Origin of the sequence: Nocardia lijiangensis NBRC 108240, from assembly GCF_001613045.1 — a bacterium.
Classification (GTDB): domain Bacteria; phylum Actinomycetota; class Actinomycetes; order Mycobacteriales; family Mycobacteriaceae; genus Nocardia; species Nocardia lijiangensis.
In genome coordinates this window covers 1-55,463 of the sequence record NZ_BDBP01000066.1, presented here as the reverse complement: position 1 = coordinate 55,463, position 55,463 = coordinate 1, and the positions used below count along the sequence as shown (strand labels likewise).

Genomic DNA, 55,463 nt, shown 5'->3' with positions numbered 1-55,463 from the left:
GCGAGCCTGCGGCCGTTGCGCTCGGCGGCGGCGACGAAGGTCTGCCTGGCGTCGTCGGTGAAGCCGGTCTTGCCGCCGAGCGCGCCGTCGTAGTTGAACAACAGCTGGTTGTCGTTGCCGACGAAGAAGCCGGGGTGGTCGGTGTCCTCCGGGATCTTCGGATTCTTGGGATAGCCGGGGAACTCGATCTGTTCGGTGTGGATGAACTCGGCGAACAGCGGGAGGGTCATCGCCTCGCGGAACAGCAGCGACAGGTCGTAGGCCGAGGTGCTCATGCCTGGCCCGTCGAGGCCGGACGGCGTTGCCGCGCGAGTGTCGAAGGCGTACAACGATTTCGCCAGCTGATTCATCCTGGCCACGGTCGCCTCGTCGCCGCCGAGCTGGGCCGCGATCGCATGCGCGGCGTCGTTGCCCGAGGCCATGATCAGCGCCTGCATGAGCTGCCGGTTGGTGTACTGCCCACCGGGGCCGATGCCGACGCGGGTGCCGTCGACGTTCGCGTCCTCCTGGGTGCCGGTGACGACCGTGTCCAGCTTCAGCGTGCGCAGCGCGACGGTGGCCAGCAGCACCTTGATGGTGCTCGCCGGGCGATAGCGCCCGTGCGGGTCCTTGGCGGCGAGCACCTCGCCGGTATCCAGATCCGACACCATCCAGGCGGTTGCGGAGATGTCCTTCGGTGCGGGCGGTGCGCCTTTCGGCAGTACCACGCCGCACTCGCCCATCCTGGTCCCGCCCACCGGAGGCACGGGGACCGGCAGCGGAGCGGGTGTCGGTTGTCCCGGCGCGGGCACCTCGGAGGAGTCGATCGGCGCGGGCGGCTTGGTCTTCTGCGGGCAGTTGTCGGTGTTCGGGGTGGAGAACGGGGTGGTCGTCGTGGTCGGGGGCGCCGCGAGAACCGGCGCCGCGACCATTCCGCCGAGCAGCAGTGTGGCGGCGGTGAGCACACCGGCGAGGCGTGCGGTGCGGTGGCGAGGATGCGGGAGCTTCATCGGGAGCGAGCGTAACCGGCGCGGTCGGTCGAGGGCCGTCAATTGCCCCGCGCACGGCCGGTGAGAGGCGCATGGCTGGAGCGATCGTGGCGGGTATTGACAGCGACCATGAAATGAGAGTTACCATCAAAAAGTAGTAACTCTCATTTTCTGGAGGGATTTATGAACACAGATTCCCGGCGGTGGTTCGCCCTCGGGGCGTTGGCGATCGCCATGCTGACCATCGGCCTCGACGTGACCGTCCTGACCGTCGCGCTGCCCACCCTCGCCGTCGACCTGAACGCGAATACCGGTGCGCTGCAATGGTTCAGCTCCGCCTACACGCTGGCGCTCGCGGCATTCATGCTGCCCGCGGGCGCGCTCGGCGACCGCTACGGCCGCAAGCGGATCCTGCTCGCCGCGCTGGTCTTGTTCGGCCTGTCCTCGCTGGCCTGCGCCTTCGCGGACACCTCGGGTCAGCTGATCGCGGCGCGGGTGGTGCTCGGCATCGCCGCCGCGGCCATGATCCCGCTGTCCCTGGCGGTGCTGCCGGTGCTGTTCCCCGAGCAGCGGGAGCGGGCCCGCGCCATGTCGATCTGGGTCACCGCGACTTCACTGGGTCTGCCGCTCGGGCCGGTGCTGGGCGGTTGGCTCGTCGACAACTTCTGGTGGGGTTCGGTCTTCCTGATCAACGTGCCGATGGTGGTGATCGGCGCGGCGGCGGTGGCCGTGCTGGTGCCGGAATCGCGCAATCCGCAACAGCTTCCGTTCGATCTGCCCGGCGTGCTGTTGTCGATGCTCGGCATGCTCGGCGTCACCTACGGTTTCATCCGCTTCGGCGAACAGGGCTGGGACGACGCGGCGGCCTGGGGGGCGCTCGCCTGCGGTGCGGCGAGCACGGGGGCGTTCCTGCTGTGGCAGTGGCGCGGCCGCCATCCGCTGATCGACCTCGGGTTGTTCCGCAGCAGCGGTTTCCGCTGGGGGTCGGTGTTCGCCGTGCTCATCACCTTCGCGATGTTCGGCATGTTCTTCACCGTGCCGCAGTACTACCAGGAGGTGCTCGGCGCCGACGCGCTCGGCAGTGGACTGCGGCTGCTCCCGATGATCGGCGGCATAGTCGTCGGCGCGCGGCTGGGGGATCGGCTGCTGTCGAAAGCCGGTGCGCGGGTGGTGATCACGGCCGGGCTGGTGCTGCTCGGCATCGGGCTCGGCTGGGGCGCGCTGACCGACGTGGACAGCGCCTACTGGTTCACCGCGTGCTGGATCACCCTGATCGGCACCGGCATGGGCATGGGCATGCCGGTCGCGATGGCGGTCGCCATCGATGATCTGGACGTCGCGCGGGCCGGTGTCGGATCCGCGCTGCTGCAGGCGTTGCGCCAGGCAGCGGGCACCATCGGCGTCGCCTTGCTCGGCACCGTGCTGGTCACCCGGTACCGCGCCGAACTCGGGGCGCTGAACGTCGCGCCCTACGACGACGGGGTGAGCAGCGGGGCGGCCGCCGCCAAGGCGAGCGGAAGCGCGGAGGCGCTGGCGCAGGTCCAGTCGGCGTTCGTCGGCGGGATGAGCCTGATGCTGTGGGTCTGCGCGGCCATCTGCGCGGTGTCGGTGCCACTGGCGTTGTGGGTGCTGCCGCGCCGCGCGCCCGCGGACGCACCTGCCACCGCCGGGGTGCGGGATGAGTCAGAATCGACACATGTCGGTTGAGTCAACGGGTGAAGGTATCGCGGCGCCGGGACTGCGGGAGCGCAAGAAGGAGCGGACCCGCCGGACGATTCGCACCGAGGCGTTCCGGCTGTTCCGCGAGCAGGGTTACGGCGAGACCACCATCGAGCAGATCGCCGCGGCGGCCGATGTCTCGCCGAGCACCTTCTTCCGCTACTTCCCGACGAAGGAGCAACTGGTCATCGCCGACGACCTCGATCCGCTGCTGGTCGAGGAGTTCCGCGGCCAGCCACGCGGCCTTTCCCCGGTCCTGGCCTTTCGCAACGCGGTCGACGCGTCGCTCGCCACCCTGACACCCGAGGAACTGGCCTTCGAACAGGAACGCCAGGCGCTGGTCTACCACGTGCCGGAGCTGCGCGCCGCCATCGGCATCGAACTCGAGCGCGGCATCGAGATGATCGCCGAGATGATCGCCGAATATCTCGGCCGCCCCTCCGACGATTTCGAGGTGCGCGTGACGGCGGGTGCGATCACCGGTGCGGGTCTTGCCATTTCGCTGCGCACACCGGTGAACGCGGAGAATCTCGGGCACGCGATGGACTTCCTCGACGCCGGTCTGCCGCTCGTCCGCCCCGCCGAATAGGCAGGGTTCAGCTCGCTTCGGCCACCGACGGGCGCCGCTTGTCGTGCAGCGCGCGCAGGGGAGTGTCGTCGTCCATCTCGGCGAAGAAGCCGCCGACCACGTCCTCGATCTCCGAAATCGATGCGGCGCAATAGAGAATCGGCTGGTAGTGGGTGATGTCGTAGGCTGCGGTCCCCATCGCGACCACGTCCAGCGGCCGCATCTCGGCCTGCCGGAACTCGTCGAGCTCGCCGTAGGAGGACAGGAGTCCCGCTCCGTAGCAGCGGATTTCGCCCTGCTCACGGACGACACCGAACTCCATCGAGAACCAGAACACATCGGCGAGGAACTTCAGCGCCGTCTCGGTGGTCAGCCTGGCGACCGCCGCACCGACGATTTCGTAGATGGCGGCGAAGCGCGCGCTGGCGATCTGATTGGCGTGCCCGATGATCTCGTGGATGGCGTCCGGTTCCGGGGTGTAGAGCGGTGCGGAGTGGTGCCGGATGTACTGGGTGGAGTGGAAGACCCGCTCGGCGAAGGAGCCGAAGAACTCGCGCAGCGGCACCAGGCCTGCGGCGGGGACGTAGTGGAAGCCGGTGAGCGGGGCCAGGGCCGCGGTCACCTCGTCGAGTTGCGGGATGTGGTCGTGGGGCAGGTCGAGCCGGGCCGCGGCGGCTTGCACCTCGGTACACGCGTAGGTGCGGTGTTTGCGTGCCAGTTCGGCGGAGACGATCCGCCAGACCTGCTGTTCTTCGTCGGTGTAGTCGATCGTGGGTGCGGGTTCGCCCGGCTTGTAGGCCAGCGCGAGAGCGGCGATGGAGTTGCGGCGGGCCCGGTAGTCGGGGTCGTGCACGCCGGGGTGCTCGTCGCTCAGGTGCACCGTCACGTCGCCGTCACCGGTACGGGTGACCGGCGAGTACAGCTGAGCCTCGGTGAACATATCTCGATGCAAGCACCGCCTGACCGTTCCGACAACAAAAGCCCGGCCAGCTGTACACACTGCCTAGCTGGCCGGTCCGTTTCCGTCGGTTACCGGTCTCGTGGATGGAAACCGGTGGCAGCGCGCGATTCAGTGCCCGCGGTGCGGGTAGCTCCACCTTCGCTCCGCCGTGCGCGGGCTATCGGCAGGCGTCGTGCGCGGCGCATGATAGGCGTCGACCACCGCGTGGTGTGTCTCGCGGCCGGTCAGCCACGTGTTCGGCCGGGTGGTGACCACGAAAGCGGCCGGTGTGTGTACGCGATTTGCCGGACATGAGCGGGGGTGATGGCGCAAGATGGCGAAAGTACGAAGGAGGACGCATGCGTACGGTGCGGATCGATCTCGACCAGAAGCTGTTGGCCGCCGCCGCAGAGATCATGGGGACATCCAACAGCAACGCCACCATCAACGAGGCGCTGCGCCGAATCGTGGTGCACGAGCGGCAACTTCACCACCTGGAGAAGCTGGCCGCGGGTGTGCTCTGCGCGCTGCCCGCGCCGGAAGTCGTCACCGTGGTCGACGGTTAGACATACTCCGACTTCACTCCGGCCGTGCGCAGGTCTCGATTCTGCCCGAGCCGCGCCCACCCGACCTGTCGGTGGCCGCTGGCATGATGCGAATCCTCCAACGCATTCGAGGGGGATTGTGATGTCGGTACCGATCGCCAACCTGCCCTTCGGCCAACGCCCGCGCGAGCGGCTGCTCGCGGTCGGCCCCGCCGCGCTCAGCGACAGCGAGCTGCTCGCCATGCTGCTCGGCCAGGGTCGCCGAGGCGAGAGCGCACTGGACATGGCTGCCGAACTCCTCGCCGAATACGGTGGTATACCCGGACTCTCGGCGGCTCGGCCCGAAGAACTGTTCCGCAAGACCGGGATCGGGGTGGCCAAAGCCGCCGCGATCATCGCGGCCTTCCAGCTCGGCAGCAGGGCGCGCGCCGAACCCGCGCCCGCGCCGCGTCTGGAAAGCGCCTTCGACGTCGTCCGCATCGCCCGCCCGCTGTTCGACGGCGCCCGCGTGGAGCGGCTCCTCGTGCTGGTGTGTGACACTCAGAATCGCTTGCGGCAGAAGGTATTCGTCGCCGAGGGCGCCGTCGATCGGGTCGCCGTCCCGATCCGCGAGATCCTCAACACCGTGCTCCGCCACGACGGCCGCGCCTTCGCCCTCGTGCACAACCACCCCTCCGGCACGGCCGCGCCCAGCCTCGACGACCGCCGCACCACCACGCTCCTCATGGACGCCGCTCACACCGTAGGTCTCCGCTTCCTCGACCACGTCGTCCTCGCGGGCGAACACTGGTCCCGCGCCACCCCCTCACCCCTGCACCGCGAGTGAGTCGGTTCGGACTGCCCTGACGACTCATACCCGCGATTGCCGGTGACGGCCGCGATCGGACACCTACTTGCGAGATGCCGCGCTTCGTGTCGTTTCCTGCTCGGGCCACACTCCCTCCGACAGGTGCCCGCGCAGGCCGATTTCGGCGGCTCGGCGCACGATGCCGGTCATCGTGGTGGGTGCCAGCTGTCCCCTGGCGGAGTCGTCCAGCACCGCGTCGACCGCACCGACCATCGCACCGGTCAGTGCTGCCGCGTACAGGGCGTCGAGGTCGGCGGGGTAGGCGTCGAGCAGGGCGCGGGTCAGGCGCTGCCGCAGGCCGGCGTTACGCAGCAGGGCGGCGGCGCGCAGGGCGGGCACTTCGGTGATGAGGCGGGCGCGGATGTGGGTGAGTTCGTGGTCTAGGGGGAAGCTCCAGCTCGTCGCCGTGCTGAGGTGCTCGATCGTGCGCAACAGCAAGTCGGCGGGGCGTTCGTCTGGGGCGCGGGCGGCGAAGATCTCGGCGAGGAGTGCGTCGTAGAGATCGTCGTCGGCGAAGACCACGTCTTCCTTGGCGGTGAAGTAGTTGAAGAACGTCGCGTAGGAGACCTGTGCGGCGGCGGCGATCTCGGCGACGGTGGTGTTGTCGTAGCCCTTGTCGCCGAACAATCGCAGGGCCGCTACGCCCCGCGAGTCGCGCGCCGCGAAAATGGCGATGGCTGGGGGATTCGGCCTAGCTGAACGGCATTGCGACACACCAGCGATCGAAGTCGTGCTTGTTCTTGCCCTGATTCAGGCGCGGCCAGTGTTGCTCCTGCGCCAGGATCAGGAACCGGCTGCGGTCGCCGCTCTGGAAGCGGCCGAATTCTGCGTGCCGGTCGTGGAGTAGCGTCAACGGCTTTCGTTGTCGGGATTCTCTTCGGACCGTGATCGCTACGCCGATTCGGCACACTGCTACACCGTCGCGGCAGACCCGAGCAAAGAAGCTGGCGCGCGACAAATCAGTTCAGGCTGCCCTGGGGGGCGACCCACACGTGCGGTTGCCGGGTGACGGTTGCGATGTGCTCGAAGTCGGCGTCGTAGTGCACGAGGACCGCGCCGTGGAACTCGGCTACGGCGGCGGTGAGTAGATCGATGATTCCGGCCGAACGGTGCTGACTCCTGCGCGCCATCAGAAGTTGGACCTCCCTGGCGCGGTCGGCGATGGTCTCGTTGATCGGCAGATTGACGTACAGGGAGCGGCGTCGTTGGCCGATGTTCTGGACGTCGGCGAGGTTGCGTCCGGAATATCCGGCCTCGAGGTCGACGGTGACGCAGGTCGCGGCGGCGCGGTCGGCGATGAGGCCCGCGATGACGCTACGTACCGGTGGATGCCTGATGCGAGCGGCTGCCGAGGTGTCGACGAGATGGAGCCGCAATGGTGTTGTTTCGGTCAACGGCGAGCCTGGCGCATGATCTCCGGATCGTCGATGTCCGGTCCGACTCCGAACCCGTAAGGATCGTTCAGCACCTGCTCGATCCGTCGCCTGCGATCGGCCACGAACTCGAGCGCGGCGTTGACCGTGTCCTTCTTCGTGGTCGTGCCCAGCTCCTTGGCGGCCAGCGCCAGCGCTTCGTCGTTGAGGTCGATCATGGTCTTCATATGTCTCACGATAAATCTCCAGCTATGTGTCCAGCAATATCGATAGATATTCGTAACCCTCGGCTCCGCGGATCGGTGCGTGCCGGACTGATGGAGAGGCGCCAACGAAGAAGGCCGCCACCATCTTTGAGATGGTGGCGGCCTTCGTTGTCGGCCGTGGATCCGTTCGGATCCGGAGATCAGCGGGCGAAGAGGAGGGCTCGCTTGACTTCCTGGATGGCCTTGGTGACCTCGATGCCGCGGGGGCAGGCGTCGGTGCAGTTGAAGGTGGTGCGGCAGCGCCAGACGCCTTCGACGTCGTTGAGGATGTCGAGGCGTTCGCGGGCGCCTTCGTCGCGGCTGTCGAAGATGAAGCGGTGGGCGTTCACGATCGCGGCCGGGCCGAAGTAGCTGCCGTCGCTCCAGTACACGGGGCAGGAGGTGGTGCAGCAGGCGCACAGGATGCACTTGGTGGTGTCGTCGAACCGGGCGCGGTCGGCCTGGCTCTGGATGCGCTCGCGGGTGGGCTCGTTACCCGTGGTGATCAGGTAGGGCTTCACCGCGCGGAACGCGTCGAAGAACGGCTCCATGTTCACCACGAGGTCCTTCTCCACGGGCAGGCCGCGGATCGGCTCGACGGTGACGGTGATCGACTTGCCGCCCTTGGGCAGCATGTCCTTCATCAGCACCTTGCAGGCCAGCCGGTTCACGCCGTTGATCCGCATGGCGTCCGAACCGCAGACGCCGTGCGCGCAGGAGCGGCGGAAGGTGAGCGTGCCGTCCAGGTAGGACTTGATGTAGATGAGCACGTTCAGGAAGCGGTCGGTCGGCAGGACCGGCACCTGGAAGGACTCCCAGTGCGCGCCCTTCTCGTCCTCCGGGTTGAACCTGGCCACCTTGACGGTGATCATCACCGAGCCGTCGGGGACCGGAGCCGGCTTCTGCGAGGAGGGTGCTTCGGCTACAGCAGTCATCAGTACTTACGCTCCATCGGCTCGTAACGGGTCTGCACCACCGGCTTGAAGTCGAGGCGGATGTCGGAGATGAGCTCGGGGCTCTCCTTGTAGGCCATCGTGTGCCGCATGAAGTTCACGTCGTCGCGGTCCGGGTAGTCCTCGCGGGCGTGGCCGCCGCGCGATTCCTTCCGGTTCAGCGCGCCGACGACGGTGACCTCGGCCAGCTCGAGCAGGAAGCCGAGCTCGACGGCCTCCAGCAGGTCGCTGTTGTACCGCTTGCCCTTGTCCTGCACCGTGATCCGCGTGTACCGCTCCTTGAGCGCGTGGATGTCGGTGAGGGCCTGCTTGAGGGTGTCCTCGGTGCGGAACACGGCGGCGTTCATGTCCATCGTGTACTGCAGCTCGGTGCGGATGTCGGCGACCCGCTCGTTGCCGTGCTCCGACAACAGCATGGCCAGCCAGTCGGTGACCATCTGCGCCGGGCTCGCCGGCATGTCGACGAACTCGGTGCGCTGGGCGTACTCCGCGGCGGCGATGCCCGCGCGGCGGCCGAACACGTTGATGTCGAGCAGCGAGTTGGTGCCGAGGCGGTTGGAGCCGTGCACGGAGACACACGCGCATTCGCCCGCCGCGTAGAGGCCTGGCACGATGTCGGTGTTGTTGCGCAGCACCTCGCCGCGGATCCGGGTCGGGATGCCGCCCATCACGTAGTGACAGGTCGGCATGACCGGCACCGGCTCCTTCACCGGGTCCACACCCAGGTAGGTGCGGGAGAACTCGGTGATGTCGGGCAGCTTCTCCTCGAGCACGTCCTCGCCGAGGTGGGTCACGTCGATGAGTACGTAGTCCTTGTTCGGCCCGGCACCGCGACCTTCGAGCACCTCGAGCACCATCGAGCGGGCGACGATGTCGCGCGGCGCGAGGTCCTTGATGGTGGGGGCGTAGCGCTCCATGAACCGCTCGCCGGAGGCGTTGCGCAAGATGCCGCCCTCACCACGGACCGCTTCCGAGATCAGGATGCCGAGACCGGCCAGACCTGTCGGGTGGAACTGGTGGAACTCCATGTCCTCCAGCGGCAGACCCTTGCGGAACACGATCGCCATGCCGTCGCCGGTCAGCGTGTGCGCGTTCGAGGTGGTCTTGTACATCCGGCCCGAGCCGCCCGTGGCGAACACGATCGACTTGGCGTGGAAGACGTGCAGCTCGCCGGTGGCCAGCTCGTAGGCGACCACACCGGTGGCGATCGGACCGCGGTCGCTCTCGGTGAGCACCAGGTCGAGCACGTAGAACTCGTTGTAGAACTCCACGTCGTGCTTGACGCAGTTCTGGTACAGCGTCTGCAGGATCATGTGGCCGGTGCGGTCGGCGGCGTAGCACGCGCGGCGGACCGGGGCCTTGCCGTGATCGCGGGTGTGGCCGCCGAAGCGGCGCTGGTCGATCTTGCCCTCGGGGGTCCGGTTGAACGGCAGACCCATCTTCTCGAGGTCCATCACCGCGTCGATGGCCTCCTTGGCCATGATCTCCGCGGCGTCCTGGTCGACCAGGTAGTCACCACCCTTGACGGTGTCGAAGGTGTGCCACTCCCAGTTGTCCTCTTCGACGTTGGCCAGCGCCGCGCACATGCCGCCCTGGGCCGCGCCGGTGTGGCTGCGGGTCGGGTACAGCTTGGTCAGCACGGCGGTGCGGACCCGGGGACCGGCCTCGATCGCCGCGCGCATGCCCGCGCCACCGGCACCGACGATGACGACGTCGTAGCGGTGTTCCTGAATCGGTCGCGATTCACTCATCGAGGGCCTGTTCCTAACTGATGTTGGGGTCGAAGGTGAAGATGACGTAGGTGCCGACGCCCATGACCAGGATCATCGAGATGACCAGCAGGGTCTTGAGCCAGAACCGCGTCGAGTCCTTGCGGGAGTAGTCGTCGATCACGGTGCGCAGGCCGTTGCCGCCGTGCAGCTGGGCCAGCCACAGCATGGTCAGGTCCCAGATCTGCCAGAACGGGGACGCCCAGCGGCCCGCGACGAAGGCGAAGTTCAGACGCTGCACGCCGCCGTCGATCATCAGCATGATGAACATGTGGCCCAGGACAAGGACCATCAGCAGCAGGCCGGAGAAGCGCATGAACAGCCACGCGTACTTCTCGAAATTGTTGCTGGAGCGGGCGCGCGGCGAGCGGGGCAGATCCAGGCTGGCCGGGCGGTCGTAAGACTTACCGAGAACAGGTGCGCTCATGCCTGCGCCTCGCTGACGCTCGGCTCCACCATGACCGCACTGGCGGCTGTGTTCATGATTCCTTCGCTTCGCTCAGTCATGGTTATCAGTGCTCCGTGAACAGGTAGAAGAACTGGCGACCGACACCGGCGGCGGAGACCAGGATCCAGATGGCGAGCACAATCCAGAGCATCTGGCGCTGGTAGCGCGGGCCCTGGGACCAGAAGTCGACGAGGATCACGCGGACGCCGTTGAGCGCGTGGAAAAGCACGCAGACCACGAGACCCATCTCCATCAGAGCGACGAGCGGGTTCTTGTAGGTCTCGATCGCCTCGTCGTAGGTGGCCGGGCTGACCCGGACCAACGCGGTATCCAAGACGTGCACGAAGAGGAAGAAGAAGATGGTGACACCGGTGATCCGGTGCAGCGCCCAGGACCACATTCCGGGGTCGCCTCGGTACAGCGTCTTCCGCTTCGGCTGGGCCGGAGCTTCGATCGTGGTCATAGAGTGCGGTGCCTCCAACGTCGTTGATGGACCCGGTCTCAGGTCCCGGGCCGGCCACGTGAAGGGGGCGAATGCCCAGGTTGCTGCGCTGTGCACCCTGTGTGCTCCGTTTGCGCGGGGCCCGCCGGGAACCTGAACCGATCTGTTGTGGACTCTAATCCTCTCTGTTTCGCGGAACTAATTCGGCGTGCCGTGCGTTGCGCGACAATCGGCTGGGTTAGGTTTACCTTTGTTGATGCGCAATGGGGTGTGCGGCCGCTGTCGCGTGCCCTCGTCGCGGTCGTTCGTCGGGAGGTTCGCGATGTCGGAAATCGCGTGGAATATTTTGCGCGACAAAGCTATTCGAGTAATGCACAACGCCTATGCGCCCTACTCGCGTTTCCCGGTCGGCGCCGCAGCTCTCACTTCCGACGGTCGAATTGTGAGCGGTTGCAATGTGGAAAATGTCTCATATGGATTGGCCCTCTGTGCCGAATGCGTACTCGTCGGTAACTTATTCGTGAGTGGCGGCGGGCGGCTCGCGGCGGTCTCGGTCTGCGATTCCCGCGGCGAAATCCTGATGCCGTGCGGTCGCTGCCGCCAACTTCTCTACGAGCACGGCGGTCGCGAGCTGTTGGTCGATCACCGCACCGGACCCGTCCGGCTCAGCGCTCTGCTGCCCGACGCATTCGGCCCCGGCGACCTGAACGCCGGACAGCAGTAGCCGTTGTCGTGCCGTGCCAGACTGGCCGGGTGACGGGTGTGGACGCGGTTTCGATCATCACGACCAAGCGCGACGGCGGGGAGCTTTCGGACGCGCAGATCGACTGGGTGGTCGACGGATTCACCAGGGGCTCGGTTGCCGACGAGCAGATGTCGGCGCTGGCCATGGCCATCGTGTGGCGCGGGATGACGCGCAGGGAGACGGCCCGGTGGACGGCCGCGATGATCGCCTCGGGGCGGCGGATGGACTTCACGGATCTGCCGCGTCCCACGGTGGACAAGCACTCCACGGGCGGGGTCGGCGACAAGATCACGCTGCCGCTCGCGCCGCTGGTCGCCGCCTGCGGCGCGGCCGTGCCGCAACTCTCGGGGCGTGGGCTGGGACACACCGGCGGCACCCTCGACAAGCTCGAGTCGATCCCCGGCTGGCGTGCCGATGTCGAGGTGGCGCGCATGCGCGAGATCCTGGCCGATCCGGCGATCGGCGCGGTGGTCTGCGCGGCCGGGGCCGACCTCGCGCCCGCCGACAAACGCCTCTACGCCCTGCGTGACGTCACGGGCACGGTCGAGTCCATCCCGCTGATCGCCAGTTCGATCATGAGCAAGAAGATCGCCGAGGGCACCGGCGCGCTGGTGCTCGACGTGAAGGTCGGTGCGGGCGCGTTCATGAAAGAACTCGGCGCCGCCCGCGAACTGGCCACCACCATGGTCGAACTAGGCCAGGACGCGGGGGTGCGGACGGTCGCGCTGCTCACCGCGATGGACACCCCGCTGGGGCGCACCGCGGGCAACGCGCTCGAGGTGGCCGAATCGGTCGAGGTACTGGCCGGTGGCGGTCCCGCCGACGTGGTGGCGCTGACCCTGGCGCTGGCCGGGGAGATGGTGGCGCTGGCCGGTCTGGACGTCGATCCGGCCGACGTGCTCGCCGGTGGCCGGGCGATGGATTACTGGCGCACGATGGTGCGAGCCCAGGGCGGCGACCCCGACGGGCCCCTGCCGCGGGCCAGGCACACCGAAACCCTGCGGGCCGAGCGCGACGGCGTGCTGACCCGTCTGGACGCCATGGGCGTCGGCATCGCCGCCTGGCGCTTGGGGGCGGGCCGCGCCCGCCAGGGCGACCCGGTGCAGTTCGGTGCGGGCATCGAGATGCACGCCAAGCCGGGTGATCCCGTCGTCGCGGGACAAGCGTTGCTCACCTTGCACACCGACACCCCGGACGCGATTCCGGGAGCCGTTGCCGCACTGGCTGATTCGATCACCATTGACGCCACCGCGCCGACCGGGGACGCCCCGCTGATCCTGGACCGCATCGGTTCCTGAACGCGGGTTCCGGCCGGGCTGCCGACCGTGATCGGCAAACGCACGCGGACGCGCTGTGAACGGCGTCGTAGCCCGACGGCAACGAGATGGTTGCCACGGTGGAAGTTCGCTGCCGATTCCGCGCGGCGCGGCTAACGTGTGGTCATGACAGGACCGATGCCGCTGACCCTCGCCTCGATCCGCCAAGCTCCCAAGGCGCTGCTGCACGATCACCTCGACGGTGGTCTGCGGCCCGCGACCGTGCTGGAGCTCGCCGCCGATTGCGGTTACGACGACCTACCCGCCACCGACGAGGCCACCCTGGCGGCCTGGTTCCGCGACGCCGCCGACAGCGGGTCGCTGGAGCGCTACCTCGAGACGTTCGCGCACACCGTCGCGGTGATGCAGACGCCGGAGGGCCTGCGCCGGGTGGCCCGCGAATGCGCCGAGGACCTGGCCGCCGACGGCGTGGTGTACGCGGAGGTGCGTTTCGCGCCCGAGCAGCATCTGGAGCGTGGTCTGAGCCTGGACGAGGTCGTCGAGCACACTCTGGCGGGTTTCCGCGAGGGCGAAGCGGCCGCCGCCGAGGCGGGGCATTCGATCGTGGTGACCTGTCTGCTGACGGCGATGCGGCATGCGGCGCGGTCGCTCGAGATCGCCGAGCTCTCGGTGCGCTGGCGCGACCGTGGCGTCGGCGGCTTCGACATCGCGGGCGCGGAGGCGGGCTTCCCGCCGAGCAGGCACCTGGACGCGTTCGAGTACATGCGGGCGAACAGCGCGCACTTCACCATCCACGCGGGTGAGGCGTTCGGCCTGCCGTCGATCCACGAGGCGCTGGCCTTCTGCGGCGCCGACCGGCTCGGGCACGGCGTGCGCATCACCGACGACATCCAGGTGCCCGGCGCGCTGGCGGACGCGGAGCTGGGGCTCGTCGCGAACTACGTGCGGGATATGCGGATTCCGCTCGAGCTGTGTCCGTCGTCGAACGTGCAGACCGGCGCGGTGCCCGCGCTGGACAAGCATCCGTTCGACCTGCTGGCCCGGCTGCGCTTCCGCGTCACGGTCAACACCGACAACCGCCTGATGAGCGACACCACGATGAGCGCGGAGATGCTGAAGCTGGTCGAGACCTTCGGCTACGGCTGGAGCGATCTGGAGCGGTTCACCATCAACGCGATGAAGTCGGCGTTCATCCCGTTCCCGGAACGGCTGCGCATCATCGACGACATCATCAAGCCGGGGTACGCGGTGCTGCTCGGCTGAGCGCGCGCGAGGGCGGACATCCGCCACGGAGTCCGATATAGCGGTCTATCGTGGGATGTCGTGACGATTGTGCAGATTCCCGGTCGATTCAATGGCCCGCCGGATTCGGGCAATGGCGGCTACGTCGCCGGACGCCTCGCCGAACACTGTGACGAGGACACGGTGACGGTAATGCTGCGCAACCCGGCGCCGCTGGACACGCCGTTGCGGCTGGAGGACGGCAAGTTGTTCGACGGCGAGCGCTTGATCGCCGAATCGAGAGCGGGGGCGTTCGAACGGGATGTTCCGGGATTCGTCCCGCACGAGGTGGCGAAGACCGCCGCGAGCTCCTACGCGACCAACGACATGTTCGCGCAGTGCTTCGTCTGCGGCAACGCGCGCGAGGATGGCCTGCGTATCGAGCCGGGGCCGGTACGCGCGGGCGTGGTCGCGGCTCCGTGGACGCCGGACGAATCGCTGCCGATCGGCGCCGCGCTGCTGTGGGCGACGCTGGACTGCCCGGGTGGCTGGTCGGTGCCGGGCATGCTGGACCGTCCCGCGCTGCTCGGTTCGATGACGGCCGCGGTGCTCGACCTGCCCGAGGTGGGCGAGCCGTGCGTGGTGGTCGGGGAAAGTCACGGCGAGCAGGGCCGCAAAATCTACACCGCCGCCGCGGTGTACGGCGCAGACGAGCGGTTGCTCGGGCACGCGGAGCACATCTGGATCCGGCTGAAATAAGTTGGGGCCGAACGGATTCGGCCCCAACTCGACGGACTACTGCGGCGTGAGCCGAGCCTCGAAGGCGCGCTCGAGCTCGCGCCAGCTCTGCGCCTCGGCGGCGAACGGCGGGTTCGGAGCCATCCGGGTCGGGTCCGGGTTGAGCAGGTAGGAGACGTACCAGCCCAGGGGAGTGGACTGGGCGAGCGCCTGCTCCACGCTCTCGTCCTCGGCGTAGTCGGCGGCATCGGTGAACAGTTCGACGGCCAGGTCGAGCTGCTCGATGTCGACCGCCTCCGGGCCTTCGGCCAGATCCTCGGCCAGGCCGGGCAGCACGTAGACGTTCTCGTCGGTCACCTCGACCTCGAGCGAACCGTCCACGGCGGCAGTCTGCACCTCGCCGTAGGTGCTCACCTTCGCCAGATCGTGGTCGTGCTCGTCGGCGAGGTAGCGGGCGAGGGCGCGCTCGGAACCGAACACGGTGATCGCGCCGTTCTTGCCGAGGAAGATCGGCTCGTCGTCGAGGTAACAGCGCAGCGTGAAGTGGGTGCCGTCCGCGGTCACGATCTTGACCGGGTCGATGCCGACCCCACCCCAGAACGAGTCGTCCTCGTCTTCGTCCTCGTCGTCCAGATCGACGGCCTCGAACTCCTCGTCCTCGTCGCTGTCGGCCGCGTCGTCGGCGTCGACCACGTTCTCCTCGGCCGCGAGCAGTTCGGCTTCGGCGACCGCGACGGCCTCGGCGTCCACGTCCGGTGTGGCGACCACCGAGTCGATGGCGTCGAGCACCGCGTCCCAGTCCTTGGCGATGGCGGCGCCGATCTGGTCCCAGAGTTCCTCGCCGTCGCGCCCGACGAACGCGCTCACCCCGCCGGGCAGCGCGCCGAGGACGGGATGCGAGCCGAAGAACTTGGTCACCGTCTCCAGCTCGCACACCTCGCCGATGTTGCGGACCATGCCGAGGGTGTCCTCCAGCTCGGCGATGCTCTCCACGTCGGGGTCGCCCGCGGCCAGTTCCGGCACCGCGACCAGGTCGAAGCTGAAATTCTCCTCCGGCTCCAGTTCCACCGCCGAGAGCCCGGCGACGACCTTCCACGCGGGATGGTCGACCAGATCGTTGTCGGAGCTGGTCCGGATGAACGCGGCCAGTTCGGCGACGGTGTCGAAGCCATAGAGGGAATCCTCGTGTCCGAGGAATGCCATCCACTCGTCGTCACCGTCGCGCCAGCGCGGTGCCCACAGGGTGACGAGATCGCCGTCGGTCAGGCCGAGCTCGATCGGGACGATGTCTCCAGAAGCCATGTGCGGAAGCCTATCGACCTTCCGGCTCAGGCACTATCCGGCCCGCCCCCAAGAGCGCCCGTCGCGCCGTTCGGTGCCGGTGCGAACGACTCGTTCAGTGTCGCAACGACCTTCGAGCGCTGCGCCCCCGCGTCCTCGGAAGCCTGCCGACAGGCCCAGACGATCAGCTGGGAGACGTCGGCGGGCGCCATCGACGTGACCGCCTCCGACAGCGTCAGCCCGACCAGCGCGCCCTCGCTGTTCATCTCGACGGTGACCGCGCCGTCCTCGGTCGTGAACTGGCCGCGCACCTGCTTGAGGCCGTACAGTGCGGCCTCCAGCGCCTCCAGTTTCTGGGTCGCACTCGCGACGAGCGCGTCCATCTCCGCACTCATGCCTGCACCTCGCTGACGCTCGGCTCCGGCATGCGCGCGGCGCGCTGGCACATGATTCGCTCACTGCGTTCGCTCATTGGAGCCAGCTCCTCGTTTCGCTCGTTTCGCTCGTTCAGGCCGCTCATACCGGCCTCATCCAGCTCGTCGGTCCCGTGTCGGCGTCATCGATGCGGTCGAGCTCGTCGACCGCCTGCTGCCGGGTGGGCAGTCCGAGCCGGTCCAGGACGTCGGCGGGCATGCCCGTCTCGGCGAGAGCCTCGCGGCGCTTGGCGCGTGCGGCGATGGCCGACCGCTGGGTCAGGCGCAGGATCTCGTTGGCGAGAGCCTGGGCGCCGTAGCGGTATTCGCTGCGCTCGAACTTGATCTCGACCGGCATGCCCTGGTCGGTCGCGCGCACCGCGATGGTGCCGGACCTGTTCTGGCTGACCGCGAGGGTGACGTTCGGGATCTGCTGATCGGTCATGCTGTCGGCCTGTAGAAGCCGTAGAACTCCATGCCCATGTTCTCCGTTCGGATGGAACTGACCGAGACCGGATCGCCGGCCTCGACGAGTTGCCCGTTGCCGACGACCATGGCGACGTGGCCGTCCCATACGGCCAGGTCGCCGGGCATCAGATCGCCGGGCGAGACCTGCGGGTGTCCGATGTGCTGCTCTTGGGCCAGGCGCGGCAGTTCGAGGCCGGCCTCGCTGTAGGCGTACTTGGTCAGGCCGCTGCAGTCGATGCCGGAGCCCGGGGAATTGCCGCCCCAGACGTAGGGCGTGCCGACCGCGCTGAGTGCCGACTGGACCGCGGTCGCGGCCTTCTCGTTCGGCGCCTCCACGACGCTGCCGTCCGGCAGGGTGATCTTCACGCCGTCCTTGCCGGACGGTGTGGCGGTGGTGCTGCCGGGCTGCTGCGAGCTCGGGTTGCTCGTGCCGGGGCTCGTCTTGGCGACGTTCTGCACCGAGCTGCTCGCCATACTCGTGACCAGCGAACCGGCCTGGCCGACCACGCCCATCAGGCCCGAGAGGCCGGAGCTCGCCGAGCTGGTCAGTGCACTGGGCAGCGACGCGAGCGAGGGACTGGACGGCGGCGGGGTCAGCTGGGTCATCGTCGCGGTGTGCGTGTCCAGCTCGTTGCGCACCCGGCCGACCACGCCGAGTCCCTGGTTCAGGTGGTCGATGGCGGAGCCGACGAGCGCCATGAAACCCGGCGGCGTCGTGATCGTCGGGCCGAGCGCCGTCGCGGTGTTCACGAAGGACTGCACGACGGCGTTGAGATCTTTCTGCCCGGTCTCGACCTCGGTGGCGGCCTGGTCGACGACGGTTGCCATCTCGTTGCCGCGGTCCGAGATGTTGGCCGCCGATGTCTGCACGCGCAGCGCCTTCGCGGTCGCCGCGTCGGCGGCGACGCCGTCCCACGCGGTGTTCATCTGGTTGATGCTGTTGCGGCCCAACTGGTGTAGCTGATCCAGCGTCGTCGACGTGGAAGTCAGTGCGTCGGCCGGGCCGCCACTGGGCAGCACGCCGGTGCCGAAACTGCCGAGCAGATCGAGCAGGGGCTTGACCAGGAGGTTGACGTCGATCACCGGCTCATCCGTCCAGTTCGGCGGACTTCAGCGCGGCCGCGTTGTTCAGGTCGGTCTCGGTGAGCACGGTCGCCGCGCCCGCCGCCGCGCCGCCCATGCTGCCGAGGACGGCGGACAATTGCCCGATCGACGCGACGTGTCCGGCGTGCGCCGCGGAATACGCGGCCATGAAATCCCCGCCGATGAGGCCCATGATCGGACCGAGCAGCGCGGGCGATGCGCCCGCGGCCCCCGCGGCGACGCCGGCCATTTCACCGGCCATCACCTCGGCGGTCGCGCCGTAGGCGGCGATGCCCTCGGTGTCAGCCGACATCTTCGACATAGTGCTTCCCCCATCTGTTCGTTCCCAGGCAGAGTACGTCATTCACCTAGTTCGACGCGTCGCCTTGCCATTCGGTTCCACCGCCTCGGAAAAAAAATTCACGAGGACATTCGACACCGAACTCGTCACGAACCTTATCGTTCCCTCATGCGTACGCACAGTGTGGACCACCCACTCGCCGCCACCCTGCTGACGACGATGCGCGACGCGCGCACGCCGAATGCCGTGTTCCGTAACGCGCTGCGGGATCTCACCGGCGTCCTCGTCTACGAGGCGCTGCGTGAGGCGCCCGTGACCAGGTACGAGATCGAAACCCCCGTCTCCTTCGCCGAGGGCGTGCGGCTGGCCAAGCCGCCGCTGCTCGTCCCGGTGCTGCGCGCCGGGCTCGGCATGGTCGACGCCGCGGCCGAGCTGATCCCCAACGCCCAAGTCGGTTTCGTCGGCATCGCCCGCGACGAGACCACCCACCAGCCGGTGCCGTACATGGAGTCGCTGCCCGCCGACCTGTCCGGGATCCCGGTGTTCGTGCTGGACCCGATGGTGGCGACCGGCGGCTCCATGCGGCACACCCTCGAACTGCTCGCCGCCCGCGGCGCGACGGACATCACCGCGGTCTGCGTGGTCGCCGCGCCGGAAGGTATTGCGGTGCTGGAGAAGTCGGGCCTGCTGGAGCGACTGGTGACCGCGACGGTCGACGCGGGCCTGAACTCCGACGCCTACATCGTCCCCGGCCTCGGCGACGCGGGCGACCGCCAGTTCGGCCCCCGCTGACGCGTTCAGCGCGGGTGGGCGAAACAACTCCAGATGTGAACACTGCGTGCAGCGGTAGGTGTGCGATGGCCGTGCTCGCGCGGCTGCCGCAGGCCGCGGTGGCCGCCGTGACCGAAGCGGCGTTCACGCGTCGATCAGCCGGCGCGGGCGGCCCATCCGTTTCGCGCCACCGAACACGCCGAACTCGAGCGCGCCCTCGACCCAACGCGCATGGCCGCGAGCGTGTTCGCCGGAGTCCTCGATGAATCCGGCCGCGAGATCGGTAGCGCCGAGTGTGCTCACCCGAGATGGATTACAGCGCGCGACAGAACTCGGAGAGTAGGGAGAGTCGTTGGGCGGCGGCGCTTCTCGCGTCGGACAGCGCGGTGCGGTCGGCAACCGGCTCGACGACCTCTAGGTAGCACTTGAGTTTGGGCTCGGTCCCCGAGGGCCGGATCACCACCCGGATGCTCGTGCCCTCGAAAACCAGCGCGTCGGTGCGCATCCGGCCGCGCGCCTGGAGCAGATCCGCGTACTTCATCGGCTCGCCCGCGATCTCGCCGGGCGGGTCGGCGCGCAGCCGCTCGACGACCGCCGCGGCGGCATCGGTGTCGGCCAGCCGCAGCGCGACCTGATCGCCCGCGTGCAGGCCGAATTCGACCGCGAAGTCGTCGAGTTCGTCGAGCAGCGTGCGCCGCTCGGCCTTCAGCCTGGCCACCAGGTCGGCCGTGAGGACGGCCGCCGAGATGCCGTCCTTGTCGCGAACGGCCGCCGGGTCGACGCAGTGGCCGATGGCCTCCTCGTAGGCGTACACCAGTCCGTCGCCCGCGCGGGCCAGCCATTTGAAGCCGGTGAGCGTTTCCGCGTAGCGGGCTCCCCGGGCCTGCGCCAGTTTGGAAAGCAGCCGCGAGGACACGATCGTGGTGGCCACCAGTGCGTCCGGCGGCGCGGTGCGCAACACGCAATCGCCGAGCAGCACACCGGTTTCGTCGCCACGCAGCATGCGCCACCCGTCCGGGCCCGGCACGCCGACCGCGCAGCGATCAGCATCGGGATCCAGCGCGATGGCCACATCGGCGCCGACCCGCTCGGCCAGCGCCAGCAGCCGATCGGCGGCGCCGGGTTCCTCCGGGTTCGGGAAAGCGACGGTGGGGAAGTCGGGATCGGGCGCGAATTGCTCGGTCACCACGTGCACGTCGGGGAAGCCCGCGGCGGCCAGCGCTCGCACGGCGATCTCGCCGCCGACCCCGTGCAGCGGCGTCAGCGCGATCCGCACGTCGGCGCGCGCGCCGGGACCGCCGACGAGTTCGGGCAGCCGGGCCACCCGCGCGAGATAGCGGTGCACGAGCGCGTCGTCGGACTCCGCGACCGGGACGCGCGGGATCGGCTCAGCGACGGCCTCGATGCAGCGCTCGATCTCGGTGTCCGCGGGGGCGATCAACTGCGAGCCGCCGTCGAGATACAGCTTGTAGCCGTTGTCTGCGGGCGGGTTGTGCGACGCGGTGATCTGCACACCGGCCACCGCGCCCAGCTCGCGCACCGCGTACGCCAGCACCGGCGTCGGCACCGCGCCGGGCAGCAGGGTGACCGGAAAGCCCGCCGCCGCAAAGATTTCCGCGACCGCGGCGGCGAACTCGGGGGAGCCGTGCCTGGCATCGCGGCCCACCACGACCTGGCCGCCCCCGAGGCACCGGCCGCGCAGCCAGTCGACCACGCCCGCCGTCGCCCTGCTCACGGTCGTCACGTTCATGCCGTCCGCGCCCTCGCGCAGCGGCCCGCGCAGACCTGCGGTCCCGAAACGCAGCATCTACAGCCGCTCCAGCACGCCGCGCAGCAGCTTGCCCAGCCGTGGCGCCGCCGCGTTGCCCTCGGCGAGCACCTCGGCGTGCGACAGGTGCGCACCGGTCACGCCCGCGGCGAGATTGGTCACCAGCGAGATGCCGAGGACTCGGGCGCCGAGTGCGCGGCAGGCGATCGCCTCCAGCACCGTCGACATGCCGACCAGGTCGGCACCGATGGTGCGCAGCATGCGGATCTCGGCGGGCGTCTCGTACTGTGGCCCGGTCAGGCCCGCGTACACGCCCTCGGCCAAGCTCGGATCGATTTCCCTTGCCAGCGCCCGCAATTCGGGATCCCACGCGTCGACGAGGTCGACGAACGTCGCCCCGGTCAGCGGGGTGCGGCCGGTGAGATTGAGGTGGTCGCTGATCAAGACCGGCTCGCCGACCTGCAGGCCGGGCCGGATTCCGCCCGCCGCGTTGGTCAGCACGACGATCTCCGCGCCCGCCGCCACCGCCGCGGACACCGGGTGCACCACGTCAGCGGGCTGATAGCCCTCGTAGAGATGCTGGCGGCCCATCAGCAGCAACACGGGCGTCTCGCCGACGTGCACCGAATGCACCATGCCGACGTGGCCCTGCGCGGTCGGTTCGCCGAATCCGGGCAGTTCCGGCATCGGCACCGTGGCCGACGGCGCGCCGACTTCCGCGGCGGCCTGTTGCCACCCCGAACCCAACACGACGGCCACCCGGTGGCGCTCGACTCCCGTACGTTCGGCGATCGCCACGGCGGCCTGTTCGGCAAGCATGAAAAGAGTCTATGTGGGGTGTGCGATTTCGGCGGGGGCGCGCGGGTGCGGGCGGTGCGTTACCCGCGAGTAGGGGCGCGTGCCGATGGCGATACGCTGCACGCATGCCGTATCTGGAACGTCAGGGAGATGTGTTCGTGCTGTACCTCGGGAACGAGGGACAGACCGATAGCGAGAACCGCTTCCATCCGGACTGGATCGATGCGGTGCACGCGTTGTTCGACGAGGTCGAGGCGTCCGAGGGGCCCGCGGCGCTGGTCACCACGGCGAGCGGCAAGTTCTTCAGCAACGGCCTCGACACCGACTGGTTGTTCGGCAACCTCGGCGAGATCCACGGCTACCTGGACAAGGTGCACTCGCTCTACACCCGCCTGCTCGCCTTCCCGATGCCGACGGTCGCCGCGATCAACGGGCACGCGTTCGGCGCGGGCGCGATGCTGGCCACCTCGCACGACTTCCGCATCATGCGGGCCGATCGCGGCTTCTGGAGCCTGCCCGAGGTGCACCTCGGCATGCCGTTCACCGTCGGCATGAACGCCCTGCTCACCAACCGCCTGAGCAACCAGGTCTGTGTGCAGGCCATGACCACCGGCCACCGCTACCCGGCCGACCAGGCCGTCGCGGCGGGCATTGTGGACCAGACCGCCGATGCCGACGCGTTGCTGGAGACCGCCGTCGGGTACGCCGCGGCACTGGCGGGCAACCGCAAGCCGAACCTGCCGGTGATCAAGCGGGCGCTGCACGCCGAGGCGCTCGCCGGACTCGCGGTGCCGACCACCAAAGAGAATCTGGCGTTCGCCGCCGGATAACCGCAGGCCAGGCGTGATTGTGACCGGACAGACGGACACGCGCCGCGCCCGATTCGCGACACAGTGCCAGACTGTGTCCCATGCCACCACCGCGTAGCACCGATGCCGCGGCGGCTTCCGATGCCGCTGTGGCGTCCGCGGCCGCGCGATTGATCGATCTCTCGCACGCCATTCACGCCGAGCCGGAACTGGCCTTCGAGGAGACGCGCAGCGTCGCGAAGGTGCTCGAGCCGCTCACCGAGCGTGGTTTCGAGGTCGAGACGGGCGTCGCGGGCCTGCCGACGGCGTTTCGGGCAAGCTATGGAAGCGGTGCATTGACGGTCGGCATCTGCGCCGAATACGACGCCCTGCCCGAGATCGGGCACGCCTGCGGGCACAACATCATCGCCGCGTCGGCCGTCGGCGCGGCGCTCGGCCTCGCCGAGGCTGCCGACGAGCTCGGTATCACCGTGGTGGTGCTGGGGACGCCCGCTGAGGAGAGCGGCGGCGGTAAGGTGCTCATGCTGGAGCGCGGCGTCTTCGACGACATCGCGATGGCGATGATGGTGCACCCGGGGCCCTACGACATCGCGGGCGCGCACTCGCTGGCCCTCGCCGACATCGGCGTGGTCTTCCGCGGGCAGGAGGCGCACGCCAGTGCGGCTCCCGAACACGGCCGCAACGCGGGGGACGCGGTCACCATCACTCAGGTAGCTCTTGGGTTGCTGAGGCAGCATCTCCAACCCGGTCAGCAACTTCACGGTATAGTCAGCGACGGTGGCGTAGCCCCCAACATCGTGCCCGGACGTGCGGAACTGCTGTACTACCTACGCGCAGTCGACTCCGCATCCCTCGACGATCTGATGCGACGAGCGTCGGCTTGTTTCGAGGCGGGCGCCCTCGCGACCGGCTGCACCCACGAAATCCGGACGCTCGCGCCCACATATACCGAACTGACGCCCGACCCGGCACTACTGTGTGCCTATCGCGAGCAGATCGCCGACCTGGGACGGGTGCCGATCGCACCGGAGCTCGAGGCGCAGCGACCGCTCGGCAGCACCGATATGGGCAATGTCACCAACGTCATCCCGGGCATCCATCCGGTCATCGGCATAGATGCCGGTGGGGCGGTGACGCATCAACCGGGCTTCGCCGCGGCCAGTGTCAACGCCTCGGCGGATCGCGCGGTCACCGATGGCGCGGTCGCGCTCGCGCGTACCGCAATCGCCGTCGCCCGCGATGAAAAACACAGAGACAGGTTGTTGCAACGACTCGTTCAACGACAGGAGGACATTCGGTGAGCACTACAGGCCGACCGGCGGCGCGAGCGACGGGCCAAGACGCGGCGCGCGCTACCACGGAGGGCCCCGCGAGTGCCGCATTGTCGAACACCTCGGCGCGAGCCACCGGGCCCAAGGGCGCGGCGTGCCTGAACCAGGAGGCGCCGGGCGGCGTCGCGACGAATACCGTCGTGACCGGCCGGGATGCGGTCGAATCGTGGCTGGCCGAACATGCGGTCGACCTCGTGCAGTGGCGCAGGCACATCCACGCCAACCCCGAGTTGTCCCGCACCGAGTTCGGCACCACCGAGTTCGTCGCGGCCTGGCTGACCAAGGCGGGCCTCTCGCCGCAGAAGATGCCAGGCGGCACCGGCCTGATCTGTGACATCGGCCCCGAGGGCCCGCGCGTCGGCCTGCGCGCCGACATGGACGCGCTCCCGCTCCAGGAGTTCACCGGCCTCCCCTTCGCCTCGACCGTGCCGGGCGTCTCACACGCTTGCGGCCACGACGCGCACACCACGATCCTGCTCGGCACCGCCTTGGCGCTCGCCGAGGTGCCGGAGCTTCCGGTCGGCGTGCGGCTGGTCTTCCAGCCCGCCGAGGAAGTGATGCCGGGCGGCGCGATCGACCTGGTCGCCGCGGGTGTGATGGAGGGTGTGGAGCGGATCTTCGCGCTGCACTGCGATCCGCGCCTGGAAGTCGGCCGCGTCGGCATCCGCGTGGGTGCGATCACCTCGGCTGCCGACACCATCGAGTTGGTGCTGGACTCGCCGGGCGGTCATACCTCGCGGCCGCACCTGACCAGCGACCTCGTCTACGCCATCGGCACCGTGATCACCGGCCTGCCCGGCCTGCTCAGCCGCCGCATCGATCCGCGGACCAGCACCGTGATGGTGTGGGGCGCGGTGTCGGCGGGCAAGGCGCCGAACGCCATACCGCAGACAGGCATGCTGACCGGCACCGTCCGCACCGGCGACCACGCGACGTGGTCGCTGCTGGAGCCGATGGTGCACGAGATCGTCGACGGCCTGCTCGCGCCGACCGGGGTGCGATACCAGCTCAACTACCGCCGCGGGGTGCCGCCGGTGGTCAACGACGAGCACTCGACCCGGCTCTTCGAGGACGCCATCCGCGCGCTCGGCCCCGACGCGCTGGCCGACACCATCCAGTCCGGCGGCGGCGAGGACTTCTCCTGGTACCTGGAGGAGGTGCCCGGCGCGATGGCGCGCCTCGGCGTCTGGTCCGGCCACGGCGAACAGCTCGACCTGCACCAGCCGACCTTCGATCTCGATGAGCGCGCGCTCGAAGTGGGCGTGCGGGTGTTGTCGAACATCGTGCTGCAGCAGCAGCCGCGCTGAGTGGTCGAAACAGCCGAGTCGAAACGAAACGAACGAACCCCGCCGCCCGGGCAGGCGCCCGGCGGCGGGGTTCGTCTCGTCTCAGCTCGAGTAGTTGCCCGGTCCCACGTTACGGCTGTTCCTGGTGCGTAGCGCGTGCACGTAATCCTCTGGCGCGCCTGCCTTTTCGGCCGCATCCGCCATCACGCCCAGGTAGCGCGCCGAGGGTAGGCCGCCCTCGTAGGCGTCGAGCACGTACAGCCAGGCCAGCCGCGGCTCGGTCCCGCTGCCCGGACTCGGCGTGACGCGCAGCCGGATCTTCTTGTGGATACCGAAGTCCGAGCCCTCCCACCGATCCAGTAATTGCTCGTCCTCGGGTGAGACGTCGTAGAGCACGACGAAAACCCGCGACCCCGGTTCCTCGACGACCGTTGCCAGCGGCCCTTCCCACCCGATGTCGTCGCCGGCGAAGGTCAATCGCCAGCCCTCCAACCAGCCGGTTCCGGACATGGGGGAGTGCGGACAGCGCTCGAGCATCTGGGTCGAGTCCATGTTGGACCCGTAGGCGGCGTAGATCGGCACCAGCAAAGGGTAGCCAATGATGTCACCGGATCGCCGCTATCCCGCCCACATGACGCCGTGTTCGCGACGCAACGCCCAGGTGTGGCGAACCCGACAGCGGCCGGAGCACTAACGTTAGCCGGGTACCGGAGATCCCGGTCGACAGCTCGAGCGGAGGTATCCATGACCCGCATTGCGATCATCGGTGGCGGCCCGGCCGGCTATGAGGCGGCCCTGGTCGCGGCCCAGCACGGCGCGGAGGTGACACTGATCGACCGCGACGGCATCGGTGGTGCGTGTGTGTTGTGGGACTGCGTCCCGTCCAAGACCTTCATCGCCTCCACCGGGGTGCGCACCGATCTGCGCCGGGCCAGGGATCTCGGAATCACGCTCGACCCGAGTCAGGCGGGCGTTCAGCTGCCCGAGGTGAACGCGCGCGTCAAGGCGCTGGCGCTTGCCCAGTCCTCCGACATCCGGTCCAAGCTGCAGTCCGCGGGCGTGACCGTGCTCTCCGGCTGCGCCCAGCTGGCCGAAAACGGGGGCGGACGTGCGGCGCACCGGGTGCTCGTCACGCTCGACGGCGGCCGCGAGCGGGAGCGGCTGATCGAGGCCGAGGTGGTGCTGATCGCCACCGGCGCCAGCCCGCGCGTGCTGCCCGGCGCCGAACCCGACGGTGAACGCATCCTGAACTGGCGTCAGCTCTACGACCTGCGCGAGCTGCCGGAGACCCTGGTGGTGGTCGGTTCCGGTGTGACCGGCGCCGAATTCGTCTCCGCCTACACGGAATTGGGCGTTCGCGTGAAGCTGGTGTCCAGTCGCGACCGGGTGCTGCCCCACGAGGACGCCGACGCCGCCCTCGTGCTCGAGGAGGCGCTGGCCGAGCGCGGCGTCGAACTGGTGAAGCACGCCAGGGCCGACGCCGTCGAGCGCACCGCCGAGGGCATCGTGGTCAAGCTCTCCGACGGCCGCACCGTGGCGGGCACGCACGCGCTGATGACCGTCGGTTCCACCCCGAACACCGAGGGCCTCGGCCTGACGGAGGCGGGGGTCGAGCTCGACCGCGGCGGCTACCTCCGGGTCGACCGGGTCTCGCGCACCTCGGTGCCCGGCGTCTACGCCGCGGGCGACTGCACCGGCCTGCTCCCGCTGGCCTCGGTGGCCGCCATGCAGGGCCGCATCGCGATGTATCACGCGCTGGGCGAGGGCGTCAGCCCGATCCGGCTCAAGACGGTCGCGTCGGCGGTGTTCACCCGGCCGGAGATCGCCACGGTCGGCGTCAGCCAGAACGCGATCGACAACGGCGAGGTCCCCGCCCGCACCGTGATGCTGCCGCTGAACACCAATCCGCGGGCCAAGATGTCGGGGCTGCGCCGCGGTTTCGTCAAGATCTTCTGCCGCCCGGCCACCGGTGTGGTGATCGGCGGCGTCGTGGTCGCGCCGATCGCCTCCGAACTGATCCTTCCGATCGCCCTCGCGGTACAGAACAACCTGACGGTCAACGATCTCGCCCAGACCTTCTCGGTCTACCCGTCGCTGACCGGCTCGGTCACCGAGGCCGGTCGCCTGCTCATGCGCCACGACGACCTGGATTGACGTGCCGCCGCGCGGTTCCGGCGGCGATGCGGGCCGACGCGTCGAGTGACGTTGTCGGCTCGGGTATTTCACTGCGTTGCCTGCACGGCGCAACTGTGGTTGACTGCCCGCAGAGATGCGATCGGCGGGCGGTCGCGTGGTTCTGGTGTGGGGGGAAGGTCCTTTCCGAAACCGAACAGCGAACGGCCCTCGGGTCGTTCGGCGATCGCGTGCGTCTCTCCAGGGACAACTGAGTGCGGTCGATTCGATCGCACCCGGGAAAGGGATTGGCGAAAAGTGAAACATCGTAAGCCGAGTCGGGCGCAGCGAGCGATGGCGAGCACCTCGTTGCCACTGGCCACCGCGGCGGCGGTGGCTACATTGTTCGCGGCGCCGGCGGGGGCAGTTCCGAACGATCCGAGCACACCGACCACGCCGGCGGCGCCGGTCCAGCCGGGCACCGAGACCCCGCAGGCCGAGAACACGCCGGAGACCACTCAGCCGGAGCCGGGCAAGCCCGAGCAGACGGATCCGAACAAGCCGGAGAGCAAGCCGACTCCGAGCCAGCCGGGCGTCACCACCCCGGATCCGAACCAGGTGATGCCGGATCCGAAGAAGGACCCGAAGCTAGCCGCGCCGACGCAGCCGGGTGTTACCACCCCGCGGGTCGCGCCGCTGCCGGTGCCCGGTCAGGTCGAGCCCGTGCAGCCGGTCGTCGTTCCCGGCACCGAGTCGAACGACCCCAAGCCGGCTCAGCCGGGCGAGACGCGGCCGGGCGGCGAGAGCGGTGCGCAGCCGGGCGGCGACGCCGACGCGCGCGTCGTGCAGCCGGAACGGCCGGGCTCCTCCGTGCCGTCGGAGTCGGAGACGCTGGTGCAGTCGCCGCGCTGGGAGGCACCGCGCCTGCAGACCGCGCCCGCCGCCCCGGTCGTCGAGATGACCGGTCCGCACCAGGAATTCGGCGCCAACATCGACGGTGGCACCGTGCTGCCCGGTTACGTGGCCAACACCCACCACTTCCGGAACGAGGCCGGTTACGTCGGCACCGTCGGCTACAACACGCCGACCGGTAAGGGCGAGGCCGGTGTGTCGGTCGAGTTCGTCGACATCAACACGATCAAGGTCACCAGCTACACCGGTGGCGAGGGTCTGGCGCCCAACACGAGCTCCTTCGTGCTCGACACCACCCAGGTGAACCTGGCCAAGGCATCGGTCGAGCAGTGGATCGCCGCTCAGCCGGGCGGTGCCGCCGCGCTGGAAGCCGCCGCGCAAGTTACACTTCCGCCGATTGTTCCGCCGGGCGACTTGGCTCCGCAGACGGTCAACGTGGCTGGTGTGACCACGCAGTGGGGTGGCTCGTTCCAGTACTGACACGAGCTGTTCAACGGGTGGGGCGGTCGTTTTCGACCGCCCCACACGTGTGTTCTGGGGAAAGGATTGGGTGTGGCCTCCGAGAATGACGCGAAGGACAACGAAGCCGACCGGCCCGGGTCGCAGTTCGGTCCGCCGCTGAGCGATTTCGGCCCGCCGACTGCAGATTTCGGCCCGTCGGTGGGCGGCGGCTTCGGTCCGCCGCTGAGCGAGTTCGATGGTCCGCAGCTGGGCGAGACCGGAGCGCAGTGGCCCGAGCCCGCGGGCGACCATCCGAACGTGGGCTGGCGGCCCGCCGCCGAGGCGCCGCCCGTCCCGGCGACGCCGCCGCAGTATCGGGCGCCCGACGCCACGGTCTACCCGGACACCCCGCCCGCACCGCCGTCTCGTCCGGCGCCCGCCGCCGACTTCGAGCGGGACGTGTCCAACGATCAGACCGTCCGGCACACCACAGCGAGTACTCCCGCACCGAGCGCCACAGCGCCGAACACCACCGCGCCGACCGGCGGTGCGCCCGAACGCTGGTGGAACAGCGCGAGCGAATCCGGCGAGGTGCCCAAGCCGCCGTCGGAGCCGCGCAAGTCCGACTCGGGGCTGTCCTGGGCCGACGATCCGATCGCCAAGCGGCTCGCGCCGACTGCGCCGGTGGCGGCGTCCTCCAGCCGCTCCGGCGGCGGCAACACCCGCTGGATCGTGCTGGGCGTCGCGGCCGCGCTCGCCGTGCTGATCGGTCTCGTCGTGACCATCGTCGCGGTCAACGGTGGTGGTGGCGACGAAGGCACGACCGCAGCGCCGCCGCCCGTGACCAGCGCCGCGGGAGGATGCCCGCCCGCGCGCGACGGCAACATGACCCGCGGCAACGGCGCGGGCAGCACCGACAGCGGCCCGGACGCCATCCTCGGCTTCCAGTACGCGTTCTACGTCGAGCGCAGTGGTGAGCGGGTGCGCACGTTCGTCGCGCCGGACGCGGAGAACATCTCGACCGGCGAGATCATCCAGAAGGCCATCAACGACCACATCCCGAAGGGGACGACGCACTGCCTGTGGATGTTCGAGGTCGGGCCGGGCACCTACGAGGTGGACCTGCGGGAGCATCGTCCCGACGGCTCCTCGATCGTCTACAAGCAGACCGTGACCACGGTGCAGAAGGACGGCAAGACTCTGGTCTCGTCCATCAAGGAGCGGCCCTGATTCTCATATTCTGAGAATTGAATTTCACACTCTGGTAACGGTGTGACACAGTGGGGTATCGCGTACCGTGGCGTTCCCCTGGGAGGTTTCCATGTCGCCGACTGTTCCACCGCTGGCCGCGAAGCTCGGCGGCCTGAAGAGTTCGGCGATTCGTGACCTGCTCGAGCTGACCACCCGGGCCGAGGTGATCAGCCTCGCGGGCGGCCTGCCGGACGCGGAGCTGATGCCCCGCGAGCGCATCGCGACCGCGGCCGAGGCGGCGCTGCGCGGCCCCGGCTGCCTCCAGTACACCGAATCGCCCGGCTGGGCGCCGCTGCGTGACGTGCTCGCCGAGCGCGAGTCCGGCCGCCTCGGGCGCCGGGTGCCGGTCGCCGAGGTGTTCGTGACGCACGGGTCGCAGCAGGCGCTGTCGTTGCTGGCCGAGGTACTGCTCGATCCCGGCGCCCTGGTGGTCGTCGAGGATCCGGCTTACGTCGGAGCGCTCCAGGTCTTCCGCGCCGCCGGAGCGCGCATCGTCGCGGTCCCGCTGGACGGGGAGGGCATGCGCGTCGACGTGCTGCGCGAGCTGCTCGCGCGTGGCGAGCGGCCCGCGGTGGTGCACACGGTGAGCAACTTCCACAATCCGGGCGGGGTGACCATGAGCCCCGCGCGGCGCCGCGAACTCGCCGAACTCGCCGAGGCACAAGGGTTCTGGGTGATCGAGGACGACCCGTACGGCGAACTCTGGTTCGACCGGCCTGCCCCGGAACCGGTGGCGACATACTCGCCCAACGTGATTCGTCTTTCCAGCGCCTCCAAGATCCTGTCGCCGAGCCTGCGGGTCGGCTGGATGGTCGCCCCCGACGCGGTGTGCCGGGCGGTGGAACTGCTGAAACAGGGTGCGGATCTGTGCGGTTCGGCGCTCACCCAGCAGATCGCAGCCGAGCTGTTGGCAGACCGGGACTGGCTCACCACCCACGTGGACCACGTCCGCGGCGTCTACGGCGAGCGGGCCAAGGCCCTGGTGCAGGCCGTGCGCATCCGCTTCGGCGACCGCGTCGTCTGCACCGACGCCGCGGGCGGGATGTTCGTCTGGGCCGACTTCACCGACGGCACCGACACCCAGCAGTTGCTGCCACGGGCCCTGGACGCGGGCGTCGCCTACGTGCCGGGCGCCGCGTTCGCCGTCGAGAATGGCTACCGCCACTCGATGCGCATGTGCTTCACCACCTCCGACGCGGCGGTGCTCGAGGAGGCCGTCGACCGGCTGGCCGCGGCGCACGCCGAGTAGCCCGCGTCAGTCGACCCAGTTGTAGGTGCGCTCGACGGCCTTGTTCCATGCCGCGACGTGCTCCTCGCGGTCCTCGGCGGTCATGCTCGGATGCCAGGTGGTGTCGGCGGCCCAGTTGGCGCGGATGTCGTCGGTGCCCGACCAGTAGCCGACGGCGAGCCCCGCGGCGTACGCCGCGCCGAGCGCGGTGGTCTCGGTGACCACCGGCCGGACCACCGGGACCTCCAGGATGTCGGACTGGAACTGCATGAGCAGGTCGTTGCCGGTCATGCCGCCGTCGACCTTCAGCGTGGTCAGCTCCAGATCGAGATGCTGGGATTCGGCGTCGGCGCGCATCGCGTCGACCACCTCGAGGGTCTGGAACGCGGTGGATTCGAGGACCGCGCGCGCCAGGTGCGCTTTGTTGACGAAGCGGGTCAGCCCGGCGATCACGCCGCGGGCGTCGGGCCGCCAGCGCGGAGCGAACAACCCGGAGAACGCGGGCACGATGTAGGCGCCGCCGTTGTCCTCGACGCTGCCCGCCAGCTGCTCGATCTCCTCGGCGGAGTCGATGATCCCGAGGTTGTCCCGGAACCATTGCACCAGCGAGCCGGTCACCGCGATGGAGCCTTCCAGCGCGTAGACCGCGGGCTGGTCGCCCAGCCGATAGCAGACCGTGGTGAGCAGCCCGTGCTTGCTGAACACCGGGGTGGTCCCGGTGTTGAGCAGCATGAAATTGCCTGTCCCGTAGGTGTTCTTGGCCTCGCCGGGGACCAGGCAGGCCTGGCCGAAGGTGGCGGCCTGCTGGTCGCCGAGGATGCCCGCGACCGGAACGCCCCGCAGCGGACCGGAGGCGATCTCGCCGTACACCTCCGAGGAGCTGCGGATCTGCGGCAGCATCGCCTCCGGTACGCCGAAATCCGCGCAGATCTGCGAATCCCATTGCAGGGTGCGCAGATCCATGAGCATGGTGCGGGAGGCGTTGGTGACATCGGTGATGTGCAGGCCGGTCAGGTTCCACAGCACCCAGCTGTCGATGGTGCCGAAGCACAGCTCGCCCGCCTCGGCGCGCTCCTGTGCGCCGGGCACGTGGTCCAGGATCCAGCGCAGCTTGGGGCCCGCGAAGTAGGTGGACAGCGGCAGCCCGGTCCGATCCTGATAGCGGGTCGGGCCCTCGTCGCCGCCGAGTTCGGTGACGAGCCGATCGGTGCGCGTGTCCTGCCAGACGATGGCGTGGTGAATCGGCTTGCCGGTGGCGCGTTCCCAGACCACGGTGGTCTCGCGCTGGTTGGTGACGCCGACGGCGGCGATGTCACCGGCACCGAGGCCGTTCTGCTCGAGCACCTCGCCGAGCACGAGTTCGGTATTGCGCCAGATGGTTTCGGGATCGTGTTCGACCCATCCCGGCCGCGGGAAGAGTTGCTCGTGTTCGCGCTGAGCCACCCCGACGACGCGGCCATGCCGGTCGAAGACGATGCACCTGCTCGATGTCGTGCCTTGATCGATGGCGGCCACATAGCGACGCATGGCAGCAGGTTACTAAACGACCCGCGCGCTCGGTATCACATCGCGGCGGGCCGCCCGCGCCGGTTAGGCTGAGCTGGTTACCGGCGAGTAGTTCTGAACGACACACGGAGCCGCACCGACCGGCGCTCGGCGTGGCGATTCGCATAGCCTGTACCTGAACAGCTCGAACGGTGCCCGTGAAGACCCAAACGTCCGACGCAGGCGCGTCGGCTGGAGGAGTCGAGCATGACCATGAAACCGGAATCGCAGTTCCTCGGCCCGGAACAGCGCCATACGGCCTGGCAGCGGTTGGGCAAGGAACATTTCGACGTGATCGTCATCGGCGGTGGCGTCGTCGGCGCGGGCATCGCGCTCGACGCGGCGACCCGTGGTCTCTCGGTCGCGCTGGTAGAGGCGCGGGATCTCGCCTCGGGCACCTCGAGCCGGTCGTCGAAGATGTTCCACGGCGGGCTGCGGTATCTCGAGCAGCTGGAAATCGGGCTGGTGCGGGAGGCGCTGCGGGAGCGCGAGCTGTCGCTGGCCACCTTGGCGCCGCACCTGGTGAAGCCGCTGCGTTTCCTCTACCCGCTGACCCGCCGCGTGTGGGAGCGGCCGTACGTCGCGTCGGGGCTGGTGCTCTACGACACCATGGGCGGCGCGAAATCCGTTCCCGGACAGCGGCACCTGACGCGGGCGGGGGCGCTGCGGCTGGCGCCTGGCCTGCGGCGCGATTCGCTGATCGGCGGCGTCGGCTACTACGACACGGTCGTCGACGACGCCCGCCACACCATGATGGTGGCACGCACGGCCGCGCACTACGGCGCGGTCATTCGCACCTCCACCCAGGTCGTCGGGTTCCTGCGGGAATCGGATCGGATCGTCGGCGTGCGGTTCCGCGACACCGAGGACGGGCGTTCGGGCGAGGCGCGTGGACACGTGGTGATCAACGCGACCGGCGTGTGGACCGACGAGGTCCAGGCGCTCTCGCACAACCGCGGCCGGTTCCACGTGCGCGCCTCCAAGGGCGTGCACGTCGTGGTGCCGCGCGACCGGATCGTCAGCGACACCGCGATCATCCTGCGCACGGCCACCTCGGTGTTGTTCGTCATCCCGTGGGGCGCGTTCTGGATCATCGGCACGACCGACACCGACTGGAATCTGGACCTGGCGCACCCGGCCGCCACCAAGGCCGACATCGACTACCTGCTCGATCGGGTGAACCAGGTGCTCGTCACCCCGCTCACGAGCGACGACATCACCGGCGTCTACGCGGGTCTGCGTCCGCTGCTCGCGGGCGAGAGCGATTCGACCTCCAAGCTCTCCAGGGAGCACGCCGTCGCCAGGATCGCGCCGGGACTGGTCGCCATCGCGGGCGGCAAGTACACCACCTACCGGGTGATGGCCTACGACGCGGTGAACGAAGCGGCGCAAGACATTCCGGCCCGGGTCTCGCCGTCGATCACCGAGAAGGTGCCGCTGCTCGGCGCGGACGGCTATTTCGCGCTGGTCAATCAGACCGTGCAGCTGGCCGAGGCGTACGGCGTGCACCCGTACCGTGTCAAGCATCTGCTCGATCGCTACGGGTCGCTCATCGACGAGGTGATGGCGATGGCCGCCGGTAAGCCGGAACTGTTGCAGCCGATCACCGAGGCGCCCTCGTACCTCCAGGTGGAGGCGGTGTACGCGGCGGCGGCCGAGGGCGCGCTGCACCTGGACGACATTCTGGCCCGCCGCACCAGGATCTCCATCGAGTACTCGCACCGGGGCGCGCACTGCGCCGAACAGGTGGCCCGGCTCGTTGCGCCGGTGCTCGGCTGGGACGAGGCCGAGATCGATCGCGAGATCAGGACCTACCAGGCCAGGGTCGAGGCCGAGATCCGTTCCCAGACCCAGCCCGACGACGCCTCGGCCGATGCCCTGCGGGCCGCCGCCCCCGAGCCGCGCCCGCAGATCTTGGAGCCGGTACCCACCGACGGCTGAACTCAGGATCGGCCGAGCGCAGAGGAAGGCGCCTCGACGCCGACCGCCCAGTCCACCAGCGAGCGCAGGTAGCGCAGCACGAGTTCGTCCGGATAGGTCGCCGGGTCGGTCAGATGCAGGCGGGCCAGTTCCTCGATGGCGGCGAGCATGATCCGTTCCGTCGCGCCGTTCGGATCGATGGTGACCCCGGCGTAGCGGGACAGGTGTCGCGCGCCGATGGCCCGCGCGTAGGTGCGACCGGTCTCGAGCCGGTCGCGCAGCTCGGGCGGGCCGCCGTCGGGCGGACTGAGCATGATGCGCCAGCTGGTCGGCGCGGCGTGCAGGTAGGCGAGCACACCGCGGCCGACCTGGTCGACGTCGTCGGCGGTGCCCACCCAGTCCACGCTGCGCACACCGGCCATGGCGATCGCGGTCTCCCGGTCGAGCAGCGCGGACATCAGGCCGGATAGATCGGTGAACTGCTGGTAGACCAAGGCTCGGGCGACGTCGGCGGTGCGGGCGACGCGCTCGATGCCGACCGCGCCGAATCCCTCGGCGGCGACGATGTCGCGGGCCACGTCCAGAAGCTGGGTGCGCCTGTCGGCGGCGGACATGCGCCGCTTGGGCGCGCGGGAGGCTTGCTCCGTGGTCACGGCACAGACGGTAGCGCAAGCAGCAGGTCCACCGCCTTGGCTGCGCTCTGCGCCGCGCTCTCCATGGTCGCCGACCAGTCGGTGGCGGTCCAGTCGCCCGCCAGCACCAGGGTGGGCACCGAGGTGCGCTGGCCCGGTCGCAGCCCGTGGGTGCCGAGCACTTGGGAGAAGGTCGCTTTCGGCATGCGCACCACGTGGGCCTGCACGACTCGGGCCGAGGCCGCCGCCGGGTAGTAGCGGCGCAGCAGGTCGAGTTGTTCGGCGACGATCTCGTCGTTGGTCTTGTGGATCTGCTCGTAGGCGCCGCTCGTGGTGAGGCAGTACAGCCAGGCCTTGTCGGTGCTGCGCCCGGTCATCAGCTGGCGATCGAAAACTTCGTCGATGATGCCGGTGCCGCCGATCAGCGCCTCGAATTCGGCCGTGGTGCCCAGCGGGCGGTCCAGGTAGAGGTTGGTGCTCACGATCGGGGTGTGGCCGAGTTTGTCTGCCGCGGCGTAGATTTCGGCGTGCTCGGGCAGGTCGTCGAGCAGACCCGCAATCGAGGAGTTGGGCACCGCGCAGACCACCGCGTCGGCGGGCAGCACCGAGCCGTCGGCCAGCGCGATGCCGGTCACCTTGCCGTCTTCGATGTGGATGCGCCGTGCCACGGCGCGATGCCTGACCTCCACCCCGTGCCGCTGGAAAACCCGTTGGGCCCCGGTGACATACAGCGTGTCGAGGTCGGTCGTCGGATAGCCGATGGTGACCGGGCGCCGGTGCCGGACGCCGAGCCGGATGCCGGTCGCCAGCACGTCGGCGAACACCTTCGCCGATTCCCGCTGCACGGGCTCGGCGGCGATGCCGAGCGCTAGCCAATCCCACAGTGCCTCACGGGCAGTGGCGGGCATGCCGATCCGCTGGAACCACTGGTCGGTGGTGAGATCGGCCAGATCGGCAGGCTGGCGCAGGCATTGCCACCCGAGGCGCAGGGTGGCCGTGGCCGCGCGCAGCCGATCCAGGGCGCTCGCGTCGGGATGCGCGCCCGTGAACGTGCGCAGCGCCCCGAATCCCTTGGTGGACATGCTCGCCGCGCGCCCGTCCGGCCAGCGGAGCGTGGCCCGGTGCGGGAAGGCGACGAATTCGCGGGTGCCGACGCTGGTGAGGTAGCGGAACAGGTGCTCGTAGCCGCTGGCGATCACGTGCTGGCCGTTGTCGGGCGGATCGTCGACGGCCTCGACCCGCATGGCGTGGGTGCGCCCGCCCAGCCGTCCGCGGCGCTCCAGGAGCGTGACCTGTTTCCCTGCCTCGGCAAGCCAGACCGCGGACGCGAGCCCCGCCAGTCCTCCGCCGATGACCACATAGCGCCGCGGATCGTCCATGGCCGCACCCTCTCCCTTAACTGACATTTTGTAAGTTAAGCGAGAAGGCGTGCGCGGTCAAGGGTTTCGGCTCAGGCGGGCACGCCCTGGAAGGCGCGCAGCTCGGCGGCGTTGTGCGCGGAGAAGATTCGTACCCGCGCGCCGTGCTCGCGGAGCAGATCGCGCAGGCGCTGCTGGTTCTCGCGCCGCGGTCCGCCGAGGGTCTCGACGCTCCGCTCGAACAGGGTGACGCCGAGCGGCTGGTGCGGATGCGCGAGATCCAGTTGGCCGGGATGGAAATACGAGTCGCCCGCGGCGAGCAGCCAGCCGTCGCCGGTGTCGACGGCGATGCCCGCGTGGCCTCGGGTGTGCCCCGCCAGCGGCACGAGCAGCAGGCTCGGCGGCAGCCCGGCCAGGTCGCGCACGGCCTCGAAGCCGAACCACTGCTCGCCGTGATCGGTGTAGGAGTGCCATTTCGGTCCGTGCTCGAATTGTGCCGCGCGGTAACGGAATCGCTCCTGTGCGGTGTGCGCGCCACGGAAGGCGCGCAGCTCTTCGTCGTAGACGTGCACGGTGGCGTGCGGGAAATCGGCGAGGCCGCCCGCGTGATCCAGGTCGAGGTGGGTGAGCACGATGTCGCGCACGTCCTCGCGGCGGAATCCCAGCGCCTCCACCTGCCGCACCGCGGTGCGCTCCAGGTCGAAGACCGGGCGGGTGAGGTTGACGAAGCGACGGCCGAGCCATTCGTTCGGGCGGAGCACGCTCTGCTCGCCCATTCCGGTCTCGATCAGGACGAGCCGGTCGTCGAGTTCGAGAAGCAGGCAGTGGCAGACCATTTCGGCCCGGCGCAGCAGGCCGGGCGCGCCGTCGAGCAGTTTTCCGCCGAAGGGGCGCATGGTGCCGCAGTCGAGGTGGTGGATGCGCATCAGGACAGCTCCCGTTCGAGGGTGGTGCGGAGGTGGTCGGCGACGGTGCGCAGCGGGGCGACGTCGCGCTGGGTCTTGGCGAGCATCAGCCCGCCCTCGAGCATGGTCAGCGCGACGACCGAGAGCTGCGCGGCGCGCTCCTCGTCGACGCCCTTGTCTCGCAGGAACTCGTCGATCGCTTCCCGCCACGAGTCGAATCCGGCGACGCAGGCCTGCCGGATCGGCTCGCTCTCGGCGGCCGCGTCCAGCGCGACCGTCGCGAGCGGGCAGCCGCGCTGGAAATCGGAGTCCAGCAGATTCTGGGCCAGGGCGTCGAACACCGCGTCCGTTTCGCCGCCGGCGAGTATCGCGCGCAAGGTGTCGCGCAGCTGCGCGCTGGACTGGGTCAGCGCCTCGGCCGCGAGCTGCTCTTTGCCGCCGGGGAAGTGGAAGTACAGCGAGCCCTTCGGGGCGCCGCCCGCGCTGACCAGTTGGTTCAGGCCAGTGGCGTGATAGCCCTTGGTGTGGAAGAGGTCGGCGGCAGCATCGAGGAAGCGCTGCCGCGAGTCGGTTCGTGGGGACACGAGGTCACGGTACCTCGAGCTATGACGACCGGTCTAGTTATGTTCAGCGCGACGAGTGCTGGGTGACGCTCGGGTGCGGAACTTCCGCGGTGCCCGTCGGCTGCGGCGAATTCAGGAGTAGGTAGCTGAAGACGGCCGTCGCCATCAGCGCGACCAGCGCCGCGACATATTGCACGGCAATCGCACGGGGCGAGCGCGAGCCCCGCGTCGATCGGGTCGTCATCGTTCCTGCTCCTGTTGGGTGAGTAGCGGTCGGCCGCAAGGGCTGTCGTCGGCGAGGGCCGAACTGTTAGCAACTGAGTGGCAACTAACACTCCGCGGCCGCGCGTATCCCTGCGGACCCGGCGCCGCGCCCTACTCAGATGACTGCCATGCGAACAGGAACGGTTTCCGACGCGCGCGCGTCCACCACGTGAACTTCCGGCTCGCTGCGCCGACCCCGAAGCGCCCTCGCCCCACGAATCGTGGTCTGCCTACGGTCGCCTCGATCGCCTGGCTTGCTCTCAGCTCGAACGCAATACGAGCGCCGAGGACAAGGACCTTCCGATGAGGAGAAACGGCCGCAGTTGCCGCCATGATCGGCGTGCTTGCGTTGGCACCGCTGGCGCCCGCCAGCACCGCGCCCGCACCTACCGCACGCCGGTGGCCGACGGCTGCTGGCCTGTATCCGGGAGCGACGCGTGCTGAGCGGCTCGCTGCGCTTCCTGCACCGCTGTCCAGGCCAGCGAAGAGTCCTCGCAGAGCCTTCATACGCTTCGCAAAGGTTGCGGGCCCTGCGAAGCGTATGAAAGGTCTGCGAGGACGCCGACGCCGGTTAGCCACCGATGTCGAGGCTGCCGAGCTGTTGGTGTGGGACAGGTATTTTCGCCGCTAGGTGCACGCCACAACCGGCGCGAACCAGCCTGTGCGTATGCGTCGCCGGCGGGTCTGATCAGGTGCGGCGCTGGCGGCGCGAGCGGGCGAGGTTGTGGGCGGCTGTAAGTAGTTCCCGCACTGCTGCTTCCGTGCGTGGGCCCGGATTCACTACGGCAAGCCATCCTTGGCTGCCGTAGACCGGGTGCGCTATCAGGGTGTCGGTGGCGCTCGGGTCGGTGTCATGTGGATCGGGGTCGCGGGGCGCGCGGCCTGTCCGGCTCTGGAAGGCGTCCTTTCCGGCGAAGAAGTTGACGCGGAAGGTGCCGGGCCTGTCCAGGTGCGAGGTTTCGTCGCCGGGGTAGTTCTTCGTCACGATCGTGGCGAAGGGCTGCGTGCGCGGGACGACGCCGTCGGGTGCGTAATAGAAGTACGTGTCGCCCCAGCTGACTTCGGGGGAACCATCGCCGGGTTGTGGCCGCAACGTCAGAACGCCGTCGAGTCCCGCGACGAATTCGATGATCTCGTCCATCTCCATGTGTTCTAGCGTTTCATTCATGTGCTTGTGGAGACTTCGCGCCGAGAAGGTCGAGATACCGGGATGACAAGTCGCAATTCGCCTGGACTGCGCACGGTCGACATCGCCAGGCGGGCGGGCTGCTCGGTCCAGCAGGTGCGCAACCTCGAACGTGATGGGGTCCTGCCTCCGGCGACGCGTACCGCCGCCGGTTACCGGACCTACACGGAGTCGCACCTACATGCCGCACTGGCGTATCGCGCACTGGCGGTCGGCGCGGGCCCGGTCGAGGCCAAGCGGATCGTGCGCGCCGCGCACGCGTACCCGGGTTCGGACCTGTTCGCTCGCCTGGACGCCGCGCACGCCCGGCTCGATACGGAGCGCCGGGATCTGGAGCTGGCGAAGCAGGCGGCGGGCGCGATCACCGTCGAGCCGATGGACGATATCCGGCCCGCGGACTCGATGGGCGTCGCGGAACTCGCGGGCGCGCTGGGCGTGCGGCCCTCGACCCTGCGGCACTGGGAAGCCGAAGGGCTCCTCGCCCCCCGTCGCGGCACGCCGCAGGGCGCGCGAGAGTACGCACCGAGCGACGTCCGAGACGCGCGGATCATCCATCAGCTACGGATGGCCGGTTACCGGATCGCCCCGCTGCGCGCCCTGATGCCGGAGCTACGCCGCGCCCGCAGATGGCACGAGATCTCGTCCGTGCTGGCCGCGCGAGACGCGAGCATCGATGCCCGCTCGCGCGCCCTGCTCGACGGCGCCGCAGCGCTCGGCATGGTGCTCACGTCGACGTGATCGTTCCTGAGGCCTTGCCTGCTGCCGTGACAGACGGCCCGGGGCCGCCGACGCACGGACGATGCTGATCGACAGCCGGTTGCGCGCCAAAGGATTTCGATGCCGACACCGAGGCGCGGGTGGTTCACTCCGTGATCGCGCGGACCTGTTCCTCGTACTTCGCCCGCACGTCCGCGTCGGCGGGGCTCAGCGCACGGTTGCCGTCGAAGAGCTTGCGGACCAACTGCACAGCGCGTTCCGGCGCGGCGGCGAGGGCGATGTCGAGGGGGCCGAGGTAATTCGGCACGGCCACTTCGTCTTTGCGGCTCTGGAGGGTCCCCACGATCGCGGCGGCGACGTCTTCCGGGTCGACGGTCGGCATCCCGCGGCCGAGGGTCAGGCCGGAGGACAGCCGGGTGCGCACGGCCGAAGGCAGCACGCAGCTGACGCTGACACCATGCTCGGCGAACTCCACACGCGTTGCGGCCGAAAGCCCGACGGCGGCGAACTTGCTGGCGTTGTAGACGGCCAGGCCGGGGATCGGGATCTTGCCCGCCAGGGAGGCGACGTTCACGATGTGCCCGCGTCCGCGCGCGATCATTCCCGGCGCCACCGCGCGCATGCCGTGGATCAGGCCCCAGACGTTGATGTCGAAGGTGGCGTGCCCGACCACGTCGGGCTCGTCGAGGAACGCGCCCGCGGGCATCACGCCCGCATTGTTGACCAGGATGTCGATGTGGCCGAGATCGGCGACGACCTTGTCCCACTGGTCGCGCACGCGCACGTCGAGTGCGAAGGCGCGGGCGCCGATGGCCGCGGCGGCGGCTTCGGCCGCTTCGGTGTCGACGTCGGCGATGGCGACGTGGGCCCCGGCGTCGGCGAAGAGCTGGGCGGTGGCCTGGCCGATGCCGCGGCCCGCGCCGGTGATCAACACCCTGGCGTCCCGCGGATCGATGGCGGGGTATCCGTGACCGAGGATTCTCATGCGAAGACTCCTTGTTCTAGGGCGCGGCGGGTGCTGCGCAGGCTGTGCCGGAAGGTGTCGAGGCGGCGCCGGCCGTCCATGAAATTGGGGCCCATCACCGCGAGATCCTCGGCGGTGGCGCCGAGCATCAGCACCCGGGTGCCCGCGGCGCGCAGGTCGGCGATCTCCGCGGCGAGCTGGGCGCTCATCCGGTCGCGCAGCTGACGCTCCAGAAAATGGCCGGGACCGGTGGCAGGCACGCGCGACGCGGAGGCCATCGGCGCGAGCACCACAACCTCGTCCAGCTGCTGCCCGACGAGCAGATCGACCGACGCCGTCGACCCGGCGCCGCCGTCCACGAACCGGCGACCGGCAATCGAGACCGGCGGCAGCCAGCCGGGGATTGCCCAGGACGCGCGCAGCGCCTCGCCGATGGTGGCCTCGGGAGCGTCCGGCGCGCCGAACGGAACCCGTTCTCCGGTGGCGTAATCCATGCTGACCAGCCAGGTCGCGGGGTGCGGCACCCAGGTGCGGTCCGGGTTGAGCCGCTCGGCGAGCCGTTGTAACCACCCGGCGTCGCCGCCGCCGATCGGCAGCAGGCCACTGCCCGCGGTCAGCAGCCGCTGCGCCGAGCCCGCTCCGCGCAGACTCAGCCGCGGTGCGCCGAGGCGCGGCCGTGGCAGCGGCGGGAATCGTCCCGGTTCGTCGCGCAGGTGTGCGAGCAGGATCGGGTTGGTGCTCCGGCCTTCCTGCATGGCGACCAGGTCCTCGACGCCGATGCCGCTGCCGAGCATGGTCACCATTTCCGCGCCCGCCGAGGTGCCGATCAGGACGTCGGCCTCGCGCGGATCCCAATCGAGCACGTCGCGCACCGCAGCGAGCGCGGCGACGATCCACGCGGCGCCGACCGTGCCGCCGCAACCGATGGCCAGGCCACGTCGCTGTGACCGGTTGTTGTTACCCATGGTTTCGAACACTAGCAGAATTCAAATTCTCTCGGTATCCGAAATCTTGCGGTACGTAGAATCGCGGCATGGCACGACTGACCCGGTCCGAGAGTCAGGCCCGCACCAGGGCGGATCTGATCGCGACGGCACGCGATCTCTTCCTGATCGACGGCTACGCGAAGACCTCCATGGAGCGGGTCGCGGAGGAGGCCGGTTACTCGAAAGGCGCGGTCTACTCCAACTTCCGCACCAAGAAGGAGTTGTGCTTGGCGGTGCTCGAGCACATCCACGCCACCAAGTTCGGCGAGGTCGCAGAACTGGTCGCCGCCGACGCGAGCCTGGACGACCGGCTGGTGCGGCTTCAGGAGTGGGCCGAACGCACCCTCGGCGATGTCGGCTGGACGATGCTCGAATTCGAATTCGCCACGCTCTCCCGCGACGATCCCGACCTGCGGGCCGCGCTGGTGTCCAACCTCGGCGCGGTGCGCGGCGCGGTGGCCGCGCAGTTGCAGACCCTGGCCGACAGTCTCCGGCTGGTCTTGCCGATGCCCGCCGAAGACGCCGCGGCCACGGTGCTGAGCCTCGGTCTCGGGCTCGGCATTCAGCGCGCCATCGACCCGTCCCTGTCGGCCCGGCTGATCACCGACGCGGTGCGGCTGTTGCTGAACGTCGCCGAACTGTCGACGTCGTCGCGCGCCGAGTGAGCTGGGGCTCCGAGTTCACGGAGAGAAGTGCAGCGTCCATTCGCCGCGATAGTGCAGCCGGGTGACGCTGCCCGGCGGAATATCGATCCGCCAAAACGATTTCGGCGGGGCGTCCAGGGTGACCAGCAGCGCCGCGCGGATCACGGCGGGATGGGTGACAGCGACGGTGGACATGCCACCGGACGCGATCTCGGCCATCCAGTACCTGGTCCGCTCGATCACGTCCAGCACCGACTCCCCGCCGTGCCCGCGGAACTGCGGGTTGGTCAGCCAGGCGTAGAGCTCGTCCTGCGGCACCGACATCAGCTCGCCGCCGCGCCACGCGCCCGCATCCAGATCACGCAGCCGGTCGTCCTCCTCGCCGGGCAGGCCGAGCAGGGCCGCGGTCTCGACGGTGCGACGTTCCGGTCCGGTGAGCACCCGCGGCGCGGTGAGCGGCGTGCAGCCGGCGATGGCGCGGCGGCCCGCCTCGGTGAGAGATTCGTCGACTGGAAAGCGTGCCTTTCGCATCGCCTCGGTCATCCCATGGCTGACCAAGTCGAGTCTGAGCACCTTCTGCACGGTGGAAGCGTACGACCCGGCGCCGGGGAGCGGACCTTTATCCCTCGCTAGGTGGCTAGACGGGCGCCACCGGGTAGCGCGCGGTTTGCCTTTCGGTCACGCGTCGTGGGCTCGAATCTGTCCTCACTTCGTTGTGGGGAGGGCGAGGGTGGCTGCGACGTACCGCCACAGCAGCGCGGTGGCCGTTTCCGTTGACACGCGTGGCACGGTGCGTAGCTGCTGCGCCAATGCGTGGCGCAGTCCTCCGATTATGTAGGCGCCCGCGCTGTCGGCGTCGATGTCGGCGTCGAGTTGACCGAGTTGCTGGCCGCGCCGGATGTTGCGTGCCGTGGCATCGCTGACGCGCTGGATCAGCAGAGGTTCCAGTTCGGCAATCTGCGGATCGGGGGCCGCGCGGTTCAGGAAGATCTCGGCGAGCGGATCGGCGAAGTGGTACTCGACGATTCGGCGCGTGCGTTCGCGCTCCCGTGCGCTCCAATCGGACTCGTCCGGCAGTCCCTCATCGGACAAGAGCGAGTCGAGACCGTCGTAGAACGACGTGTAGATCGCCGTGACCAGTCCGGCCTTCGACCCGAAATGGTGGTAGAGAGCTCCGCTCGTGACCCCGGCCCGCCGGGTGACCGAGGCGAGGTCGAGGTTGCCGTTCCCGGCCACGAGTTCGGCCCTAGCCGCGGTGAGGAGCTGTTGACGTCCCAGTGGTGCGCGTGCCATGGTTTTAGCGTAACACAACTACGTTATGTTTGGGAGACGTAATGACCCATGTGGTCTTCAACCAGGTTCCCCCGCTGACCGGCCACAATCCGGCCGACGATCCGGCTCTGCTCGAGGGTCTGCACCGGGACGGGGGCGGCGAGGCCGAGGCCGAGGTCCGGGAGGTCGGCGCCATGGCCGCCTCGGAACAGGTCCAGGCGTGGGCGCGGCAGGCCAACGCTCATCGACCTGTCCTGCGCACCCACGATCGGTATGGGCACCGCATCGACGAGGTCGAGTTCGATCCCGCCTGGCACGAGGTGATGGCTCGCGCGGTCGGATACGGGTTGCACGGATCGGCCTGGGACGACGACCGGCCCTACGCACACCTCGCTCGGGCGGCGAAGCTGTACGTCTGGCCGACGGAGGCCGGTCACATCTGCCCGATCTCGATGACCTATGCCAGCGTCGCCGCGCTGCGGCAGAGCCCCGCCCTGGCGAGTTCCTATGAGCCGCTGCTGGTCTCGCGGTCCTATGATTTCGGGCTTCGACCGCCGCTCACCAAGACGGGCCTGATTGCGGGTATGTCGATGACCGAGAAGCAAGGAGGCTCGGATCTGCGCGCCGTCACCACCTGTGCCGTGCCGCAGGCCGACGGCTCCTATCTGGTCACCGGACACAAGTGGTTCACCTCGGCCCCGATGAGCGACATCTTCCTGCTCTTGGCCCAGGCGCCCGGCGGGCTGTCGTGCTTCCTGCTCCCGCGGGTCCTACCCGACGGCACCCGCAACCGCATGCACTTGCAGCGGCTCAAGGACAAACTCGGCAACCACTCCAACGCCTCCGCCGAGGTCGAGTACGACGCGGCGACGGCCTGGTTGGTCGGCGAGGAAGGCCGCGGTGTGCCGACAATTCTCCAGATGGTCAATCTGACCCGATTGGACTGTGTGATCGGCGCTGCGTCGGGCATGCGCGCCGGCCTCACTCGAGCTATCCACCACACCGCTCATCGCCGTGCGTTCGGCCGCCAGCTCATCGACCAGCCGCTCATGCGCAACGTCCTGGCGGATCTGGCCGTCGAGGCCGAGGCCGCCACCACCTTGATGACCAGGCTCGCGGCCGCGACCGACCGGGCGAAGAACGGCGACGAGGCCGAAGACCACTTCCAACGGCTCACGCTCGCCGTGGCGAAGTACTGGCTGTGCAAGCGTTGGCCGACACATATCGCCGAAGCCCTCGAATGCCTCGGCGGCAACGGCTATGTCGAAGAATCGGGGATGCCCATGCTCTACCGTGAAGCCCCGGTTCTCTCGATCTGGGAAGGCTCCGGCAACGTCGCAGCGCTCGACGTGCTGCGCGCCATGGCCAAGCAGCCGGAGACCGTCGCCGCTTTCCTCGCCGAAGTCGACAAAGCCGCCGGCGCCGACCGGAACCTCGATGCCGCCGCCGATCGTCTGCGTACCGAGCTCGGCGCCCTGCTGACCGCCGACGATCTGGACCTGGTCCAAGCCGGCGCCCGTCGCCTCGTCGAAACCATGGCCCTCACCCTGCAGGGCTCGCTCCTGGTCAGGCACGGACATCCAGCCGTCGCAGACGCGTTCTGCGCCACCCGGTTGCACCGCGACTGGGGATCCGCCTACGGAACTCTGCCAACGGCCCTCGACACCACCCCGATCATCGAACGGGCCCTCCCCAAAGTCATCTAGCTGGAAATTGTTGAGAGGTTTCGACAGCAGAAACGATCAACACCGGTCGGGACGCTCCCGAGAGTGGGCAGACGTGGAGCGTTCCGATGAGTTCGGCCCACCCGGGGCCTCGAATCGCATGACGACCGGCGAGTCTTGGCCCCACTCGACAGGCTCGGTCGAGGACTCGGCGTAGGTAGGATCCGCGGCGGCGATGGGAGTGGGATGTCGGAGGTTGTGCACCTGACGGCGGTTGATTCTGCGGGCGTGCTCCGGCCGGTCGTGCTTCGTCTGGGTGAGCCGTCGGTGGCGCGGGTGGAATTGATCGGTGAGGGCGCGTTCGGGTCGATCGATGATGACTATCTGAGCCGCCTGCTCGCTGTCCGCGAGTACCTGGAGGAGCGGGGCCTGCTGTTGTGTTGTCAGGGCGCTCGGCCGGATGTGTGGCCGTCGGGCATGTTGCGGCAGTTCGAGAATGGTCGGCGGGCATACGTTCTCGACCGTGATCGGCGCGGTGAGGAGCTCGAGGTGGTGAACATCTTCGCTCCGGCACCTGCCGCGATGGTCGTGAGCGTGTTGGAGCAGGGCAAGGCTGTGTTCGCGTTTCACGGCTTGCCTTGGCGAGGAGAGTAGAGCGGCCGGTTGCCGCTGCGCGGCCGGGTGCCTGTCGGTGGCGGGGTGCAGACTGATCGCATGGCCACGTTCTCCACCGCCATGTTCTCCCGCGCGACCCAGGAATGGTTCGACGGCGCCTTCCCAGCGCCGACCTCGGCCCAGCTCGGCGCGTGGCAGGCCATCGCGGCCGGCGAACACACCCTGGTCGTCGCGCCCACCGGCTCGGGAAAGACCCTCTCGGCGTTTCTGTGGGCGATCGACGAACTGGCCGCGCGGGAGCGACGGGAGGGCGAGGCGAAAAAGCGCCGGACACGCCGCCGAAACGACGAGAACGCGGACAACGAGGTCGCCCACGCGGGTACGACGGTGCTGTACGTGTCCCCGCTGAAGGCGCTCGCGGTGGACGTGGAGCGAAACCTGCGCGCGCCGCTGGTGGGCGTCACCCAGACCGCCAAACGCCTCGGCCTCGACCCGCCCGACATCACCGTCGGCGTGCGCTCCGGCGACACCAGCGCCGCCGACCGGCGCGCGATGCAGCGCACCCCGCCCGACATCCTGATCACCACGCCGGAGTCGCTGTTCCTCCTGCTCACCTCCGCGGCGCGCGAGACCTTGCGCACCGTGCGGACGGTGATCGTGGACGAGGTGCACGCCATCGCCGGTTCCAAGCGCGGCTCCCACCTGGCGTTGTCGCTGGCCCGATTGGACCTGCTGACCGAGCGGCCCGCCCAGCGCATCGGACTCTCGGCCACCGTGCGGCCGCCGGAGGAGGTGGGCCGGTTCCTGGTCGGCAACGCGCCGATCACCATCGTGAGGCCGCCCGCACCCAAGACCTTCGACCTGTCGGTGCGGGTGCCGGTGCCCGACATGACCGAGCCAGGCGAATCCGATCAGCCCGGTTCCATCTGGCCGCACGTCGACGAGGCCATCGTCGACCTGGTTCTCGACCACAACTCCTCGATCGTCTTCGCGAATTCGCGCAGGCTGGCCGAGCGGCTCACGGCCCGGCTGAACGAGGCGTACGCGGCCCGGCTCGGCGATCCGATCGACACCGCGCACGCCCCGCCCGCGCTGCTCGGCGCGTCCACCGAGGTGATTCACGGTGCCGACCAGCTGCTCGCCCGCGCGCATCACGGTTCGGTGAGCAAGGAGCAGCGCGCGCTCATCGAGGACGACCTGAAGAGCGGCCGCCTGCGCTGCGTGGTCGCGACGAGCAGCCTGGAACTCGGCATCGATATGGGCGCGGTCGACCTGGTGGTGCAGGTGGAGGCGCCGCCCTCGGTGGCGAGCGGCCTGCAGCGCATCGGGCGCGCCGGGCACCAGGTCGGCGAGATCTCCCGCGGCGTGCTGTTCCCCAAGCACCGCACCGATGTCATCCACTGCGCCGTCGCCGCGCAGCGGATGGTCACCGGACAGATCGAGGCGATCCAGATCCCGGCCCACCCGCTCGACATCCTCGCCCAGCAGACCGTCGCGGCCTGCGCGCTCGAGCCGGTCGACGTGGACACCTGGTTCGACATCGTGCGCGGGACCGGCAGCTACGCCGGGCTGCCGCGCTCGGCCTACGAGTCGGTGCTCGACCTGCTCTCCGGCCGTTATCCCTCCGACGAATTCGCGGAACTGCGCCCCCGGCTGGTGTGGGATCGCGACGCGGGCACGCTCACCGGCCGTCCCGGCGCGCAGCGGCTGGCGGTGACCTCCGGCGGCGCGATCCCGGATCGCGGCATGTTCGCGGTGTACATGGTGGGTGAACGGAATTCGCGGGTCGGCGAACTCGACGAGGAGATGGTCTACGAATCCCGCGTCGGCGACGTGTTCGCCCTCGGCGCGACCAGCTGGCGCATCGAGGAGATCACCTTCGACCGTGTGCTGGTGACACCCGCCTTCGGACAGCCGGGCAGGCTGCCGTTCTGGCACGGCGACGGTCTGGGCAGGCCCGCCGAATTGGGCGCGGCGCTGGGCGAATTCATTCGCAAGGCGGGTCGGGAGTCCGCCGAGGCGCTGGTCAGGGCGGCCCAGCCTACCGACGGTGCAGCGCCTCCGCCCCGAAAGGCTCCGGCCAAGCGCGGGAAAGGTGGCCCAGCGGGCGATTCCGGTCCGAAGGCGGAGACCGACGGTTTCGGCCGCATCGTTCGCGCCGCCGGACTCGATGACAACGCCACCGCGAATCTCGTTACCCTGCTGGAGGATCAGCGCACCGCCACCGGTCAGTTGCCGACCGACCGGACCTTGATCGTCGAGCGGTTCCGCGACGAACTCGGCGACTGGCGGCTGGTGTTGCACTCGCCCTACGGCCTGCCGGTGCACGCGCCGTGGGCGCTCGCGGTCGGTTCGCGGCTGCGCGAGCGATTCGGCGTGGACGCCGCGCCGACCGCCTCCGACGACGGCATCGTGGTGCGGCTGCCCGACACCACCGACGATCCGCCGGGCGCGGAGCTGTTCGTCTTCGAACAGGACGAGATCGACGACATCGTCACCGAACAGGTCGGCGGCTCGGCGCTGTTCGCATCCCGGTTCCGCGAATGCGCGGCGCGTGCGCTGTTGCTGCCGCGGCGCGATCCCGGCAAGCGCGCCCCGCTGTGGCAACAGCGGCAGCGCTCGGCGCAGCTATTGGACGTGGCGCGCAAGTTCCCGGACTTCCCGATCCTGTTGGAGACGGTGCGCGAATGCCTGCGCGACGTCTACGACCTGCCGAACCTGCGGGATCTGCTCGGCCGGGTCGCGCGCAGGCAGGTGCGGATCGTCGAGGTGGAGACCGCGACGCCTTCGCCGTTCGCCAACGCGCTCCTGTTCGACTACATCGGCCAGTTCATGTACGAGGGCGACAGCCCGCTCGCCGAGCGAAGGGCCGCCGCGCTCTCGTTGGATTCCGGCCTGCTCGCCGAGTTGCTGGGTCGCGTAGAACTGCGCGAACTGCTCGATCCCGCGGTGCTCGAACAGACCGAACGCGAACTGCAACGGCTCACCCCGGAACGACGCGCGCGCGACGCCGAGGGCCTCGCCGACCTGCTGCGCCTGCTCGGGCCGCTGACGCCCGAAGAGGCGGCGCTGCGCAGTGTGGGTGCTGTGCGGCCGCACGGTGCCGACGAGGCGGTGCCGCGCCCTGTCGATGACGTGCTGCCGTCCGGTGCCGATGATGCAGTGCTGCATGGTGACAACGCGGCGGTGCCGCGCGCTGCCGATGATGCGTTGCCGAGTGGTGTCGATGATGCAGTGCTGCACGGTGACAACGCGGCGATGCCGAGTGGTGTCGATGATGCGTTGCCGAGTGGCGCCGACGACGCGGTGCCGCGCGGTGCCAACGAGGCGGCGCCGAGTGGCGCCGACGAGCAAGCGATGGCGGATTCGGGCGCCGCCGACGAACCAGCGGGCGATCCGCGTCCCTGGTTCGCCGAGCTCGCGAAAGCCCGGCGCGCGCTGGAGGTCTCGTTCGCGGGCCGGACCTGGTGGGTGGCCGTCGAAGACGCCTCCCGCCTGCGCGACGCACTCGGGGTCCCGCTGCCGATCGGCACCCCCGCCGCGTTCATCGAACCGGTCGCCGACCCGCTCGGCGACCTGATCGGCCGCTATGCCCGCACGCACGGCCCGTTCAGCACCGAGGCCGCCGCCGCGCGCTTCGGCATCGGCCCCGCCGTCGCCGCCGCGGCGCTGCACCGCCTTGTGGCCGAAAAGCGCGCGGTCGAAGGCGAATTCACGCCGGGGGCGAGCGGTTCCGAATGGTGCGACACCCAGGTGCTGCGGCGGCTGCGGCGGAGGTCGCTCGCCGCGGCGCGGCACGAGGTGGAGCCGGTCGCGACCGCGGCCTTCGGGCGCTTTCTGCCGTCCTGGCAGCACGTCGAGACGGGCGAGCTGCGCGGCGTCGACGGTGTCGCGGCCGTGGTGGAACAGCTTGCCGGAGTGCCCATTCCGGCCTCGGCGTGGGAGTCGCTGATCCTGCCCGCCCGCGTCCGCGACTATTCGCCCGCGATGCTGGACGAGCTGATGGCCACCGGCGAGGTGATGTGGTCCGGGCACGGCGCCATCACGGCCAAGGACGGGTGGATCGCGCTGCACCTGGCCGAGCAGGCCTCGTTCACGCTGGCGCCGCCGGACGAGATCGAGCTGTCCGAGGTGCACCTGCGACTGCTCGACGGGCTCGGCGCGTCCTTGTCGGCGCGGGCGCCGCTCACCTCGGGTCCGCCGGACCGAGACGCGGTGGCGCTCGATGGCGCCCCTGTCGCGGACGAGCTCCCGGCCGATGCCTCAACGCCCAGAAGCGATGCCGAGCCCGTCCGGCTGCCCCCGGTGCTGCACGGCGGCGGCGCCTATTTCTTCCGCCAGCTCTCCGACACCACCGGTCTGCTGGACGACAAGGCGGTGGCCGCGGCGCTGTGGGATCTGGTGTGGGCGGGTGTGGTCTCCGGCGACACCTTCGCACCGGTACGTGCCCTGCTCGCGGGCACCTCGCGCACCACGACCGCGCACCGAACCCCGCGCCGCGCGCCCCGCGGCCGCGCCTACCTGCCCCGCCCGAGCATGCCGACCAGGTCCGGACCGCCCGCCGTCGCGGGGCGCTGGTCGCTGCTGCCGGAACGCGTCGCCGACAACACGATTCGCGCGCATGCCACGGCCGACACTCTCTTGGAGCGCTACGGCGTGCTGACCAGGGGATCGGTGCAGAACGAGGGCGTGGCGGGCGGTTTCGCGCTGATGTACCGGGTGCTCACCGAATTCGAGGATCGCGGCCGCTGCCGCCGCGGCTACTTCGTCGACTCGCTCGGCGGCGCGCAGTTCTCCACCACCGACGTGGTCGACCGGCTGCGCTCCTTCGACACCGCCCGCTACGGCGATCCGGCCCGGCAGGGCAACGCGCTGGTCCTGGCCGCCTGCGACCCCGCCAATCCCTATGGCGCGGCGCTCGGCTGGCCCAAGGGCGACGGCGACAGCGGCCATCGGCCGGGCCGCAAGGCGGGCGCGCTCGTCGTGCTGGTGGACGGCGAGCTCGTGCTCTACCTCGAGCGCGGCGGCAAGACGCTGCTCACCTTCACCGAGGACCCGAACGCGCGCCAAGCCGCCGCGACGGAACTCGCCGAGCTGGTCCGGCGCCGCCGGGTCGACTCGCTGGTGATCGACCGGGTGGACGGAGAAACGGTGCACGGCAACACCTTCGCGGGCTTCCTCACGGAGGCGGGCTTCTCCGCCACGCCGCGCGGCCTGCGGCTGCGGAGGCAACCGTGACGGCGGGGGCGGTCCATGCCTGAGGGGGACACCGTCTTCCTGACCGCGCACCGGCTGCGGCTCGCGCTAGCCGGAAAGACGCTGGTGCGCAGTGATTTCCGGGTGCCGCGATATGCGACGGTGGACCTCGTCGGCGACCTGGTCGAAGAGGTCGGCAGCTACGGCAAGCACCTGTTCATCCGCACCACCACCGCGAGTATCCACACCCACCTGAAGATGGAGGGGGAGTGGCGCACCTACTGCGCGGGCGAGCGCTGGACCCGGCCGCGGGTGACCGCGCGCGTGGTGCTCGGCACCGATGACACCGAGGCCGTCGGCTTCTCGCTGGGCACCGTCGAGGTGCTGGGCCGCGCCGACGAGCACACCGCGACCGATCACCTCGGCCCCGATCTGCTCGGCGCGAATTGGGATGCGGCCGAGGCGGTTCGGCGCCTGGCGTGCCATCCCGCGCAACCCGTCGGCCTTGCCCTGCTCGACCAGCGCAATCTGGCGGGCATCGGCAATATCTACCGCAGCGAGGTCTGCTTTCTCCGCAGAGTGCACCCGGCCACCCCGGTCGCCGCGGTGCCGGATCTGCTCGCCCTGGTCAACGAGGCGCATCGCGTTCTCACCGAGGCGGCGCACCGGCCACCGTGGCGAGCCCTGGTCTACGGCCGTCAGCGCCGTCCCTGTCAGCGCTGCGGCACTCGGATCGAGGTGCGGCCGCTGGGCGAGACGAGCCCGGCGTCGGATCGCCTCACGCAGCGCGAGCGCGGCATCTACTATTGCCCTCGCTGCCAACCCGAACCGGCGTGAACGCGCACCGTGAACATCGCCCACGAAGTTGTTCTGCATTCTCTGTAAATGCTGACGGTGCCCTATATGGTTGGGTTGTAAATCTGGCTTTACGCCGGTAAATCTCCGGAGTAGGGTTCGAGCTCGGTGGAACTCAAGTGAGCCGCAATTCCGATTGCGCCGCACGGTTTTCGGGCTCGGGGAGGACGCGATGGAACTCACGGCAGGGCAGCGGGCGGCGCTGGAGCTGATCTGCGACACGTTCGCGCCCGGCGACGGCCTCGCGCTGCCGCCCGCCTCCGCACTCGGCGTCGCCGACGTGGTGGTCCAGCTGCTCTCCCGCAATCCGCGCGAGGCCGAACGCAAACAGGTGGCGACGCTGCTCGGCCTGTGGGATTCGCCGGTTCTCGGCCTGCTCGCTGGCATGGGTCCGCGCCGGTTCTCCGCCCGCTCGCAGGCCGATCGCGAACGGCTGCTGCTTCGCCTGGGCGAATCGCGGTTCGGGGCCAAGCGCGCGATCTTCCAGGCGCTCAAGCAAGCCGCGCTGCTGGCGTACTACACCACGCCGGGACCCGACGGCAGCAATCCGCTGTGGAAGGAAATGGGCTATCCCGCCCCGCCCGGACCGCTGCCCGGCGCGCCGAAGCCCGCCCTGCATCCGGTGCGGCCCGAGGCAGGCGGCACGCTCGACTGCGACGTCGTCGTGGTCGGTTCCGGTGCGGGCGGCGGCGCGGCTGCGGCGGTGCTGGCCGAGGCGGGTCTCGACGTGATCGTCCTGGAGCGCGGCGAGTACTACGACGACGCCGATTTCGGCGCCGGGGAACTCGATGCGCTGCTGAACCTGTACGCGCCGGGTCCCGCGGCCACCGCGGAAGGCCAGCTCACCCTGGTGGCGGGCACCTGCCTCGGCGGCGGCACGGTGGTCAACTGGAGCACCTCGCTGCGCACCCCCGACGAGGTGCGCGCGGAATGGGCGAGCCTGGGCGCCACCCAGTTCGCCGACGACGAATACAGCACGGCGCTGGACGCCGTGGAGCGGCGGCTCGGCGTCACCTACGACCGCTCGCCCGGCTCGGCGCGGGACGGGGTGCTCGAACGCGGACTCGCGGCGCTGGGCTGGGACGTCGCCCCGCTGCCCCGCAATGTCACCGCGGCCTGCGACGCGGGCGTGGAGTGCGGTCGCTGCGGCTACGGCTGCCGGCTCGGCGCGAAGCAGACGGTGACCAAGACCTGGCTGGCCGACGCGGCCGCGCACGGCGCGCGTCTCGTGGTCGGGGCCGACGTGCGGCGCATCGAGGTGGCACGTGGCCGCGCCGAGGGCATTCGGGCGGTGACCGCCGACGGTGCGGAGTTCACGGTCCGCGCCCGGGCGGTGGTCGTCGCCGCGGGCGCCATCCAGACACCCGCGCTGCTGCGCCGCTCCGGACTGCGAAACAAGAACATCGGCGATTACCTGCGGCTGCATCCGGCCTCGGCGGTGTTCGGCGTCTTCGACGAGGAGATCCGGCCGTGGGAAGGCGGGCTGCAGACCCGGATCTCGCGCAAGCACAGCGATCTGGACGAGCACGGCTTCGGCGTGATCTACGAGACCGGCCCGCTGCACCCCGGCCTGCTGGTCGGCTTCATGAACTGGCGGGGCGGCGCCGAGCACCGCGCCGCCATGCTGGACCTGGCACGCACCGCGGCCGTCGGCGTGATCACCCGCGACCGCGACCACGGGCGCGTCACGGTGGACCGGGCGGGCGAGCCCGTCGTCCGCTACCGGCTCTCCGAGCACGACCGTGATCACCTGCACACCGGGATCGCGGGCGCCGCAAGCATTCTCGAGGCGGCGGGCGCGCGGCGCGTCTTCTCCGGGCATCAGGCGGGCGCGGTGTACGAGCCGGGGGTGAGCGGCTCGCACGCGGAGTTCGCCGCGGCCTGCCTCGCGGCCGGGTACGAGCCCGGTCGCTGCGGGATGGGCGCGCTGCACATCATGGGCTCGGCGCGAATGGGCGGATCCCGCGACATGTCGGCGACCGATCCCGACGGCGCGACCTGGGAGGTGCCCAATATCGTCGTCGCGGACGCGTCCTGCTTCCCGACCGCGTCCGGTGTGAACCCCATGGTGTCGATCGAGGCGATCGCCTACATGAACGCCAAACGCCTTGTCGCGCGGCTGAGTTGAGCGGGGTTCAGAGCGACTGAATTCCCTTGAGCACGGCGCGCAGCACATCCACGTCCCGCGGACCTGCCTCCGGCGTGGGTTCGGGATCGCGGAAGTCGAGCAGGCCGTCGTCGATGAGATCGCCGACCAGGATCTTGGTCGAGGTCAACGGCAGGTTCAGTTGCGCGGCCAGTTCGGCGATGGACTGCGGCTCGCGGGCGAGCCGCATGATCTCGGCGTATTCGGGTTCGGTGCGGCGCAGCGTCCGCGATCCGGCGCGCACCACGAGGGTGAGCATGTTCAGCTCGGGGCGGCCACCGCCGGAGCGCCCGCGGGTGACCGCGTAGAGGCGGACGAGGGGGCCCGCCTCCTCGTCGAACCAGGACTCCCGCGGGTCGTTCATGGCCGTCGCGAACCGACCTCGTCGAGCGGTTGCGGGCGCGGGTCGACCGAGAGGTGCGCGCCGACGCGCTGCACGGTTTGGTTCATCTCGTAGGCGACCATGCCCATGTTCGCGTTCTCGGCGGTGAGCACCGCCAGGCACGCGTTGTCGCCGGCGGCGGTGATGAACAGCACCGCACGGTCGAGTTCCACCACCGTCTGGCAGACACCGCCCGCGTCGAAATGACTACCCGCGCTGCGCGCCACGCCGTGCAGGGTGGAGGCCATCGCGCAGAAGCGTTCCGCGTCCGAGCGATTCATCGCCGTGCTGTGGCCGAGGAGCAGCCCGTCGGTCGACAGCACGACGGCGTAGCGGACATCGAGCAAGCGTTCGACGAGATCGTCTAGCAACCAGTCGAGACTACGGGGCTTTGAGGTCGTCACCGGCACCTTCCTGCGGGTCGGAGATCGTTGCGGTCGGGTCGTCGACACGGTTCAGGCGGCCCTGCCGGGTGCCGTTCTCGATGGCCGACATGAGCGTGCGCGCCTCTTCGGCGGTGCGCGTGCGCGTTCCCGCGGCCCCGCCCGGCCGATCGGGCGATTCGGCGGGCGCGTCGGGGCGGCGGCGCCGCGGCAGC

The 55,463-nt window shown here is 69.5% G+C and carries 56 protein-coding genes and 2 pseudogenes (1 of these 58 running past the window's edge); 25 read left to right on the top strand and 33 right to left on the bottom strand.

The annotated features are described in order from the left end of the window. Positions 1 to 989: the 5' portion of a D-alanyl-D-alanine carboxypeptidase family protein gene (locus NL1_RS23635; RefSeq protein WP_067843277.1), read on the bottom strand. 304 nt of this gene lie to the left of the window's left edge; the window shows 989 of its 1,293 coding nt (coding positions 1–989); it begins with the start codon at positions 987 to 989; its stop codon lies off the left edge, out of view. A 162-nt stretch (positions 990 to 1,151) separates the two neighbouring features. Between NL1_RS23635 and NL1_RS23630 the strand changes: the two genes are divergently transcribed. Together NL1_RS23630 and NL1_RS23625 are read left to right on the top strand one after the other, a co-directional pair. Next, positions 1,152 to 2,675 carry an MFS transporter gene (locus NL1_RS23630; protein WP_067843274.1) on the top strand — a complete coding sequence of 508 codons (1,524 nt, stop codon included), beginning with the start codon at positions 1,152 to 1,154 and terminating at the stop codon, positions 2,673 to 2,675. Then, the gene (locus NL1_RS23625; RefSeq protein ID WP_067843271.1) at positions 2,665 to 3,276 is read left to right on the top strand and encodes a TetR family transcriptional regulator; all 612 of its coding nucleotides are present in this window, start codon (positions 2,665 to 2,667) and stop codon (positions 3,274 to 3,276) included. Before NL1_RS23630 ends, NL1_RS23625 begins: the two co-directional genes overlap by 11 nt. 7 nt (positions 3,277 to 3,283) lie before the next feature. Here NL1_RS23625 and NL1_RS23620 read toward each other — a convergent pair whose 3' ends face one another. Further along, on the bottom strand, positions 3,284 to 4,195 hold the full coding sequence (locus NL1_RS23620; RefSeq protein WP_067843268.1) for a phenylalanine 4-monooxygenase: 912 nt from the start codon (positions 4,193 to 4,195) through the stop codon (positions 3,284 to 3,286). A gap of 359 nt (positions 4,196 to 4,554) precedes the next feature. Here NL1_RS23620 and NL1_RS23615 point away from each other — a divergent pair, with 359 nt between their 5' ends. Both NL1_RS23615 and NL1_RS23610 read left to right on the top strand, forming a co-directional pair. Next, entirely contained in the window at positions 4,555 to 4,761 is a 207-nt protein-coding gene (locus NL1_RS23615; RefSeq protein ID WP_067843265.1) for a type II toxin-antitoxin system VapB family antitoxin, read from the top strand. A 121-nt stretch (positions 4,762 to 4,882) separates the two neighbouring features. Beyond that, the gene (locus NL1_RS23610) at positions 4,883 to 5,566 is read left to right on the top strand and encodes a JAB domain-containing protein (RefSeq protein ID WP_067843262.1); all 684 of its coding nucleotides are present in this window, start codon (positions 4,883 to 4,885) and stop codon (positions 5,564 to 5,566) included. Positions 5,567 to 5,629: 63 nt separating this feature from the next. Here the strand turns inward: NL1_RS23610 and NL1_RS23605 are convergent, their stop codons facing one another. From NL1_RS23605 to sdhC, 8 genes are all read right to left on the bottom strand, one after another. Next, positions 5,630 to 6,214: a TetR/AcrR family transcriptional regulator gene (locus NL1_RS23605; RefSeq protein WP_218024478.1), complete on the bottom strand. Its 585-nt coding sequence runs from the start codon at positions 6,212 to 6,214 to the stop codon at positions 5,630 to 5,632. 64 nt (positions 6,215 to 6,278) lie between these two features. Continuing rightward, the gene (locus NL1_RS37815; RefSeq protein ID WP_156095007.1) at positions 6,279 to 6,440 is read right to left on the bottom strand and encodes an alpha-crystallin domain-containing protein; all 162 of its coding nucleotides are present in this window, start codon (positions 6,438 to 6,440) and stop codon (positions 6,279 to 6,281) included. A gap of 106 nt (positions 6,441 to 6,546) precedes the next feature. Beyond that, positions 6,547 to 6,981 (bottom strand): PIN domain nuclease, encoded by a 435-nt coding sequence (locus NL1_RS23600; protein ID WP_084510888.1) that lies wholly within the window; start codon positions 6,979 to 6,981, stop codon positions 6,547 to 6,549. Next, on the bottom strand, positions 6,978 to 7,187 hold the full coding sequence (locus NL1_RS40055; RefSeq protein ID WP_084501563.1) for a type II toxin-antitoxin system VapB family antitoxin: 210 nt from the start codon (positions 7,185 to 7,187) through the stop codon (positions 6,978 to 6,980). The genes NL1_RS23600 and NL1_RS40055 overlap by 4 nt, the downstream gene beginning before the upstream one ends. A gap of 179 nt (positions 7,188 to 7,366) precedes the next feature. Next, positions 7,367 to 8,140 carry a succinate dehydrogenase iron-sulfur subunit gene (locus NL1_RS23590; RefSeq protein WP_067843254.1) on the bottom strand — a complete coding sequence of 258 codons (774 nt, stop codon included), beginning with the start codon at positions 8,138 to 8,140 and terminating at the stop codon, positions 7,367 to 7,369. Continuing rightward, positions 8,140 to 9,909, bottom strand: a complete 1,770-nt coding sequence (gene sdhA / locus NL1_RS23585; protein ID WP_156095006.1) for a succinate dehydrogenase flavoprotein subunit — start codon at positions 9,907 to 9,909, stop codon at positions 8,140 to 8,142. Before sdhA ends, NL1_RS23590 begins: the two co-directional genes overlap by 1 nt. 13 nt (positions 9,910 to 9,922) lie before the next feature. Further along, positions 9,923 to 10,354: a succinate dehydrogenase hydrophobic membrane anchor subunit gene (locus NL1_RS23580; RefSeq protein ID WP_067843251.1), complete on the bottom strand. Its 432-nt coding sequence runs from the start codon at positions 10,352 to 10,354 to the stop codon at positions 9,923 to 9,925. A gap of 85 nt (positions 10,355 to 10,439) precedes the next feature. Next, positions 10,440 to 10,838 (bottom strand): succinate dehydrogenase, cytochrome b556 subunit, encoded by a 399-nt coding sequence (gene sdhC, locus NL1_RS23575; protein ID WP_084510887.1) that lies wholly within the window; start codon positions 10,836 to 10,838, stop codon positions 10,440 to 10,442. A 301-nt stretch (positions 10,839 to 11,139) separates the two neighbouring features. Between sdhC and NL1_RS23570 the strand changes: the two genes are divergently transcribed. The 4 genes from NL1_RS23570 to NL1_RS23555 all read left to right on the top strand — a co-directional run bounded on the left by NL1_RS23570 (position 11,140) and on the right by NL1_RS23555 (position 14,819). Next, complete coding sequence (locus NL1_RS23570) at positions 11,140 to 11,541, top strand: cytidine deaminase (RefSeq protein ID WP_067843248.1); 402 nt, start codon at positions 11,140 to 11,142, stop codon at positions 11,539 to 11,541. Between the two features lie 29 nt (positions 11,542 to 11,570). Then, positions 11,571 to 12,860, top strand: coding sequence for a thymidine phosphorylase (locus NL1_RS23565; protein ID WP_067843245.1), 1,290 nt, complete (start codon positions 11,571 to 11,573; stop codon positions 12,858 to 12,860). Positions 12,861 to 13,004: 144 nt separating this feature from the next. Beyond that, positions 13,005 to 14,102, top strand: coding sequence for an adenosine deaminase (locus NL1_RS23560; RefSeq protein ID WP_067843242.1), 1,098 nt, complete (start codon positions 13,005 to 13,007; stop codon positions 14,100 to 14,102). Positions 14,103 to 14,162: 60 nt separating this feature from the next. Further along, positions 14,163 to 14,819 carry a hypothetical protein gene (locus tag NL1_RS23555; RefSeq protein WP_156095005.1) on the top strand — a complete coding sequence of 219 codons (657 nt, stop codon included), beginning with the start codon at positions 14,163 to 14,165 and terminating at the stop codon, positions 14,817 to 14,819. Between the two features lie 36 nt (positions 14,820 to 14,855). Here the strand turns inward: NL1_RS23555 and NL1_RS23550 are convergent, their stop codons facing one another. The 5 genes from NL1_RS23550 to NL1_RS23530 form a co-directional block, all read right to left on the bottom strand. Next, positions 14,856 to 16,100, bottom strand: a complete 1,245-nt coding sequence (locus NL1_RS23550; protein ID WP_067843236.1) for a SatS C-terminal domain-containing protein — start codon at positions 16,098 to 16,100, stop codon at positions 14,856 to 14,858. A gap of 26 nt (positions 16,101 to 16,126) precedes the next feature. Beyond that, positions 16,127 to 16,474 (bottom strand): YbaB/EbfC family nucleoid-associated protein, encoded by a 348-nt coding sequence (locus NL1_RS23545; protein WP_067843233.1) that lies wholly within the window; start codon positions 16,472 to 16,474, stop codon positions 16,127 to 16,129. A gap of 121 nt (positions 16,475 to 16,595) precedes the next feature. Beyond that, on the bottom strand, positions 16,596 to 16,937 hold the full coding sequence (locus NL1_RS23540; protein ID WP_067843230.1) for a hypothetical protein: 342 nt from the start codon (positions 16,935 to 16,937) through the stop codon (positions 16,596 to 16,598). Further along, positions 16,934 to 18,043: a C40 family peptidase gene (locus NL1_RS23535; RefSeq protein WP_067843228.1), complete on the bottom strand. Its 1,110-nt coding sequence runs from the start codon at positions 18,041 to 18,043 to the stop codon at positions 16,934 to 16,936. Before NL1_RS23535 ends, NL1_RS23540 begins: the two co-directional genes overlap by 4 nt. Before the next feature lie 4 nt (positions 18,044 to 18,047). Next, positions 18,048 to 18,356: a hypothetical protein gene (locus tag NL1_RS23530; RefSeq protein ID WP_245673491.1), complete on the bottom strand. Its 309-nt coding sequence runs from the start codon at positions 18,354 to 18,356 to the stop codon at positions 18,048 to 18,050. A gap of 156 nt (positions 18,357 to 18,512) precedes the next feature. On the opposite strand from NL1_RS23530, the gene upp reads away from it, so the two are divergent. Then, positions 18,513 to 19,136 carry a uracil phosphoribosyltransferase gene (gene upp / locus NL1_RS23525; protein WP_067843223.1) on the top strand — a complete coding sequence of 208 codons (624 nt, stop codon included), beginning with the start codon at positions 18,513 to 18,515 and terminating at the stop codon, positions 19,134 to 19,136. Positions 19,137 to 19,259: 123 nt separating this feature from the next. Here upp and NL1_RS38640 read toward each other — a convergent pair whose 3' ends face one another. Genes NL1_RS38640 through NL1_RS23515 form a run of 3 tightly spaced genes read right to left on the bottom strand, consistent with a single transcriptional unit; the run spans position 19,260 to position 21,702 of the window. Continuing rightward, a complete protein-coding gene (locus NL1_RS38640; protein WP_169813601.1) occupies positions 19,260 to 19,418 on the bottom strand; it encodes a hypothetical protein in 159 nt (52 codons plus the stop codon). Positions 19,419 to 19,428: 10 nt separating this feature from the next. Then, on the bottom strand, positions 19,429 to 20,922 hold the full coding sequence (locus tag NL1_RS23520; RefSeq protein ID WP_067843220.1) for a phospho-sugar mutase: 1,494 nt from the start codon (positions 20,920 to 20,922) through the stop codon (positions 19,429 to 19,431). After that, positions 20,923 to 21,702 carry a purine-nucleoside phosphorylase gene (locus tag NL1_RS23515; RefSeq protein WP_067843217.1) on the bottom strand — a complete coding sequence of 260 codons (780 nt, stop codon included), beginning with the start codon at positions 21,700 to 21,702 and terminating at the stop codon, positions 20,923 to 20,925. Between the two features lie 104 nt (positions 21,703 to 21,806). Here NL1_RS23515 and NL1_RS23510 point away from each other — a divergent pair, with 104 nt between their 5' ends. The 3 genes from NL1_RS23510 to NL1_RS23500 all read left to right on the top strand — a co-directional run bounded on the left by NL1_RS23510 (position 21,807) and on the right by NL1_RS23500 (position 25,128). Next, positions 21,807 to 22,511 carry an enoyl-CoA hydratase-related protein gene (locus NL1_RS23510; RefSeq protein ID WP_067843214.1) on the top strand — a complete coding sequence of 235 codons (705 nt, stop codon included), beginning with the start codon at positions 21,807 to 21,809 and terminating at the stop codon, positions 22,509 to 22,511. An 80-nt stretch (positions 22,512 to 22,591) separates the two neighbouring features. Further along, on the top strand, positions 22,592 to 23,791 hold the full coding sequence (locus NL1_RS23505; protein WP_067843211.1) for a M20 family metallopeptidase: 1,200 nt from the start codon (positions 22,592 to 22,594) through the stop codon (positions 23,789 to 23,791). Between the two features lie 170 nt (positions 23,792 to 23,961). Continuing rightward, positions 23,962 to 25,128: a M20 family metallopeptidase gene (locus tag NL1_RS23500; protein WP_067843313.1), complete on the top strand. Its 1,167-nt coding sequence runs from the start codon at positions 23,962 to 23,964 to the stop codon at positions 25,126 to 25,128. Positions 25,129 to 25,209: 81 nt separating this feature from the next. On the opposite strand, the gene NL1_RS23495 is transcribed toward NL1_RS23500, so the two are convergent. Next, entirely contained in the window at positions 25,210 to 25,689 is a 480-nt protein-coding gene (locus NL1_RS23495; RefSeq protein WP_067843310.1) for a gamma-glutamylcyclotransferase family protein, read from the bottom strand. A 162-nt stretch (positions 25,690 to 25,851) separates the two neighbouring features. On the opposite strand from NL1_RS23495, the gene NL1_RS23490 reads away from it, so the two are divergent. The 4 genes from NL1_RS23490 (at position 25,852) to NL1_RS23475 (ending at position 31,072) form a co-directional block, all read left to right on the top strand. Further along, entirely contained in the window at positions 25,852 to 27,261 is a 1,410-nt protein-coding gene (locus NL1_RS23490; protein WP_067843208.1) for an NAD(P)H-quinone dehydrogenase, read from the top strand. A 312-nt stretch (positions 27,262 to 27,573) separates the two neighbouring features. Then, on the top strand, positions 27,574 to 28,611 hold the full coding sequence (locus NL1_RS23485) for a hypothetical protein (protein WP_245673490.1): 1,038 nt from the start codon (positions 27,574 to 27,576) through the stop codon (positions 28,609 to 28,611). A gap of 72 nt (positions 28,612 to 28,683) precedes the next feature. Beyond that, positions 28,684 to 29,802: a DUF8176 domain-containing protein gene (locus NL1_RS23480; protein ID WP_245673489.1), complete on the top strand. Its 1,119-nt coding sequence runs from the start codon at positions 28,684 to 28,686 to the stop codon at positions 29,800 to 29,802. Positions 29,803 to 29,893: 91 nt separating this feature from the next. Continuing rightward, positions 29,894 to 31,072 carry an aminotransferase-like domain-containing protein gene (locus NL1_RS23475; protein ID WP_067843305.1) on the top strand — a complete coding sequence of 393 codons (1,179 nt, stop codon included), beginning with the start codon at positions 29,894 to 29,896 and terminating at the stop codon, positions 31,070 to 31,072. Between the two features lie 6 nt (positions 31,073 to 31,078). On the opposite strand, the gene glpK is transcribed toward NL1_RS23475, so the two are convergent. After that, complete coding sequence (gene glpK / locus NL1_RS23470) at positions 31,079 to 32,578, bottom strand: glycerol kinase GlpK (RefSeq protein WP_067843202.1); 1,500 nt, start codon at positions 32,576 to 32,578, stop codon at positions 31,079 to 31,081. 225 nt (positions 32,579 to 32,803) lie between these two features. Between glpK and NL1_RS23465 the strand changes: the two genes are divergently transcribed. Further along, positions 32,804 to 34,537: a glycerol-3-phosphate dehydrogenase/oxidase gene (locus NL1_RS23465; RefSeq protein ID WP_067843199.1), complete on the top strand. Its 1,734-nt coding sequence runs from the start codon at positions 32,804 to 32,806 to the stop codon at positions 34,535 to 34,537. 2 nt (positions 34,538 to 34,539) lie between these two features. Here the strand turns inward: NL1_RS23465 and NL1_RS23460 are convergent, their stop codons facing one another. From NL1_RS23460 to NL1_RS23440, 6 genes are all read right to left on the bottom strand, one after another. Further along, positions 34,540 to 35,130, bottom strand: a complete 591-nt coding sequence (locus NL1_RS23460) for a TetR/AcrR family transcriptional regulator (protein WP_067843302.1) — start codon at positions 35,128 to 35,130, stop codon at positions 34,540 to 34,542. Positions 35,131 to 35,165: 35 nt separating this feature from the next. Further along, on the bottom strand, positions 35,166 to 36,554 hold the full coding sequence (hpnE, locus tag NL1_RS23455) for a hydroxysqualene dehydroxylase HpnE (RefSeq protein WP_373862587.1): 1,389 nt from the start codon (positions 36,552 to 36,554) through the stop codon (positions 35,166 to 35,168). A gap of 44 nt (positions 36,555 to 36,598) precedes the next feature. Further along, entirely contained in the window at positions 36,599 to 37,432 is an 834-nt protein-coding gene (locus NL1_RS23450; RefSeq protein WP_067843194.1) for an MBL fold metallo-hydrolase, read from the bottom strand. After that, entirely contained in the window at positions 37,432 to 37,995 is a 564-nt protein-coding gene (locus tag NL1_RS23445; RefSeq protein WP_067843191.1) for a TetR/AcrR family transcriptional regulator, read from the bottom strand. Before NL1_RS23445 ends, NL1_RS23450 begins: the two co-directional genes overlap by 1 nt. A gap of 43 nt (positions 37,996 to 38,038) precedes the next feature. Continuing rightward, positions 38,039 to 38,218 (bottom strand): hypothetical protein, encoded by a 180-nt coding sequence (locus NL1_RS37810; protein ID WP_156095004.1) that lies wholly within the window; start codon positions 38,216 to 38,218, stop codon positions 38,039 to 38,041. A 708-nt stretch (positions 38,219 to 38,926) separates the two neighbouring features. Further along, the gene (locus NL1_RS23440; RefSeq protein ID WP_067843189.1) at positions 38,927 to 39,385 is read right to left on the bottom strand and encodes a DUF6194 family protein; all 459 of its coding nucleotides are present in this window, start codon (positions 39,383 to 39,385) and stop codon (positions 38,927 to 38,929) included. Positions 39,386 to 39,448: 63 nt separating this feature from the next. Here NL1_RS23440 and NL1_RS23435 point away from each other — a divergent pair, with 63 nt between their 5' ends. Beyond that, a complete protein-coding gene (locus NL1_RS23435) occupies positions 39,449 to 40,162 on the top strand; it encodes a MerR family transcriptional regulator (RefSeq protein WP_067843186.1) in 714 nt (237 codons plus the stop codon). 124 nt (positions 40,163 to 40,286) lie between these two features. Here NL1_RS23435 and NL1_RS23430 read toward each other — a convergent pair whose 3' ends face one another. Both NL1_RS23430 and NL1_RS23425 read right to left on the bottom strand, forming a co-directional pair. After that, positions 40,287 to 41,126, bottom strand: a complete 840-nt coding sequence (locus NL1_RS23430; RefSeq protein ID WP_067843183.1) for an SDR family oxidoreductase — start codon at positions 41,124 to 41,126, stop codon at positions 40,287 to 40,289. Next, a complete protein-coding gene (locus tag NL1_RS23425) occupies positions 41,123 to 42,070 on the bottom strand; it encodes a patatin-like phospholipase family protein (protein ID WP_067843299.1) in 948 nt (315 codons plus the stop codon). Before NL1_RS23425 ends, NL1_RS23430 begins: the two co-directional genes overlap by 4 nt. Positions 42,071 to 42,138: 68 nt before the next feature. Between NL1_RS23425 and NL1_RS23420 the strand changes: the two genes are divergently transcribed. After that, the gene (locus NL1_RS23420) at positions 42,139 to 42,756 is read left to right on the top strand and encodes a TetR/AcrR family transcriptional regulator (RefSeq protein WP_067843180.1); all 618 of its coding nucleotides are present in this window, start codon (positions 42,139 to 42,141) and stop codon (positions 42,754 to 42,756) included. 15 nt (positions 42,757 to 42,771) lie between these two features. On the opposite strand, the gene NL1_RS23415 is transcribed toward NL1_RS23420, so the two are convergent. Continuing rightward, a complete protein-coding gene (locus NL1_RS23415) occupies positions 42,772 to 43,317 on the bottom strand; it encodes a histidine phosphatase family protein (RefSeq protein WP_067843177.1) in 546 nt (181 codons plus the stop codon). A 123-nt stretch (positions 43,318 to 43,440) separates the two neighbouring features. Continuing rightward, positions 43,441 to 44,028: a TetR/AcrR family transcriptional regulator gene (locus NL1_RS23410; protein ID WP_067843174.1), complete on the bottom strand. Its 588-nt coding sequence runs from the start codon at positions 44,026 to 44,028 to the stop codon at positions 43,441 to 43,443. A gap of 41 nt (positions 44,029 to 44,069) precedes the next feature. Between NL1_RS23410 and NL1_RS23405 the strand changes: the two genes are divergently transcribed. The 6 genes and pseudogenes from NL1_RS23405 (at position 44,070) to NL1_RS23385 (ending at position 54,465) form a co-directional block, all read left to right on the top strand. Continuing rightward, positions 44,070 to 45,713, top strand: a complete 1,644-nt coding sequence (locus NL1_RS23405) for an acyl-CoA dehydrogenase family protein (RefSeq protein ID WP_067843172.1) — start codon at positions 44,070 to 44,072, stop codon at positions 45,711 to 45,713. Positions 45,714 to 45,929: 216 nt separating this feature from the next. Continuing rightward, positions 45,930 to 46,325 carry a hypothetical protein gene (locus NL1_RS23400; RefSeq protein WP_156095003.1) on the top strand — a complete coding sequence of 132 codons (396 nt, stop codon included), beginning with the start codon at positions 45,930 to 45,932 and terminating at the stop codon, positions 46,323 to 46,325. 60 nt (positions 46,326 to 46,385) lie between these two features. Next, a pseudogene (locus NL1_RS40435) lies at positions 46,386 to 48,293 on the top strand (DEAD/DEAH box helicase); the annotation flags it as partial. Positions 48,294 to 48,440: 147 nt separating this feature from the next. Then, a pseudogene (locus tag NL1_RS40430) lies at positions 48,441 to 51,524 on the top strand (Lhr family ATP-dependent helicase); the annotation flags it as partial. Between the two features lie 15 nt (positions 51,525 to 51,539). After that, positions 51,540 to 52,319: a DNA-formamidopyrimidine glycosylase family protein gene (locus NL1_RS23390; RefSeq protein WP_067843163.1), complete on the top strand. Its 780-nt coding sequence runs from the start codon at positions 51,540 to 51,542 to the stop codon at positions 52,317 to 52,319. A 190-nt stretch (positions 52,320 to 52,509) separates the two neighbouring features. Then, positions 52,510 to 54,465: a GMC family oxidoreductase N-terminal domain-containing protein gene (locus tag NL1_RS23385; protein ID WP_067843296.1), complete on the top strand. Its 1,956-nt coding sequence runs from the start codon at positions 52,510 to 52,512 to the stop codon at positions 54,463 to 54,465. A gap of 7 nt (positions 54,466 to 54,472) precedes the next feature. On the opposite strand, the gene NL1_RS23380 is transcribed toward NL1_RS23385, so the two are convergent. The 3 genes from NL1_RS23380 to NL1_RS38225 form a co-directional block, all read right to left on the bottom strand. After that, positions 54,473 to 54,847, bottom strand: a complete 375-nt coding sequence (locus tag NL1_RS23380; protein ID WP_067843161.1) for a DUF742 domain-containing protein — start codon at positions 54,845 to 54,847, stop codon at positions 54,473 to 54,475. Then, positions 54,844 to 55,236 (bottom strand): roadblock/LC7 domain-containing protein, encoded by a 393-nt coding sequence (locus NL1_RS23375; RefSeq protein WP_373862586.1) that lies wholly within the window; start codon positions 55,234 to 55,236, stop codon positions 54,844 to 54,846. Before NL1_RS23375 ends, NL1_RS23380 begins: the two co-directional genes overlap by 4 nt. A 10-nt stretch (positions 55,237 to 55,246) precedes the next feature. Further along, on the bottom strand, positions 55,247 to 55,463 hold a 217-nt coding region (locus NL1_RS38225), incomplete at its 5' end, for a hypothetical protein (protein ID WP_162272762.1).

Coding starts and splice junctions, on each gene's coding strand:
- NL1_RS23630 (WP_067843274.1), top strand. CDS start 1,152: ATGAACACAGATTCCCGGCGGTGGTTCGCCCTCGGGGCGTTGGCGATC.
- NL1_RS23625 (WP_067843271.1), top strand. CDS start 2,665: ATGTCGGTTGAGTCAACGGGTGAAGGTATCGCGGCGCCGGGACTGCGG.
- NL1_RS23620 (WP_067843268.1), bottom strand. CDS start 4,195: ATGTTCACCGAGGCTCAGCTGTACTCGCCGGTCACCCGTACCGGTGAC.
- NL1_RS23615 (WP_067843265.1), top strand. CDS start 4,555: ATGCGTACGGTGCGGATCGATCTCGACCAGAAGCTGTTGGCCGCCGCC.
- NL1_RS23610 (WP_067843262.1), top strand. CDS start 4,883: ATGTCGGTACCGATCGCCAACCTGCCCTTCGGCCAACGCCCGCGCGAG.
- NL1_RS40055 (WP_084501563.1), bottom strand. CDS start 7,187: ATGAAGACCATGATCGACCTCAACGACGAAGCGCTGGCGCTGGCCGCC.
- NL1_RS23590 (WP_067843254.1), bottom strand. CDS start 8,140: ATGACTGCTGTAGCCGAAGCACCCTCCTCGCAGAAGCCGGCTCCGGTC.
- sdhA (WP_156095006.1), bottom strand. CDS start 9,909: ATGAGTGAATCGCGACCGATTCAGGAACACCGCTACGACGTCGTCATC.
- NL1_RS23580 (WP_067843251.1), bottom strand. CDS start 10,354: ATGAGCGCACCTGTTCTCGGTAAGTCTTACGACCGCCCGGCCAGCCTG.
- sdhC (WP_084510887.1), bottom strand. CDS start 10,838: ATGACCACGATCGAAGCTCCGGCCCAGCCGAAGCGGAAGACGCTGTAC.
- NL1_RS23570 (WP_067843248.1), top strand. CDS start 11,140: ATGTCGGAAATCGCGTGGAATATTTTGCGCGACAAAGCTATTCGAGTA.
- NL1_RS23560 (WP_067843242.1), top strand. CDS start 13,005: ATGACAGGACCGATGCCGCTGACCCTCGCCTCGATCCGCCAAGCTCCC.
- NL1_RS23550 (WP_067843236.1), bottom strand. CDS start 16,100: ATGGCTTCTGGAGACATCGTCCCGATCGAGCTCGGCCTGACCGACGGC.
- NL1_RS23545 (WP_067843233.1), bottom strand. CDS start 16,474: ATGAGTGCGGAGATGGACGCGCTCGTCGCGAGTGCGACCCAGAAACTG.
- NL1_RS23540 (WP_067843230.1), bottom strand. CDS start 16,937: ATGACCGATCAGCAGATCCCGAACGTCACCCTCGCGGTCAGCCAGAAC.
- NL1_RS23530 (WP_245673491.1), bottom strand. CDS start 18,356: ATGTCGGCTGACACCGAGGGCATCGCCGCCTACGGCGCGACCGCCGAG.
- upp (WP_067843223.1), top strand. CDS start 18,513: ATGCGTACGCACAGTGTGGACCACCCACTCGCCGCCACCCTGCTGACG.
- NL1_RS23520 (WP_067843220.1), bottom strand. CDS start 20,922: ATGCTGCGTTTCGGGACCGCAGGTCTGCGCGGGCCGCTGCGCGAGGGC.
- NL1_RS23515 (WP_067843217.1), bottom strand. CDS start 21,702: ATGCTTGCCGAACAGGCCGCCGTGGCGATCGCCGAACGTACGGGAGTC.
- NL1_RS23510 (WP_067843214.1), top strand. CDS start 21,807: ATGCCGTATCTGGAACGTCAGGGAGATGTGTTCGTGCTGTACCTCGGG.
- NL1_RS23505 (WP_067843211.1), top strand. CDS start 22,592: ATGCCACCACCGCGTAGCACCGATGCCGCGGCGGCTTCCGATGCCGCT.
- NL1_RS23490 (WP_067843208.1), top strand. CDS start 25,852: ATGACCCGCATTGCGATCATCGGTGGCGGCCCGGCCGGCTATGAGGCG.
- NL1_RS23485 (WP_245673490.1), top strand. CDS start 27,574: ATGGCGAGCACCTCGTTGCCACTGGCCACCGCGGCGGCGGTGGCTACA.
- NL1_RS23475 (WP_067843305.1), top strand. CDS start 29,894: ATGTCGCCGACTGTTCCACCGCTGGCCGCGAAGCTCGGCGGCCTGAAG.
- glpK (WP_067843202.1), bottom strand. CDS start 32,578: ATGCGTCGCTATGTGGCCGCCATCGATCAAGGCACGACATCGAGCAGG.
- NL1_RS23465 (WP_067843199.1), top strand. CDS start 32,804: ATGACCATGAAACCGGAATCGCAGTTCCTCGGCCCGGAACAGCGCCAT.
- NL1_RS23460 (WP_067843302.1), bottom strand. CDS start 35,130: ATGTCCGCCGCCGACAGGCGCACCCAGCTTCTGGACGTGGCCCGCGAC.
- hpnE (WP_373862587.1), bottom strand. CDS start 36,554: ATGTCAGTTAAGGGAGAGGGTGCGGCCATGGACGATCCGCGGCGCTAT.
- NL1_RS23450 (WP_067843194.1), bottom strand. CDS start 37,432: ATGCGCATCCACCACCTCGACTGCGGCACCATGCGCCCCTTCGGCGGA.
- NL1_RS37810 (WP_156095004.1), bottom strand. CDS start 38,218: ATGACGACCCGATCGACGCGGGGCTCGCGCTCGCCCCGTGCGATTGCC.
- NL1_RS23440 (WP_067843189.1), bottom strand. CDS start 39,385: ATGGAGATGGACGAGATCATCGAATTCGTCGCGGGACTCGACGGCGTT.
- NL1_RS23435 (WP_067843186.1), top strand. CDS start 39,449: ATGACAAGTCGCAATTCGCCTGGACTGCGCACGGTCGACATCGCCAGG.
- NL1_RS23430 (WP_067843183.1), bottom strand. CDS start 41,126: ATGAGAATCCTCGGTCACGGATACCCCGCCATCGATCCGCGGGACGCC.
- NL1_RS23425 (WP_067843299.1), bottom strand. CDS start 42,070: ATGGGTAACAACAACCGGTCACAGCGACGTGGCCTGGCCATCGGTTGC.
- NL1_RS23420 (WP_067843180.1), top strand. CDS start 42,139: ATGGCACGACTGACCCGGTCCGAGAGTCAGGCCCGCACCAGGGCGGAT.
- NL1_RS23410 (WP_067843174.1), bottom strand. CDS start 44,028: ATGGCACGCGCACCACTGGGACGTCAACAGCTCCTCACCGCGGCTAGG.
- NL1_RS23405 (WP_067843172.1), top strand. CDS start 44,070: ATGACCCATGTGGTCTTCAACCAGGTTCCCCCGCTGACCGGCCACAAT.
- NL1_RS23390 (WP_067843163.1), top strand. CDS start 51,540: ATGCCTGAGGGGGACACCGTCTTCCTGACCGCGCACCGGCTGCGGCTC.
- NL1_RS23385 (WP_067843296.1), top strand. CDS start 52,510: ATGGAACTCACGGCAGGGCAGCGGGCGGCGCTGGAGCTGATCTGCGAC.
- NL1_RS23380 (WP_067843161.1), bottom strand. CDS start 54,847: ATGAACGACCCGCGGGAGTCCTGGTTCGACGAGGAGGCGGGCCCCCTC.